General features: G+C 66.4%; 56 protein-coding genes (2 of these 56 cut by a window edge). 16 read left to right on the top strand and 40 right to left on the bottom strand.

What is annotated here, in order from left to right; all coding sequences use genetic code 11:
• The 6 genes from DTA22_RS14560 to DTA22_RS14535 form a co-directional block, all read right to left on the bottom strand.
• Positions 1–451, bottom strand: partial view of a CG0192-related protein gene (locus DTA22_RS14560; protein ID WP_112299873.1) — the 5' portion only. Its footprint begins 197 nt before the window's first position; the window shows 451 of its 648 coding nt (coding positions 1–451); its start codon is at positions 449–451; the stop codon falls past the left edge of the window.
• A gap of 18 nt (positions 452–469) precedes the next feature.
• Positions 470–994: a pyridoxamine 5'-phosphate oxidase family protein gene (locus tag DTA22_RS14555; RefSeq protein ID WP_112299872.1), complete on the bottom strand. Its 525-nt coding sequence runs from the start codon at positions 992–994 to the stop codon at positions 470–472.
• Between the two features lie 103 nt (positions 995–1,097).
• Positions 1,098–1,982, bottom strand: coding sequence for a carboxymuconolactone decarboxylase family protein (locus DTA22_RS14550; protein WP_112299871.1), 885 nt, complete (start codon positions 1,980–1,982; stop codon positions 1,098–1,100).
• The gene (locus DTA22_RS14545) at positions 1,979–3,220 is read right to left on the bottom strand and encodes an RNA polymerase sigma factor (RefSeq protein ID WP_112299870.1); all 1,242 of its coding nucleotides are present in this window, start codon (positions 3,218–3,220) and stop codon (positions 1,979–1,981) included. The genes DTA22_RS14550 and DTA22_RS14545 overlap by 4 nt, the downstream gene beginning before the upstream one ends.
• Positions 3,217–3,594, bottom strand: a complete 378-nt coding sequence (locus DTA22_RS14540) for a YciI family protein (RefSeq protein ID WP_235214757.1) — start codon at positions 3,592–3,594, stop codon at positions 3,217–3,219. Before DTA22_RS14540 ends, DTA22_RS14545 begins: the two co-directional genes overlap by 4 nt.
• Positions 3,595–3,783: 189 nt before the next feature.
• Positions 3,784–4,485, bottom strand: a complete 702-nt coding sequence (locus tag DTA22_RS14535; RefSeq protein WP_037242837.1) for a TetR/AcrR family transcriptional regulator C-terminal domain-containing protein — start codon at positions 4,483–4,485, stop codon at positions 3,784–3,786.
• Positions 4,486–4,711: 226 nt separating this feature from the next.
• On the opposite strand from DTA22_RS14535, the gene DTA22_RS14530 reads away from it, so the two are divergent.
• The 4 genes from DTA22_RS14530 (at position 4,712) to DTA22_RS14515 (ending at position 7,934) form a co-directional block, all read left to right on the top strand.
• Positions 4,712–4,906 carry a CsbD family protein gene (locus DTA22_RS14530; protein ID WP_037242839.1) on the top strand — a complete coding sequence of 65 codons (195 nt, stop codon included), beginning with the start codon at positions 4,712–4,714 and terminating at the stop codon, positions 4,904–4,906.
• 56 nt (positions 4,907–4,962) lie between these two features.
• Positions 4,963–5,118 carry a DUF6131 family protein gene (locus DTA22_RS36280; RefSeq protein WP_174233803.1) on the top strand — a complete coding sequence of 52 codons (156 nt, stop codon included), beginning with the start codon at positions 4,963–4,965 and terminating at the stop codon, positions 5,116–5,118.
• A 42-nt stretch (positions 5,119–5,160) separates the two neighbouring features.
• Positions 5,161–6,363 carry a fatty acid desaturase family protein gene (locus DTA22_RS14525; RefSeq protein WP_112299868.1) on the top strand — a complete coding sequence of 401 codons (1,203 nt, stop codon included), beginning with the start codon at positions 5,161–5,163 and terminating at the stop codon, positions 6,361–6,363.
• Positions 6,364–6,782: 419 nt separating this feature from the next.
• Entirely contained in the window at positions 6,783–7,934 is a 1,152-nt protein-coding gene (locus DTA22_RS14515) for an acyl-CoA dehydrogenase family protein (RefSeq protein WP_112299867.1), read from the top strand.
• A 9-nt stretch (positions 7,935–7,943) separates the two neighbouring features.
• On the opposite strand, the gene DTA22_RS14510 is transcribed toward DTA22_RS14515, so the two are convergent.
• From DTA22_RS14510 to DTA22_RS14460, 10 genes are all read right to left on the bottom strand, one after another.
• Complete coding sequence (locus DTA22_RS14510; protein ID WP_037242845.1) at positions 7,944–8,879, bottom strand: LysR substrate-binding domain-containing protein; 936 nt, start codon at positions 8,877–8,879, stop codon at positions 7,944–7,946.
• Positions 8,880–9,019: 140 nt separating this feature from the next.
• Positions 9,020–9,799 carry an alpha/beta fold hydrolase gene (locus DTA22_RS14505; RefSeq protein ID WP_174233802.1) on the bottom strand — a complete coding sequence of 260 codons (780 nt, stop codon included), beginning with the start codon at positions 9,797–9,799 and terminating at the stop codon, positions 9,020–9,022.
• A gap of 9 nt (positions 9,800–9,808) precedes the next feature.
• A complete protein-coding gene (locus DTA22_RS14500; RefSeq protein WP_112299866.1) occupies positions 9,809–10,999 on the bottom strand; it encodes a CaiB/BaiF CoA transferase family protein in 1,191 nt (396 codons plus the stop codon).
• Positions 11,000–11,116: 117 nt separating this feature from the next.
• The gene (locus tag DTA22_RS14495) at positions 11,117–12,043 is read right to left on the bottom strand and encodes a TAXI family TRAP transporter solute-binding subunit (protein ID WP_112299865.1); all 927 of its coding nucleotides are present in this window, start codon (positions 12,041–12,043) and stop codon (positions 11,117–11,119) included.
• Positions 12,036–13,481, bottom strand: coding sequence for a sensor histidine kinase (locus tag DTA22_RS14490; RefSeq protein ID WP_112299864.1), 1,446 nt, complete (start codon positions 13,479–13,481; stop codon positions 12,036–12,038). Before DTA22_RS14490 ends, DTA22_RS14495 begins: the two co-directional genes overlap by 8 nt.
• A gap of 18 nt (positions 13,482–13,499) precedes the next feature.
• Complete coding sequence (locus DTA22_RS14485; protein ID WP_005249969.1) at positions 13,500–14,159, bottom strand: response regulator transcription factor; 660 nt, start codon at positions 14,157–14,159, stop codon at positions 13,500–13,502.
• Positions 14,160–14,217: 58 nt separating this feature from the next.
• On the bottom strand, positions 14,218–15,618 hold the full coding sequence (locus tag DTA22_RS14480) for an MFS transporter (RefSeq protein WP_112299863.1): 1,401 nt from the start codon (positions 15,616–15,618) through the stop codon (positions 14,218–14,220).
• Between the two features lie 198 nt (positions 15,619–15,816).
• Entirely contained in the window at positions 15,817–16,695 is an 879-nt protein-coding gene (locus DTA22_RS14475; protein ID WP_218027708.1) for an alpha/beta fold hydrolase, read from the bottom strand.
• A gap of 183 nt (positions 16,696–16,878) precedes the next feature.
• Positions 16,879–17,445 (bottom strand): MaoC family dehydratase, encoded by a 567-nt coding sequence (locus DTA22_RS14465; RefSeq protein WP_112299861.1) that lies wholly within the window; start codon positions 17,443–17,445, stop codon positions 16,879–16,881.
• A 69-nt stretch (positions 17,446–17,514) separates the two neighbouring features.
• Positions 17,515–18,708, bottom strand: a complete 1,194-nt coding sequence (locus tag DTA22_RS14460; protein WP_112299860.1) for a CaiB/BaiF CoA transferase family protein — start codon at positions 18,706–18,708, stop codon at positions 17,515–17,517.
• Between the two features lie 117 nt (positions 18,709–18,825).
• On the opposite strand from DTA22_RS14460, the gene DTA22_RS14455 reads away from it, so the two are divergent.
• Positions 18,826–19,746, top strand: a complete 921-nt coding sequence (locus tag DTA22_RS14455; protein ID WP_112299859.1) for a LysR family transcriptional regulator — start codon at positions 18,826–18,828, stop codon at positions 19,744–19,746.
• Positions 19,747–19,795: 49 nt separating this feature from the next.
• Here the strand turns inward: DTA22_RS14455 and DTA22_RS14450 are convergent, their stop codons facing one another.
• Genes DTA22_RS14450 through DTA22_RS14440 form a run of 3 tightly spaced genes read right to left on the bottom strand, consistent with a single transcriptional unit; the run spans position 19,796 to position 22,448 of the window.
• Positions 19,796–21,271: an aldehyde dehydrogenase gene (locus tag DTA22_RS14450; protein WP_112300350.1), complete on the bottom strand. Its 1,476-nt coding sequence runs from the start codon at positions 21,269–21,271 to the stop codon at positions 19,796–19,798.
• A 32-nt stretch (positions 21,272–21,303) separates the two neighbouring features.
• Positions 21,304–21,918 carry a thiamine pyrophosphate-dependent enzyme gene (locus tag DTA22_RS14445; RefSeq protein ID WP_081792725.1) on the bottom strand — a complete coding sequence of 205 codons (615 nt, stop codon included), beginning with the start codon at positions 21,916–21,918 and terminating at the stop codon, positions 21,304–21,306.
• Positions 21,915–22,448, bottom strand: a complete 534-nt coding sequence (locus DTA22_RS14440; RefSeq protein WP_037242860.1) for a thiamine pyrophosphate-binding protein — start codon at positions 22,446–22,448, stop codon at positions 21,915–21,917. Before DTA22_RS14440 ends, DTA22_RS14445 begins: the two co-directional genes overlap by 4 nt.
• 293 nt (positions 22,449–22,741) lie before the next feature.
• On the opposite strand from DTA22_RS14440, the gene DTA22_RS14435 reads away from it, so the two are divergent.
• Both DTA22_RS14435 and DTA22_RS14430 read left to right on the top strand, forming a co-directional pair.
• Positions 22,742–22,993 carry a hypothetical protein gene (locus tag DTA22_RS14435; protein ID WP_037242862.1) on the top strand — a complete coding sequence of 84 codons (252 nt, stop codon included), beginning with the start codon at positions 22,742–22,744 and terminating at the stop codon, positions 22,991–22,993.
• A 115-nt stretch (positions 22,994–23,108) separates the two neighbouring features.
• Positions 23,109–23,666 carry a hypothetical protein gene (locus DTA22_RS14430; protein WP_112299858.1) on the top strand — a complete coding sequence of 186 codons (558 nt, stop codon included), beginning with the start codon at positions 23,109–23,111 and terminating at the stop codon, positions 23,664–23,666.
• Between the two features lie 10 nt (positions 23,667–23,676).
• Here the strand turns inward: DTA22_RS14430 and DTA22_RS14425 are convergent, their stop codons facing one another.
• Complete coding sequence (locus DTA22_RS14425) at positions 23,677–24,069, bottom strand: barstar family protein (protein WP_112299857.1); 393 nt, start codon at positions 24,067–24,069, stop codon at positions 23,677–23,679.
• A 165-nt stretch (positions 24,070–24,234) separates the two neighbouring features.
• Here DTA22_RS14425 and DTA22_RS14420 point away from each other — a divergent pair, with 165 nt between their 5' ends.
• Positions 24,235–25,638 carry a DUF4041 domain-containing protein gene (locus DTA22_RS14420; protein ID WP_112299856.1) on the top strand — a complete coding sequence of 468 codons (1,404 nt, stop codon included), beginning with the start codon at positions 24,235–24,237 and terminating at the stop codon, positions 25,636–25,638.
• Positions 25,639–25,706: 68 nt separating this feature from the next.
• Here the strand turns inward: DTA22_RS14420 and DTA22_RS14415 are convergent, their stop codons facing one another.
• Positions 25,707–26,009, bottom strand: a complete 303-nt coding sequence (locus DTA22_RS14415; RefSeq protein WP_112299855.1) for a WhiB family transcriptional regulator — start codon at positions 26,007–26,009, stop codon at positions 25,707–25,709.
• A gap of 221 nt (positions 26,010–26,230) precedes the next feature.
• Here DTA22_RS14415 and DTA22_RS14410 point away from each other — a divergent pair, with 221 nt between their 5' ends.
• On the top strand, positions 26,231–27,697 hold the full coding sequence (locus tag DTA22_RS14410) for a CYTH and CHAD domain-containing protein (protein WP_112299854.1): 1,467 nt from the start codon (positions 26,231–26,233) through the stop codon (positions 27,695–27,697).
• A gap of 9 nt (positions 27,698–27,706) precedes the next feature.
• Here the strand turns inward: DTA22_RS14410 and DTA22_RS14405 are convergent, their stop codons facing one another.
• Together DTA22_RS14405 and DTA22_RS14400 are read right to left on the bottom strand one after the other, a co-directional pair.
• Positions 27,707–28,174, bottom strand: coding sequence for a SixA phosphatase family protein (locus tag DTA22_RS14405; RefSeq protein ID WP_112299853.1), 468 nt, complete (start codon positions 28,172–28,174; stop codon positions 27,707–27,709).
• Between the two features lie 80 nt (positions 28,175–28,254).
• Positions 28,255–29,532, bottom strand: a complete 1,278-nt coding sequence (locus DTA22_RS14400) for an APC family permease (RefSeq protein ID WP_174233801.1) — start codon at positions 29,530–29,532, stop codon at positions 28,255–28,257.
• A gap of 325 nt (positions 29,533–29,857) precedes the next feature.
• On the opposite strand from DTA22_RS14400, the gene DTA22_RS14395 reads away from it, so the two are divergent.
• From DTA22_RS14395 to DTA22_RS14375, 5 genes are all read left to right on the top strand, one after another.
• Positions 29,858–30,190: a hypothetical protein gene (locus DTA22_RS14395; protein ID WP_112299852.1), complete on the top strand. Its 333-nt coding sequence runs from the start codon at positions 29,858–29,860 to the stop codon at positions 30,188–30,190.
• 69 nt (positions 30,191–30,259) lie between these two features.
• Positions 30,260–30,646 carry an ArsR/SmtB family transcription factor gene (locus DTA22_RS14390; protein ID WP_112299851.1) on the top strand — a complete coding sequence of 129 codons (387 nt, stop codon included), beginning with the start codon at positions 30,260–30,262 and terminating at the stop codon, positions 30,644–30,646.
• Positions 30,643–31,737 carry an ACR3 family arsenite efflux transporter gene (gene arsB / locus DTA22_RS14385; protein WP_112299850.1) on the top strand — a complete coding sequence of 365 codons (1,095 nt, stop codon included), beginning with the start codon at positions 30,643–30,645 and terminating at the stop codon, positions 31,735–31,737. Before DTA22_RS14390 ends, arsB begins: the two co-directional genes overlap by 4 nt.
• Positions 31,734–32,141 carry an arsenate reductase ArsC gene (locus tag DTA22_RS14380; RefSeq protein WP_112299849.1) on the top strand — a complete coding sequence of 136 codons (408 nt, stop codon included), beginning with the start codon at positions 31,734–31,736 and terminating at the stop codon, positions 32,139–32,141. The genes arsB and DTA22_RS14380 overlap by 4 nt, the downstream gene beginning before the upstream one ends.
• Before the next feature lie 49 nt (positions 32,142–32,190).
• Positions 32,191–32,598, top strand: coding sequence for a hypothetical protein (locus DTA22_RS14375; protein ID WP_112299848.1), 408 nt, complete (start codon positions 32,191–32,193; stop codon positions 32,596–32,598).
• 14 nt (positions 32,599–32,612) lie between these two features.
• Here DTA22_RS14375 and DTA22_RS14370 read toward each other — a convergent pair whose 3' ends face one another.
• The 3 genes from DTA22_RS14370 to DTA22_RS14360 all read right to left on the bottom strand — a co-directional run bounded on the left by DTA22_RS14370 (position 32,613) and on the right by DTA22_RS14360 (position 36,255).
• Positions 32,613–33,095 (bottom strand): nuclear transport factor 2 family protein, encoded by a 483-nt coding sequence (locus DTA22_RS14370; protein WP_112299847.1) that lies wholly within the window; start codon positions 33,093–33,095, stop codon positions 32,613–32,615.
• 92 nt (positions 33,096–33,187) lie between these two features.
• Positions 33,188–34,558: an FAD-binding oxidoreductase gene (locus tag DTA22_RS14365; protein ID WP_112299846.1), complete on the bottom strand. Its 1,371-nt coding sequence runs from the start codon at positions 34,556–34,558 to the stop codon at positions 33,188–33,190.
• On the bottom strand, positions 34,555–36,255 hold the full coding sequence (locus tag DTA22_RS14360) for an L-lactate permease (protein ID WP_112299845.1): 1,701 nt from the start codon (positions 36,253–36,255) through the stop codon (positions 34,555–34,557). The genes DTA22_RS14365 and DTA22_RS14360 overlap by 4 nt, the downstream gene beginning before the upstream one ends.
• 128 nt (positions 36,256–36,383) lie before the next feature.
• Between DTA22_RS14360 and DTA22_RS14355 the strand changes: the two genes are divergently transcribed.
• Positions 36,384–37,064, top strand: a complete 681-nt coding sequence (locus tag DTA22_RS14355; protein WP_112300347.1) for a GntR family transcriptional regulator — start codon at positions 36,384–36,386, stop codon at positions 37,062–37,064.
• 54 nt (positions 37,065–37,118) lie between these two features.
• On the opposite strand, the gene DTA22_RS14350 is transcribed toward DTA22_RS14355, so the two are convergent.
• From DTA22_RS14350 to DTA22_RS14290, 12 genes are all read right to left on the bottom strand, one after another.
• Positions 37,119–37,940 (bottom strand): YncE family protein, encoded by an 822-nt coding sequence (locus tag DTA22_RS14350; protein ID WP_245973424.1) that lies wholly within the window; start codon positions 37,938–37,940, stop codon positions 37,119–37,121.
• 176 nt (positions 37,941–38,116) lie between these two features.
• Positions 38,117–39,520 carry an MFS transporter gene (locus tag DTA22_RS14345; RefSeq protein ID WP_245973425.1) on the bottom strand — a complete coding sequence of 468 codons (1,404 nt, stop codon included), beginning with the start codon at positions 39,518–39,520 and terminating at the stop codon, positions 38,117–38,119.
• 91 nt (positions 39,521–39,611) lie between these two features.
• Positions 39,612–40,784: a thiolase C-terminal domain-containing protein gene (locus DTA22_RS14340; protein ID WP_112299843.1), complete on the bottom strand. Its 1,173-nt coding sequence runs from the start codon at positions 40,782–40,784 to the stop codon at positions 39,612–39,614.
• A 3-nt stretch (positions 40,785–40,787) separates the two neighbouring features.
• Positions 40,788–42,332, bottom strand: coding sequence for a class I adenylate-forming enzyme family protein (locus DTA22_RS14335; protein WP_112299842.1), 1,545 nt, complete (start codon positions 42,330–42,332; stop codon positions 40,788–40,790).
• Positions 42,329–42,754 (bottom strand): Zn-ribbon domain-containing OB-fold protein, encoded by a 426-nt coding sequence (locus DTA22_RS14330; protein WP_112299841.1) that lies wholly within the window; start codon positions 42,752–42,754, stop codon positions 42,329–42,331. Before DTA22_RS14330 ends, DTA22_RS14335 begins: the two co-directional genes overlap by 4 nt.
• Positions 42,747–44,243 carry a pyruvate carboxylase gene (locus tag DTA22_RS14325; protein ID WP_112299840.1) on the bottom strand — a complete coding sequence of 499 codons (1,497 nt, stop codon included), beginning with the start codon at positions 44,241–44,243 and terminating at the stop codon, positions 42,747–42,749. The genes DTA22_RS14330 and DTA22_RS14325 overlap by 8 nt, the downstream gene beginning before the upstream one ends.
• Positions 44,244–44,249: 6 nt before the next feature.
• Complete coding sequence (locus tag DTA22_RS14320; protein WP_160118508.1) at positions 44,250–45,680, bottom strand: hypothetical protein; 1,431 nt, start codon at positions 45,678–45,680, stop codon at positions 44,250–44,252.
• Positions 45,677–47,080: an acetyl-CoA carboxylase biotin carboxylase subunit gene (gene accC, locus DTA22_RS14315; protein ID WP_112299838.1), complete on the bottom strand. Its 1,404-nt coding sequence runs from the start codon at positions 47,078–47,080 to the stop codon at positions 45,677–45,679. The genes DTA22_RS14320 and accC overlap by 4 nt, the downstream gene beginning before the upstream one ends.
• On the bottom strand, positions 47,077–47,595 hold the full coding sequence (locus tag DTA22_RS14310) for an acetyl-CoA carboxylase biotin carboxyl carrier protein (protein ID WP_160118507.1): 519 nt from the start codon (positions 47,593–47,595) through the stop codon (positions 47,077–47,079). The genes accC and DTA22_RS14310 overlap by 4 nt, the downstream gene beginning before the upstream one ends.
• A gap of 41 nt (positions 47,596–47,636) precedes the next feature.
• A complete protein-coding gene (locus DTA22_RS14305; RefSeq protein WP_112299836.1) occupies positions 47,637–49,259 on the bottom strand; it encodes an acyl-CoA carboxylase subunit beta in 1,623 nt (540 codons plus the stop codon).
• Between the two features lie 30 nt (positions 49,260–49,289).
• Positions 49,290–50,156 (bottom strand): CoA-binding protein, encoded by an 867-nt coding sequence (locus tag DTA22_RS35925; protein WP_160118506.1) that lies wholly within the window; start codon positions 50,154–50,156, stop codon positions 49,290–49,292.
• A 35-nt stretch (positions 50,157–50,191) separates the two neighbouring features.
• Complete coding sequence (locus DTA22_RS14290; RefSeq protein ID WP_160118505.1) at positions 50,192–51,391, bottom strand: ATP-grasp domain-containing protein; 1,200 nt, start codon at positions 51,389–51,391, stop codon at positions 50,192–50,194.
• Between the two features lie 137 nt (positions 51,392–51,528).
• Between DTA22_RS14290 and DTA22_RS14285 the strand changes: the two genes are divergently transcribed.
• Positions 51,529–52,443, top strand: coding sequence for a LysR family transcriptional regulator (locus tag DTA22_RS14285; RefSeq protein ID WP_245973426.1), 915 nt, complete (start codon positions 51,529–51,531; stop codon positions 52,441–52,443).
• A gap of 26 nt (positions 52,444–52,469) precedes the next feature.
• Here the strand turns inward: DTA22_RS14285 and DTA22_RS14280 are convergent, their stop codons facing one another.
• Both DTA22_RS14280 and DTA22_RS14275 read right to left on the bottom strand, forming a co-directional pair.
• Complete coding sequence (locus DTA22_RS14280) at positions 52,470–55,709, bottom strand: protein kinase domain-containing protein (protein ID WP_112299834.1); 3,240 nt, start codon at positions 55,707–55,709, stop codon at positions 52,470–52,472.
• A gap of 344 nt (positions 55,710–56,053) precedes the next feature.
• Positions 56,054–56,252 carry the end of an epoxide hydrolase family protein gene (locus DTA22_RS14275; RefSeq protein WP_112299833.1) on the bottom strand. It continues 989 nt past the right edge of the window, so the window shows 199 of its 1,188 coding nt (coding positions 990–1,188); its start codon lies beyond the right edge, outside the window — the gene reads right to left on this strand; its stop codon occupies positions 56,054–56,056.

The raw sequence follows: 56,252 nt of genomic DNA, 5'->3' as shown, positions 1-56,252 counted from the left end.
CGACCGGCACGGTCGAGCCCGGTGAGCCGCTACCCGACACCCTGGTGGTCACCTCTCGGCGCTCGCCGGGTGTGGCGAACTCGAGTTCCGCCTCGGTCCCTCCCGTCAGGATGGCCGTCGCGAGTGCACTTGCGTACACGGGGTCGGCGCAGGCGTCGTAGACCCAGCGCTCACCCAGCACGGAATGTTGCATCGTGGTGATCAACGACGCCTCCGCGCCGGCCATCGGGGCACCGCGATAGGTCACCGGCACCTGCACGACCTGCCCGTCCGCCGTCCGGACCAGGTGGGTTTCGATGCCGACCTCCCCGGCGGGATCGTCGAACCGGTACGCCCCGACGACTTCCAGGGACGACGCGTCGGCGGACCCGATCCAGGACTGGCGAGGAACCCAGTCACCGAGCATCTCGGCCTTGGACGGACACAGTTGAGCGTGATGGATGAGAGCCACCCGGCCGACGGTACCGCGTCACCCGGCAACCGGCGCCGCATCGAGATCGGCGGCGTAGACGGTCATCCAGTGCGGATGCAGCCGGTAGTAGACCACGTCGTTGTCCCAGTCGAAGAAATCTTCGCCGTAGAAGCTCTTGAAGTAGGCGAGCAGGTCCGGCCAGTCCGCGGCCGGCTCGCCGTCCTGGGGGTTGAGGATCTCCACCGTGCCGTGCGTGAAGACGCCCAGGTCCTCACCGCGCATGTGCGCGGCGCTGACGGCAGGCCGGGCGGCGAGGTGGCGGGCCTTGGCGGCGCCGCGCGCCGTGCCGAAGTGCCACTTCCCGTGCAGGAAGTGCCCGTCCACACCACTGATCCGCGGTTCGCCCTTGGCCGTGACGGTGGACAGGGCGAGGGTGCACATGCCGGTGACGATCCGGGTGAGCTGCTCTGCGGTGACTGTGCTCTCGGTGGTGATGATCGAACGCAGATGTGCGGTGGAGCGGGACAGGGAGGCGTCGAGGAGGGTCTGGAGCTCTTCGAGCTCTTCTCGTGTTTCGCGCATGGAGGTCCTTGTCTGTATCTGTGTCGATCCAGGGGCGTCGACCGGTGGAATCATGCTCGCACCGAGACCCTGACATCCTGTGTCAGGAATGGGGTTTCTCGACTCAGCTCGTGGACTTGTTCCCCAGTGCGGACATTCCGGCATCGAAACTCTCCAGTGCCGCGCCGACCGCCGCCGCGACGGTGACCTCGAAGATCTGATCCTCGGTCGGTCCGGCGGCGAGGAGCCGGCGGATGTCGGTGTCGGTGATCGTGTACGAGGCGTCGCGGACCGTCGCGGCGTACGTCTGCCACGGTTCGGGAAGCGGGTCGCCCGCCGCGGCGGCGATGCGCAGAGCCGGGTCGGTGGTGGCGGGCCGATCCAGCACCGAATGGCGGAGGTTGACCACGACATCACCACTGTCGTCGGGTTTCTCGCCATCGGCGAGCAGGAACCCGGGAAAGCGGTAGCCGAATCGGTGCAGGGAGCGGGTGCCGCTGTGCAACTGGCCTTCTCGGAGAGTGAAGCCGAACGCGTTGGCCAGGCGGTTGACGATGTTCCACACCAGGTTGACACGCAATGCCTCCAGAAGCGCCTGTTCGGGCAGGTCGGCAACTCCGGCGATGTCGGCGCGGTCCGGCGTGCGGGTTGTCCTGTCGAGGAACTCGCGGACGGCGGCCAGTTGGGGCCGTGCCGACGCGGGATCATCCGGGTCGATCTCGCCGTGGCCGGCGATTCGGGTGAGCTCGGCGTGCGTGTCGATGCAGAACGGGCAGCGGTGCAACTGCGCGGTGCACATCGCGAGATACTCCCGTTCCGCGGCGGTCCAGTACGACTGCCCGCGCATCGCATCGGCGGTGAGCTCCAACAGCGGACGGGTGAAGAAGCCCGGCCGGTACAGCAGAAGCTTCACGATATCGGGGCTGTCCACACGCGACACGGTGGAAGTGAGCGTGAGGAACAACTTGGTGCGTCGGGTGTGGCCGTGGTCGAGAATCGACAGTCTCATCGGGGCTCCGTCAGGTCGAGTTCGAGCAGACGTCGGGCGAGGAATCGCCGGTCTGCGGGATTGCCGGCGAGTTCGTGTGCCCGCCGGTAGGCGATTGCCGCCTCGGTGGTCCGGCCGAGGCGGCGCAGCAGGTCGGCTCGTGCCGCGTGCAGCAGGTGGTAGCGGTCGATCCCGTCGATTCCGTCGATCAGTGCCAGTCCGTCCTCCGGACCGGACGCCATGGCTATGGCGACGGCGTGGTTCAACGCCACCACCGGCGACGGATCGACCTCGAGCAACTGGGCGTAGAGGGCGGCGATCCCCGGCCAGTCCGTGTGATCAGCCGAAGCGGCCTGAGAGTGCACAGCGGCGATCGCGGCCTGCAGTTGGTACGGACCCGGTCTTCCGAGGCGTAGTGCCCGATCCAATACGCCGATCGCTTCGATGATTTCGGCGCGATCCCAGCGTGAGCGGTCGTGATCCGACAGCAGCACCACATCACCGGCGGAGTCGTAGCGGGCGGCGCGGCGCGAGTGTTGCAGCAGCAACAACGCGACCAGTCCGAGCGCTTCCGGTTCGTCGGGCACGAGTGTGGCGAGGAGCTTGGCGAGCCTGATCGCTTCCTCGCACAGCCTGCTCTGTTCGAGCTGCTCGGGGGAGGCGGTGTAACCCTGGGTGAAAATCAGGTACACGACCGCCAGGACCCCGGCAATCCGATCGGACAGCTGGTGATCGGTGGGGACCTCCAGACTGATGCCGGCATCGCGGATCTTGCGTTTCGCCCGCACCAAGCGCTGCGCCAGAGCCGGCTCCCCGATCAGAAACATGCGGGCGATCTGCCCGGCGGTCAGCCCGGCCACGGCCTGCAAGGTCAGGGCGACCCGCGCGTCCTCCGCCAGAGCGGGGTGGCAGCACGCGAAGATCAGGCTCAGCCGCTCGTCACCCAGGCGCAGCAGGCTTTCCTCCCCGATGTCTGTCATCGCCGTCACCACCCTGGACTGTTCACCCACTTGGGCGAGCTTCTCTCGGCCCAGCCGGGCCCGCCGCAGCCGGTCGATCGCGCTGTTGCGGGCCGCCGTGAGCAGCCAGGCGACAGGGTCGTTCGGTACCGTGTCGCCCCACTTGCGCATTGCCAGTGCAGAGGCATCCTGCAGGGCGTCCTCGGCGAGTTCGAAGTCGCCGAGCACGTGGATCAGGGCTGCGAGCATCCGGGCCCGGTGCTCCTGGTAGACCTGCTGCAGCCCGGGCTCGGCGTTCATTCGCCGTCGGCCGTCACATTCGCCGGACGGTGGTCGAGGCCCGGCACGCTGACGATGGGCCGCACCTCGATCGTGCCCTGCTCGGCCAACGGGCACAGGGCCGCCAGCTCCAGTGCTTCGTCCAGATTGCGGCAGTCGAGGACGTATGCGCCGCCGAGGTGTTCGTGGGTTTCAGCGAACGGGCCGTCGGTGATCAGTGTCCGACCGTCCCGAACGCTGACCGTGGTGGCGGTGTGTTCAGGCTGCAGTGGGTGCCCGGAGACGAAGACGCCGCGGCGACGGCACTCGTCGGCGAAGGCGTTCACCCGGGCCAGCGCCTCGGCGAAACCCGGATCACCCGGTTCGGGCCGCTCACAGTTGTAGATCAGCAGCATGTACTGCACAGGTCCTCCTCTCACCCGTATCAATTTCGGCTGTAGAGAATGACGAACAGACCAACCCTATCTCGACGTTTTCGGCCACATCGATTTTGGCGTCGACACCTTCGGTGGCCCCTTGTCCGGTGAAGAATCACAGGAAGGATCGTCCCGGCCCGCGCTCGCAGCGCGCGTTCACGTCATCGGTCAGGAGGAGGGGTCGGGCTGCGTCAGCGTCGCGGTCAGGCCCGCGAGCAGGATGTCGACTCCACGTTCGAGTTCGGCGGCGCCGTCGTAGGACGCCAGCACCGGTGCCAGGCCCCGGAGAAGGGGGAACTCGCCGATCGGCAGGCGGTGAAGGCCGAGGCGCAGAAGGTCGTCGGACTCGTCGGGACGCTCGACGAGTTCCTGCAGCTCGTTGAGGACGTGGCCGTAGAGGAAGCCGAACAACGCCCGATAGACGTGCAAGGCATCGGCGTCGGTGAAACCCGCCTTGGTGAGCAGGGTCAGGATGTTCTCGAGGGGACGCAGGGTGCCGAGTGGCCTGAGCCCGAGCGGCGTCGACAGCGGCCGGGTGACCAGTAGCGGTACCACCTGAGGATGGGCGAGTGCCAACCGGCGGAAACCCCGCGCGACCTCCCGTAGCTGGGTGGCCCAGTCGCCATCGTCGGTATCGACCTCGAGTTCTTCGAGGACGAGCTCGGCGACCCCGTCGAGCAGTGCGGCCTTGTTCGGGGCGTGGCGGTACAGCGTCATCGGGTCGCGGCCGAGTGCTTTACCGAGGCGGCGCATGGACAGCCCGTCGATTCCGTCTCGGTCGATGATCTCGAGCGCGCAGCCGAGTATCCGCTCACGGGTGATCGGGCCACCGTCGGAGTGGATCGAACGACGCTCGGGCACCTTCGCCATCACGACACCTTCCCTCCCTCCTACTGTAGGCCTAAACCGTAGATCTACAGTGTTGACAGGTGGCGAAATGCGGCGTTGACTTAGTAAGTGCAACGTGGGCCGTAGGAGGCCTCATGATCGTCCGAGATCGTCGGAGTCGCAGGCGTGTTGAACTCCGGTATCGACGCACATCTGCCACCTCCCTGCGTCCGCGCCGGCCGGGACCCAAGAGATGAGAAGCATCGCCATGAGCATCGGGAAGAAGATCCGGCACAAGGCTGAAACCGCTGAAGGCGCCGCCAAGAAGACCGTCGGGAAGGCGCTCGGAAACGAGCGCATGGAGGCCGAGGGACGCTCACAGGAAGCCAAGGGCAAGATGAAGCAAGCCGGCGACCAGGCCAAGCAGGCAGGGCAGAAGATCAAGAGCATTTTCAAACACTGACCCGCACTGCACACCTGCCCGACAACTCAACCCCGTCCCGAAATCAGGCCGTCATCATGATCATTCTCGGAATCATCCTCGCCATAATCGGCTTGGTCGTCAGCATCCCAGTGCTCCTGTACATCGGGATAGCGCTCATCATCATCGGAGTGGTCCTCGAGGTCATGGGCATGGCCGGGCACGCGGTCGCGGGCCGACGCCACTACTACTGACGCACAGCCGATCCGGGGTGGTTCCGGAGTCTGGAGTCGACCATGGCGATATCCGACATCAAGGAATACGCGCACCTCACCGCAGAGGACGTCGAGGCGCTCAGTGCCGAACTCGACGCCATCAGGCGGGACATCACCGATTCACTCGGCGAGCGCGACGCCACCTACATCCACCGAACGATCGCCTTCCAGCGCGCGCTGGATGCCGCTGCGCGGCTGGTGATCCACGCAAGCCGGGCGCGAGCCGGGTGGGTCCTCGGGACCACGGCTCTCGCGGTGGCCAAGAGCGTGGAGAACATGGAGATCGGGCACAACGTGTCCCACGGCCAGTGGGACTGGATGAACGACCCGGAAATCCACTCCAGCAGCTGGGAATGGGACATGGCGGGCCTGTCGTCCCAGTGGCAGTACTCCCACAACTATCGCCACCACGTGTTCAGCAACGTGGTCGGGATGGACGATGACCTCGGATTCGGGGTCATCCGCATCACCCGCGACCAGCCGTGGAAGCCGGACAATCTGCTGCAACCGCTGCGGAACCTGTTGTTGGCGGCCACGTTCGAATGGGGAATCGCTCTGCATGGGCTGTATTCCGAGCAGGAGCGCGCCGGCACCGCCGCCGAGAAATCTGCCCACACAAGAGCCCTGCTCGGCAAGATCGTTCGGCAGACGGGCAAGGACTACGTGCTCTTTCCCGCCCTCAGCGGGCGTCGGTGGCGGCGGACGCTGAAGGCGAACCTCGCCGCCAACCTGCTGCGAAACCTGTGGGCCTATGTCGTGATCTTCTGCGGACACTTCCCGGACGGCGCCGAGAAGTTCACACCCGCGGAACTGGAGAACGAGACCCGGGCGGAATGGTATCTACGCCAGATGCTCGGCACTGCCAACTTCCGAGCCGGCGCCGTACTGGCATTCCTCAGCGGCAACCTCTGCTACCAGATCGAGCACCACCTGTTCCCCGACCTCCCCAGCAATCGATACCCGGAAATCGCGACGCGGGTCCGCGCACTGTGTGAGAAGTTCGATCTGCCTTACACCACCGGTTCGCTTGCCAAGCAATACTTTTTGACCCTGCGCACCATCCACAAGCTGGCACTCCCGGACAGGTTCCTGTCCGCGACCGCCGATGATGCTCCCGAGACCGCGTCCGAACTGAAATTCCGCACAGCCTCCACCACGCCCGCCGACGGTGGCACCGGGCGTCGCGCGGGTCTCCGCACCGCGCTGCGCGCGGACCAGCGTTGAGCTCTCGACGAATGCGTGCGCCCTGCCCTTCGCCCTCGTACGGGAAGAAGAGGTCGGCGTCCATGGACCGGCATCACGCGTGCATCCGCCAATCCCAGTCCGATGCGGAGGGTGCGACCTGCTGGAGTTCGAACCTGTGCTGAGACATCCTTCTCGCCTCTTTCGTGAGAAACGGTGTTCGCTCGACGGGAGGTCGTGGCGATCGATGGGCCATTCGTTCTGTGAAGGGACTGTAAATACGGCCATTAGGTCCAGCGATGCTTCCGATCTCATTCTGAGGCCTTGAACAGCAAAGATAGGAGCAATACGGGCCAAATGGCGGCACCGAATACGGGTGGATGTCAACGCGGAGACTTGACCAAAGCGTACATATCAGAGAATATGGCCGTACAAATGTTGTGCGAGTGCGAGGTGGAGTGATGGGCAAGCTGAACGAGGAAGAGGCGTACCTGGTCGAGACGGTGCGCGCCTTCATCGACCGCGACGTGAAGCCGACGGTGCAGGCGGTGGAACACGCCAACGAGTACCCCGAGAAGTGGATCGAGCAGATGAAGCAGATCGGGATCTACGGTCTGGCGGTCCCGGAGGAGTACGGCGGATCGCCGGTGTCGATGCCCTGTTACGCGCAGGTGACCCAGGAACTGGCCCGTGGGTGGATGAGCCTGGCCGGGGCGATGGGCGGGCACACCGTCGTCGCGAAGCTGCTGTCGCTGTACGGCACCGAGGAGCAGAAGCAGCGGTACCTGCCGAAGATGGCGACCGGCGAGATCCGGGCCACGATGGCGCTGACCGAGCCCGGCGGCGGGTCGGATCTGCAGGCGATGTCCACCAACGCCAAGACCGACGGCGACGACCTGGTGATCACCGGTTCGAAGACGTGGATCTCCAACGCGCGGCGGTCCGGCCTGATCGCGCTGCTGTGCAAGACCGACCCGCAGGCGAGCCCCAAGCACAAGGGCATCTCGATCGTCCTGGTCGAGCACGGTCCCGGTCTGACGGTGTCGCGGGATCTGCCCAAGCTCGGCTACAAGGGCGTCGAGACCTGTGAGCTGTCGTTCGACGGTTACCGCACCCCCGCCACAGCGATCCTCGGCGGCACCCCCGGCAAGGGGTTCGCGCAGATGATGAAGGGCCTCGAGACCGGACGCATCCAGGTGGCCTGCCGGGCCCTCGGTGTGGCCACGGCGGCGCTCGAGGATTCCCTCGCCTATGCGCAGCAGCGGGAGAGCTTCGGGAAGCCGATCTGGAAGCACCAGTCGATCGGCAACTATCTCGCGGACATGGCGACCAAGCTGACCGCCGCCCGGCAGCTGACCTGGCACGCGGCCGAGCAGTACGACAGCGGCGACCGGTGCGACATGGAGGCCGGGATGGCCAAGCTGTACGCGTCCGAGGTGGCGATGGACATCGCCCTCAACGCGGTCCGAATCCACGGTGGCTACGGTTATTCCACCGAGTACGACGTCGAGCGGTACTTCCGCGACGCCCCGCTGATGATCGTCGGCGAGGGCACCAACGAGATCCAGCGCAACGTCATCGTCTCGCAACTCGTATCGCGCGGCGGGCTCTGATTCGAGCGACTAGTTGTCCGGCTTCCAGTGAGCGGACGGCCACTCACCGCGCTCGACGGCGTCACGCATCTGGCGGACGAGCAGATCGGCGACCGCGTGGACGGCAGGCGGGATCCGGGGGGCGCTCGGCAACGCGAGCACGACGGTGCGCTCGACCGCCGGGGAATGGAGCGGCGCCGCACTGAGCAGGCCGCTGGCGACATCACCGGCAACGGCGATGCCCGGCAGGATCGTCCAGCCGTGACCAGCTCGCACGAGTCTCTTCTGGATGCTCACCTCGTTGGTCTCGACGACGATGTTCAGGCCGATGTCGAGTCTCGCGCACGCCTCCGCTACCAATGTCCGAATTCCGTGGGGCGCACTGGGCATCACGACCGGGTGGCTCGCGACTTCCTCGAGGGTGACCGGCCGTCCGGTGTCGAGCCCGCCGTCGGGCGGGGCCACCGCCCAGAGGTTTTCGGCCAGCAGTGCTCGCACGTTGAGCGACGATGTGGATTTCAGGTTGTAGAGCAGGCCGAGGTCGATGTCACCGGCATCGAGCCACTGCCGCACGTGTCCTGCGTAGCCGGACACTATTCGCAGCCGGACGGCGGGATGCTCCTGCAATACGGCCGCGACGAGTCGTTCGGCGAGCAGTTCGGAGGTGGAGGAAAGAAGTCCGACCGTCACGATCCCCTGCAGCACCCCCGGATTCGGGCGGATCTCGGCCCGCGCCCGCTCGAGTTCGGACAGCACCCTCCGGGCGCGCTCGAGCATGAGCCGGCCGGACTCCGTCAACTCCATTCCCGCACGGCTGCGTTCGAACAGTGGAACACCCAGTTCCTGTTCGAGCGTGTGAATTTGGCGTGTCACCGCTGGCTGGACCAAGTGGAGAAGTTCGGCTGCGCGGGTCACGCTCCCGGCGTCCGCCACCGCAACGAGCGCAGTCAACTGCTTGACGTCCACCGGACGACCCACCTTCCCGAGCTACCCGCCGTCCCACACCATCAGCAGGCGATATACAAGAGCGGCATCGATCACAACGAAGAATATCAATGGTCAGGCAGACGATGAAGTGCGCCTCAACCCAACTCGTGAGCGAATTCTCACGGTTCGGCGAGGAAGCCGATCGCCGCGGCGCCCGCGACAGTGTGCGCTTCCTCGAAGTACGCGTGCCGTGCGCCCGGCAGCAAGAGCATGCGGGAGTTCGGGATCCGCTCGGCGAGCAGGGGAGCGTTCTCGACCGGGGACAGAAGGTCGTCGGTCCCGTGCAGGACGAGGGTCGGCGCACTGATCGACGGCAGCGCATCCCACGCGTCATGACCGTTGCTGGCCCGCAGGTGGGCGAGCTTGGCGTGCGCGGGCATGTCCGGGTCCCCGAGGGTGTTGTAGGGACCGGGATTTCGACCGATCCACTCCCGCGTGTACATCAACTCCAGTAGGGCGCGGCGCGACCGGTCGGGATCGGGTTGCGCCAGGCTCGCTCGGACTTCGCGGCTGCGCTCCACCGCGTGCGTTCCGCCGGGCGAGGTGCAGCCGAGGATCAGGGCGCGGACACGCTCCGGGTGACGCGCGGCGACCCATTGCGCCACCCGGCCTCCCATGGACGTGCCGTAGACGTGCGCCCTCTCGAGGTCGAGGGAGTCCAGCACGCAGATCACATCGTCGGCGAACAGTACTGTGCTGTAATCGGTCTCGGGCTTGTCACTTGCTCCGGTTCCGCGGTAGTCCACCGTGATGGTGCGGAAGTGCGTGTCGAAGTCCGCGCGGACGCGGTCCCACCAGTGGTGATTGTTGGCCTGACCGGCGAGTAGCAGCAGCGGGGGTCCGCCGCCGCTGACCTGGTACGCGATACGCGTTCCGTCGGACGCCACTGCATGGGGCATTGCCGTCCCTCAGACCGCGTCTGCCGTGTGCAGCTCGGAGATCGCGCGGTCGGTGTAGCCGAGCTCGCCCAGGATGGCGTCGGTGTGCGCGCCCAGAGCCGGAACCGGATCGAATCGAGGTTCCACACCACTGAGGTTCGCGGGCGGCAGCAATGCCCGAACCGGGCCGCCCGGGGTAGCCACCTCACGCCAACGGTCACGTCCGGCCAGGGACGGGTGGGACAGAAAGTCCGATACGGTGCCCAGCCTGCCGTTGGCGATCGACACCTTGTCGAGCAGGGCGAGGGCGTCGTCCGTGCTGAGCAGACGCGTCCGCTCGGAGATCAGAGCGTTGCATTCCTCACGGTGCGCCACCCGCGCGGAGTTGCGGCAGAAGCGCGGGTCGGTGGAGATCGACTCGTCGCCGAGCACCTCGGCGCAGAACGCGGACCATTCGCGGTCGTTCTGGATCGACAGCAGGACCGTGCCGTCGGCGGTCGGGAACGGGCCGTACGGGGCGATCGTCGCGTGTTCCGCTCCGACCCGGCTCGGCTGCCGGCCACCGTATTCGGTGTAGTAGGCGGGAGATCCCATCCATTCGCCGAGCGCCTCGAACAGAGCGACCTCCACAGCGCGGGCGGTGCCGGTGGTTGCACGCGTGTACAGCGCGGACAGGATCCCGCTGTAGGCGTACATACCGGCCGCGATGTCGGCGATCGACACACCGACCTTGGACGGGCACTCGTCGGGGCCGGTCAGCGACATCAGACCGGATTCGCCCTGGACGAGCATGTCGTAGGCTTTGCGATCCGACCAGGGCCCGGTGTTGCCGTAACCGGACACGTCGCACGGAATCAGCGCGGGGTACCGCTGCTGGAGCGACTGGGCGTCGAGGTTCATCCGGGCTGCCGCGCCGGGCGCCAGGTTCTGCACGAAGACGTCCGCTGTGGACAAGAGCTTTTCGAGGATGTCGCGGCCCTCGTCGGACTTCAGGTCCAACGTCAGAGACTCCTTGGAACGGTTGAGCCAGACGAAGTAGCTCGATTCGCCGTGCACGGTCTCGTCGTAACGCCGCGCGAAGTCGCCGGCGTCGGGACGTTCCACTTTGATGACGCGGGCACCGAGGTCGGCCAGCTGCCGGGTCGCGAAGGGTGCAGCAACTGCTTGTTCGATACTCACAACGGTGATCCCCGCGAGCGGTAGGGCGGTCTGCGATGCCATGGAGCCAGCCTTCCTCGAAATGTACGGCCATTTTGCCTCTATGTAGCGACCACCGTCAATCGGGTGGATGACAGGTTTTACACGTACTTGAGGTTGTCGGCCGTACCCGGCCGCCTTCTAGCCGTGGTGGCGGCGGTACGCCTCGACCGCCCCCGGATGGCGAGGGACGCCGGCCGTCTGGATCAGTGATCGGGCGTCGAGAAACTGCGCGCCGACGGTATCGGGGGGAATCAAATCCTGGGCTCGATCGATGAGAAGGTCGACGAGGGCACCGGCCACGGCGTCGGGCAGCTGCGGCGAGGCGACGAGCAGACTGGGAACCCCCACCGTCGCGGTCTCGGCGGTGTCACCGTACGTCCGGGCAGGAACCGAAACCGGTTCGTACATGGGCCCATAGATCCTGCGCATCTCGGCGTACTCGACGGACAGGTCGAGTAGCCGGATCCCCCCGTCCGGACCGTGCCCCGGCCGCGGCATCGCCGCCGGGGTGGGCACGCCACCGGCCCACAGCGCGGCGGCGACCGTACCGTCGCGCAGGGAGTCGAGGACGGTGGTGAGTGACACCGGGCGCACCGTCACGTCGTCGACGGTCAGTCCGCTCGCCTCGAGGACCCGCCTTCCGGTCTGTGCGGTTCCGGAACCCGGGGAGCCGAGACTGATCGTCTGACCGCGAAGATCTCTCATCGAGCGAATGGGTGAGTGTGCGGGCACCGCGCACTGGAGATAGTTCTCGTACACCCGGCCGATGGCCAGCATCGGAGTGGCCGACTCGACGGCGGAGTCGGCCAGCGTCAGCCCGATGAGTACCTCACCCGACGCCAGCAGCGACAGGTTCTCCAGGGAACCGGTGGTGTAACGCACCGTCAACCGGAGATCCCCACCCGAGGCGGGCGGGACGTCTGCAAGCAACTCGGCGAACTCGGCCTGGAAACCGTCGCGCTCCCCGGACGCGATTTCGTATGTCCCCGTGGGCTGGGTACGTGCGCATCCCGACAGTGCGACCGCTGCGGCCACACCGCCGATGAACTGTCGCCGGCTAATCATCGTCCAGCTTCTCCACGTGCGGTTCGAGCCACAAGCGTACGCGCAGTCCGCCGGCGGGGGCCTCGTCGATGACGAGACGGCCGCCGTAGGCTGCGGTGACGACCTCGACGATGGACAGGCCGAGTCCTGTTCCGGCCTGGTCGCTGGCTCGGAAGAAGCGGCCGGTGAGCTTGTCGCGCAGCTCTTCCGGAACTCCCGGACCGTCGTCTGCCACCCACACGCACACCGGAGAGCGGTCCTGTGACGGCTCCACGACGACTCCGATCTCGATGGTCGGGTGTGGGCCTGCGTACCGGGAGGCGTTGTCGATCAGCACATCGAGCACCTGGGACAGATCGTTCTCGGCGATCGCGACCGGAACACGGTCGACGTCGGAGGCTGCGACCGTGACCAGACGCGCACCACGTTCGCGGGCCGTCACGGACCAGAAGTCGACCCGGTCGGCTACCACCGACAGTGCGTCGCAGGCCGCCTCGGACCGATCGGCCCCGAATCGCGGTGTCTCGGCCGAGGCGAGCGAGAGAAGGCTGTCGAGAATGGTCTGTAAGCGTTTGGCCTCCTCGGTCACGCTGTGATAATCCTCGCGCGCACTGTCCGGTACACCGTCGTCCAGAAGGTCGAGGCGAAATTGCAACGCCGCAAGCGGGTTCCGCAGTTGATGGGCGGTGTCGGCGATCAGGCGCTGTTGCGCGTCCGCTGCCCGCAGCACAGCCGAGGACATCACGTCGAACGAATGCGCGAGGCGACGCACCTCGGGAGGCCCGCCTGCCGCCGTGGCCGGCAGCACCGACTGCGGCGGCGCGGAAGTCTGCGGCATCCCCGTGTCGGGCATCCGGCGGATGAGTTGCACGATTCCCTTGGACAGGTTCGCCAGCGGTCCGAGCACCCACCGGCTCAGGGCGATCGCGAGGACACCGAACGCGACCAGTGCCAGCACGGCGCCGGCCGCGATCACCGCCCATTGCCGGAGGATGTCGGAGCGGGCCTCGGCGGTCGAGGCACGCAGCACGATGGTGCCGTTCACCTGAGCGCCCGACCCCACCGGCTTGACGAACAGGGCCTCGTCGTCGCTCCACGGGAACAGCCGGTCGACGGTGGACACGCGCTCGTTGCGCAGTCCGCTGCGAATCGCGGCGTCGATTCCGGGTTCGTCGCCGTCGAGGCCCACGCCGAGGGTGGGCACACCCCGCGTGGAGACCACCAGCACGCCCTCGCCGTACACGTCGTCGTACGCCTCGACCTCCCCGGCGATCCTGGCGGGGTCGCCGGTCCTGACGTACTCCTCGGCGAGGACGGCGAACCGTTGGATGTCTCCCTCGCGGCCGAGTGTGAACGCCTGCGTCCGCGAGTCCGCAGTCGCGAGCGCGAGGGGAATGGCGAAACTCGCGACCGCACAGGATCCGAGTATCGCGAGAATCAGCAGTAACCGTCGGCGCATGTCGATTCGACCCCGAGGTCAGCACACCCACCGGTAGCCGAAACCACGGATGGTGCTGATCAGCCCGGGCCGGTCCAGTTTGGCGCGCAGAGTGCCGATGTGGACGTCGAGCGAACGCGAAACCGCCACGAACGCGTCCCCCCAGACCCGATCCATCAGTTGCTGACGGCTGACAGCAGCCCCCGGGTTCTCGAGCAGGATCTCGAGAAGGGAGAACTCCTTCGACGTCAGGTCCACCTCGGTGCCCGCCACGGTGACGGTGCGGGAATCGAGGTCGACGCGGACGTCCCCGGTGACCACTTCTCGTGGTGCGCCGCCTTCGACAGCCATACTTCGCCGGCGCACCACTTCGATGCGAGCGAAGAGCTCCGACATCCGCGCCGGCTTGACCAGGTAGTCGTCGGCGCCGCCGCGCAGGCCGCGCACCACCGAACGTTCGTCGTCGCGGGCGGTCAGGATGATGACGGGGACGGCGCTGACCTGGCGCAGCTGACGCAGCACCTCGAGCCCGTCGCGGTCCGGTAACCCCAGATCGAGCAGGACGAAGTCCACCTCGCCGTGGTGCAGCAACAGTTCGGACCCGAACTTCATCCGCACAGGCTGGTGCGCCTGCCGGGTCAGTCCCGCAACGAGTGCGTTGCCGACGCCGTCGTCGTCTTCGACCACCGCGATGCGCATAACCGGCATTGTCCCCCGGCCGCGGTGCGCCGGGGGAACAATGCCGGGGGACGAGGGATCAGACACGCTCGAGTCGGCGGTCGTCGCGGTCTTCCTCGCGTCCGTCGCGGATGGGATTCTCCGTCTCGGGATCGAGGGTGGTGCCGCCCTTGCCCTTGGCCATGAACAGCGCGGCGACCAGGGTCAGTGCCGAGCAACCGACGACGTAGTAGAAGAACACGGATTCATGTCCGGCCTGCTTGAGAGCGAGCGCGAGAGGCTCGGCCGTGCCACTGAACAGGGCGGCGGTGATCGCGTGCGGCAGGCCGACACCGAGCGCGCGGACCTTCGTCGGGAACAGCTCCGCCTTGACGATCGCGCTCAGCGCGCTGTAGGCGGTCACGATGACCAGTCCGGTCATCATCAGGCCGAACGCGACGAACGCATTGGTGGTGTTGCCGAGAACGGTCAGGATCGGGACGGTCAGCACGGTCGAGCCGACACCGAAGAACAGCATGACCTTGCGGCGACCGATGCGGTCGGAGATCAGTCCGGCCACGGGCTGCAGGAGCATGTAGATGAACAGTGCGGCGAAGTTGATCCATGCCACCGTTTCCGGGGCGATCCCCGAGGTGTTGATCATGTACTTCTGCAGGTACGTGGTGTACGTGTAGAACGCGACGGTGCCGCCGATCGCGAGGCCGAACACCATCGCGAGTTGCTTCGGGTACTGCAGCAGCAGTCGCAGGGTGCCGCGCTTGGCCGACGGCTTCGTGCCGGATGCCTTCTCGGCAGCGATCCGGGCCGCTTCCTCCTTGTACTGATCCGACTCGTCCATCCCACGACGGAAGAGCATCACGGTCACGGCGGCGACAGCGCCGATCACGAACGGAATGCGCCAACCCCAGGCCTGCATCTCGTCGATGGTCAGAAGCTGCAGCAGGATGATCTGGACACCGAGCGCCGCGAGCTGACCCAGAATGATCGACACGTACTGGAAGCTCGAGTAGAAGCCGCGTCGACCCGGCGTCGCGACCTCGGAGAGATACGTGGCGCTGGAGGCGAATTCGCCTCCCACGGAGAGTCCCTGGATCAGTCGCGCCATCACCAGCAGCGCCGGCGCGAGCATGCCGATCGCCTCGAAACTCGGTGTCGCAGCGATGATCAGCGATCCCGCGGCCATCATCAGCACCGACAACGTCAGAGCGTTCTTGCGCCCGTACCGGTCCGCATATCGGCCCAGGATGTACCCACCGATCGGGCGCATCAGGAATCCGACCGCGAAAACCAGTGCGGTGGAGAGAAGCTGGGCAGTCGTGCTGCTCTGCGGGAAGAAGGACGCCGCGAAGAACACGCTGAACGCTGCATAGACGAACCAGTCGTACCACTCGACGAGGTTGCCGATGCAGCCGCGAACCACGTTCGCAACAACCCGCCTCTCGCCGGTCGACGACGCTGGGTTCGAAGTCGTGTGTCGCATGATGTTCCTTCCTCAACTGCTGTGATGATGCATAGTCACTGACACCAATGTGGTCGCCGCCACAGCGAGAGGGAAGGGATGAGCCGCTTTCCTTACATTCGCTTTAGACGGCACTGCTGCGGGTCGCTCGGACCGCGGCCGAGGGCAAATCTCATCGACATCGGCTATGCGACCGTGCCACGCACGTTGTCGCCGACGTCAGCGCAGAGGGCTACCGAGATCGGAAGCCGAACTCCTGGCCAGCGGGGGCGCGGGCGGCACGAATTCCGGTGTTCGGCGGATGAAGTCGGAGATACGGCTCCACATTTCCGGAGGGTTAGAGTACATCGGAAAATGTCCACTGTCCGCAATTTCGGCGACCTCCACACCATGGGTAGCCAGGTGTTCCAAATAGGACAACGATGCGTTCTGCTGTCCATACATGAACATCTTGGGCGCGGGTATCGCCAGGAAGCGGTTCATCAGATCGCCCTGGTCGGAGAGTTCCACCATCGACTCGAAGATTCCACGCACGGCAGCGGCCCGGACCTTGTGCCGCAGACTGGCGGAATACAGAGCGCTCGAGAAGTACCGCGAATTCCAGGCTCGGTCGATGAATCCGGCCAAGAAGCCTTCTGGGTCGTCGTTGGGATGGTTGATGATCTGGCGACTGAGAAAACAGTCCTCGGGTGCCACGTTCCCTTCGATGTCGATGAAGGAGGCGATCCGGTCGGGGTGTTCGTCACCCAGGATCAGTGCCGTCAGACCGCCCATCGAATGCCCGATGAGGTGAAAATGGTCGATCTCGAGTTCCTCCAGCACCCGTAGCGCCGTGGCAACGAGAAACGGAATGGAAATTCGTGAAAGGTCGGCGCAGTCGGTTTCACCGCAACCTGGAGCGTCGTAGGCGAGAATCGGATGCTCGGTGAGTTCCGCCCTCTGCATCACGTCTGCATAGTCTTCTTTTGTGGAGCCGAACCCGTGAAGGAAGACCAGAGGGACCCCGGTTCCCTCACGGAACATCGCCGAGATCTCGACTTGGACGCCGTCGATTACGAGCGGTAGTCGAAACTTGTTCATTCTCTTCAATTCTGTCACGCGGAATGTCTCCTGCTATCGGTATTCAGTGGGAGTACGCACTCTGACGGCCCGACATCGCCGGAACGTGGATGCCACGCTTCGGCACCATTTCGACGAGACCCCTGCGCCTGAAGCAAACGCTCGGCATTCGCCGCCCAGGTTGTGGCCGCGCCGGCCCTGCCTGCGCGGCCACTCGTTCAACTACTCGATCCCGGCTGCGCGCCGTGACCGGTCGTCCCACTTGGGGTCGACGCCTGCCGTGTGCGGTCCGTGTCCCTTGCGATACACCATGAGGGTCCGTTCGAAGGTGATGACGATGGTGCCGTCCTGGTTGTAGCCGATGGTGCGCACGGTGACGATGCCGATGTCCCTGTGGGACGAGGACTCTCGTTTGGTAAGGACCTCCGATTGGGAGTAGATGGTGTCGCCCTCGAACACCGGATTCGGCAGGCGCACCCGGTCCCAACCGAGGTTGGCGTGCACGTGCTGGGAGATGTCGGTGACGCTCTGCCCGGTGACGAGGGCAAGGGTGAAGGTGGAGTCGACGAGCGGCTTACCCCACGTCGTCTGACTCGAATAGTGCGCGTCGAAGTGGATCGGCGCCGTGTTCTGGGTGAGAAGCGTCATCCACGAGTTGTCGACCGGCAGCACCGTGCGGCCGAGCGGGTGCCGGTACACGTCTCCGATCTCGAAGTCTTCGAAGTAGCGGCCGGGCCAGCCGGTGACCGGGGGCGCCGACTGCTCGACCTGGGTTTCGCTGCTGCTCAAGGTAGTTCTCCTTCGGTAGTTCGTCGCCGACGGCGTGACCCGGCCGACGGCGGAGGGAAGAGTGTGTGTTCAGGACCTGACCGCTGCGTACTCGCCGAGCCACGTCAGGATGCTGTCGGTGTGTTCCCCCAGACCGGGTACGGGGCGCATCTCGTGTTCGGCGCCCATCACCGTCACCGGGGGGAGTAATCCTTCGAGCGGTCCGACGGGGGAATCGAATTGTGCCCACCGGGAGCGTGCCACGAGCTGCGGGTGTTCGGCGAACTCGTCCATCGTGCGCTGCCGGGCATACGCGATCTTCGCCGCTTCCAACCTGTCGACGAGGTCCGCGCCGGTGAGGCCTGCGGCAACGTCGCCGATGACGCCATCGAGGTCGGCGCGGTGCGCGACCCGGTCGGCGTTGGTGACGAACCGCGGATCGTCGATCAGCTCCGGCGCCTGCAGCACGACACGACAGAACACGTCCCATTCGCGTTCGTTCTGCAAACCCAGGTTGACGACCTCCCCGTCCGCCGCAGTGAACGGTCCGTACGGCGCGATGGTCGCGTGGCTCGCTCCCGTCCGCTTCGGCGCCGATCCGCCGTATCGGGCGTAGTAGTCGGCGTACCCCATCCACTCGCCGAGCGCCTCGAGCATCGAGATCTCGAGGTTGGCGCCCCGGCCGGTCCGCCCACGATCGAGCAAGGCGGTGAGGATCCCCGAGTAGGCGTACATGCCGGCGCAGATGTCCGCGATGGACAGTCCGACCTTCGAGGGCTCGTCCTCGGTTCCGGTGATCGACACCAGTCCGGCCTCGCATTGGATCAGCAGGTCGTAGGCCTTGCGTGCCTCGTAGGGGCCGCCGCGGCCGTATCCGGAGATATCGCACGTGATCAGGTTCGGGTGGGTATCCCGCAAGCGCTCGGCCCCGATGCCGAGGCGTCCGGCAGCGCCGGGTGCCAGGTTCTGGACGAGGACGTCGGCGCGGTCGACGAGTTGGTGCAGGATCCGGTTGCCCTCCTCCGAGCGAACGTCGAGCTCGATGCTCTCCTTCCCGCGGTTCGTCCACACGAAATGGCTCGCCATCCCCTGGACCGTTCGGTCGTATCCGCGTGCGAGATCTCCGACACCGGGGCGTTCGATCTTGATTACCCGAGCACCGAGGTCTGCGAGTTGCCGGGTCGCGAACGGTGCCGCGATCGCCTGTTCGAGCGAGACCACCACGACACCCTCCAATGGGCGATGCACAGGGTGGGGAGCAAAATCCGAACGCTCGGTACTCACGTCATTCTCCTTGCCGGGTCGGTCGCGTCAGTGCCCTTTCACTGTCGCGCCCCTGCGGGTGTTTGTGAAATGCCGATATCCGCCGATCCTCATACGTTCCGTGTATAAGCTCAGGCAGTGAACTTGCAGGAGTTGCGATGGTTCGTCGCCCTCACCGAATCGGAGAACATCACCGCTGTCGCCGCGGAGATGCACGTCACGCAACCGACGTTGTCGCGGGCCATAGCCCGGCTGGAGACGGGGTTCGGGGTGCGGTTGTTCGACCGGCGGCACAATCGGCTCCATCTCAACCGGTACGGCGAGATTCTTCGCGCACATGCGTTGCGCGCATTGAGCGAAGTGGATTCCGCGCACAACCGGATCAGCACCCTGGCAGATCCGAACGAGGGCACCGTCTCCCTCTGCTTCCTGCACAGCCTCGGCGAGTGGCTCGTGCCGGAACTGATCAGCAGGTATCGCGCCGAACATCCCAAGGTGAGATTCGAACTACGCGGTGCTGCAGCAGATTCGGTTGCCGACGACATCCGGGTCGGCCGGTCCGATCTCGGTTTCGTAGCCCCCGAGCCCTCCGTCGACGACCTCGTGTGGACACCAGTGGCCACCGAACCGGTTCGCTTGCTCGTTCCTGTCCGTCACCGGCTGGCTCGCCGCAAAACGGTGAGTTTCGCCGAGGTCGCCGAAGACGATTTCGTGGCTCTCACGCCGGAGTACGGGCTGCGCCAGCTCACCGACCGTCTCGCCCGAGCTGCCGGCTTCGCCCCGCGAATCGCGTTCTCGGTCACCGAGGTCGGCACGATGCGCGCCATGATCGCGGCCGGAGTGGGCGTGGGAGTTGTGCCTGCTCCATCTGCGGCCGCGGACCCTCCCGACGGAACTACACTGATCGAATTGCGTGATCGCGATGCGTGGCGAACGATCGGCATGATCCGGGCCGATCGGCCCCTCACCTCCTCGGTCGCCGAAGGCTTTCACAGGTTCGTCCTCGAGACGCTCGTCGAGAACACCACGGGACCCGCCGGGCCTCCTCGACGCGGGTGATCGTGCCGGCCGTCCAGCTCTCAGTCGAAGACACCCCCGGCGCCGGGGGTCAGCGCAGGACGAACGGGTTTCCGGTCGGTGCTCCGATGTTGATCCACACGCTCTTGGTTTCGAGGTACTCGTCGATTGCCTCGGCACCGTTTTCCCGGCCGATACCGGAGTCCTTCACCCCGCCGAACGGCAGCATGAAGCTGACCGCGCGGTAGGTGTTGACCCAGACCGTCCCGGACTCGATCGCCTCCGCCATGCGGAACGCGCGGGGCAGGTCGGTGGTCCAGACACCGGCACCGAGACCGTACTTCGAGTCGTTGGCAATGGCGATCGCCTCGTCTTCGGTGTCGAACGGGATCACCGCCAGCACCGGGCCGAAGACTTCCTCTTGCGCCAACCGGGATTGATTGCTCACCCCGGTGAACACTGTCGGCTGTACGAACCACCCATCGGTTCCGGTGCCGGTGGCCACGCCGCCCCCGAGCGCGAGTTGTGCACCCTCGGCGGTGGCGATGTCGATGTACTCGAGCACCTTCTTGTGCTGGTCACGAGTCGTGATCGGACCGACCTGGGTGTCGGGGGACATCGGGTCACCGATGCGCGCTGTGGAGGCAAGCGCGACCAGCTTGGCGACGACCTCGTCGTGCACGGATCGCTGCACCAGAAGCCGGCTTCCGGCAATGCAGGTCTGACCGGACGCGGCGAAAATTCCCGAGACCGCGCCGTTGACCGCGGCGTCGAGATCGGCGTCGGCAAAGACGATGTTCGGTGACTTGCCGCCGAGTTCGAGCGAAACCCGCTTGAGACCGCGCGCCGCCGCGGCCCCGATGTGCCGCCCGGTCGCGTCCGAGCCGGTGAAGCCGACCTTGCGCACCAGGGGGTGGTCGACCAGCGGCCCTCCCAGGTCGGGCCCGAATCCGGTGACCACGTTGACCACTCCCGCCGGCAGGCCTGCCTGTTCGAGGATACGAACGAATTCGAGGGTGGAGGCGGAGGTGTATTCGGAGGGCTTGACGACCACCGAACAGCCAGCGGCCAACGCGGGTGCCAGCTTCCAGGTGAGCAACAGCAGCGGCGAGTTCCACGGGGTGACGATTCCGACGACCCCGATCGGCTCGCGCCGGGTGTAGGTGAAGTATCCCGGCTTGTCGACCGGAACGACGCGGCCTTCGATCTTGTCGGCGAGACCACCGTAGTACCGGTACCACTGCGCGAGATACCGGCACTGGCCGAGCATTTCGCTGTAGAGCTTGCCGTTGTCCCGGACCTCGGTGCGGGCGAGGAGTTCGGCGTTCTCCTCGAGCGCGTCGGCGACGCGCTGCAGGATCAGACCGCGGGCGCTGGGACTCATCGTCGCCCACGACCCGGTGGTCATGGCACGGTGCGCGACCTGGACGGCGTCCTCGACGTCCTCGGCCTGCCCGCGCGCGATCTGCGCCCACGGCCGGCCGGTGAAGGGGTTGTCGGTCTCGAAGTACGTCTCGTCAGCGGACGGGCGCTGCTGCCCGCCGATGTGGAGCAGGTATTTCTGCATGGCAGGGTTCTCTCTCGGTTCGGCGTCGGCCATCAGAACGTGTCGAGGCCGAGCGCGGCGCGGAACTTGTTTTTCACCGCCGTGCCGTCGCGGGGCGGAAGGGCGCGCGGCGGCTCGGTCTGCTCGATGAACACCTGAACGAAGGTCGTACCCTCGCGGGCGGTGACGATCTGTGCGACACGGTCGACGTCGGCGATGTCGCGGACCCGTTCGGTGCGGGCAATGCCGAACGACGACGCGATGCCCGCCAAATCTGCTCCGAGACTGGAGTGGCTGCGCTGCATGCCCGTTTCGCCGAAGTGCCCGTTGTCGAGGACGACGATGGTGAGGTTCTTCGGGGCCTTGACCGCGACCGATCCGAGCGCGCCGATTCCCATGAGCTGTTCCCCGTCACCGGTGATGACGACCACGGACTCGGCCGGACGAGCGAGAGCGAGGCCCAAGCCGGTGGGTACGGCGGCACCCATGGCACCCCATAGATAGAAGTTGCGGTCGCGCTCCCCTGCGGCGAAGACGTCATAGGACGGGGAGCCGAGACCGGTGACGACCAGTGCCTCCGGCGCTCGGTCGAGCAGTGTCGCGACGAACTCGCGTCGGTCGAGGCGTTCGCCGGCGAGGGTTCCGATGGTCGAGTTGCTGACGTTCACTTGCGCTCCCACTTCTTGCGTCCGATGAGCCGCTGGCCCAGGAGCACTGCGACGCGCTCACCAGCGAGAAAAGCCTGATCGAAGGCGGCGGAGACGACCTCGCCGACCTGATCGGGGTCGTCGACCCGGAAAACTGTGATGCCCATGAGTTCGAGGGCCTGCTGCGTGGTCGAACCCATGGGGATCTGCCACGGGTTGAACTCGGCGTACTCACCACGCATGGTCACCAGCGTGAGGAACGGAAACTTGCACATCTCCAGCAGGGAGAACATGTTGACGCAGTTACCGACTCCGCTGCTCTGCATGAGCAGGACCGCGCGCTGCCCGCCGAGCCAGGCGCCGCTGACAACGCCGACGCCCTCTTCCTCGGTGGTCAGCACGACGTCTTCGATGCCAGGGTCGGCGATCGCGGCTTGGATCGCGTACGAGTGGCCGGCGTCCGGTACGTACGCGATCTGCTGGACATCTCCTTCACGCAGAACGTCGAAGACGGACTTCTGCCAGCCGGGTGCGCTGACTGTGGAATTCATGGGTGCTCCGATTCATGACGATGGACGCTCCCAAAGATCATGAAACAACATGGTGGCGGTGTGGTAATAGAATTTCGTGATACTGCTATCAAGGGTTTTGTTTGCGCGGGAAGGACCCACCGGGCAGGCCTTGATCATCTACGTTCGCGACGGCATCGCTCAGCCCGGACGTGTTCCCGGCGTTCGCACAGGGGTGGGCAACGCGCACCCTAGGGTGTCTGTCGAACCGCGTGTCCGGACGGCAGTGTTGTTGTGGCCAAGGAATACTCGACCACAACCACCAAGGACTCCGCATGTTTCGCCACACCGCCCTTCGCGCCGGCCTGATGTTCGCCGCGGTCGCATTCTCTGTCACCGGCGCAGCCGGAATCGCGCACGCCATGCCCGCCTCGTCGGGGGCGGCTGATGTCGCAGCGGTCTCACAGTCGGACCGCGATGCCCGCGACCGGGATCGGCGCGATCGTTTCGACGACGACGAGCAGGCCATGCTCTGCGAGGGTCAGGCCATCGTCGACCGGCCCAGCTGCTCGTCGTTGCCGTACTGATTCGCATCGATCGGGCGGCCCTCCGCCGGCGCCGCTGCCGCGTTCAGTGCGGCAGCGGCGGGTGAACCGATGCCGCAGCCGCGTATCGTCTGCTGCAAGGTAACCCCCGCACCCGATGGCTTCGCCCATCGGTCCGCCTACTGCGCGGGGTCTGACGATGCTCGAGCATGCCTCACCCCAGACGCTCACGGTCTTCGTCGACGACGAGCCTGTCTCCGCAGACTCCGTCTGGCACCCGGGTGACACCGTGACCACCGCCCTCTCCTGGCTCGACGAGCAGCAGCTTCCCGCCGAGCTCCGATCACTGGCCGAGGAGGACGAGATTCGACCGAACGGTGTCGGCCGAGGAGTCTTCTACGTCGACAGGTACCCGGGGTTCTCCCCTCAGCCCGTGCTGTCCGTGAGCGGAGTGGTCGCGACGATCGAGGTCGTCGCGAACCTCGAACTGCACACCGACCACGGCTGGAAACTGTTGCCCGACACCGTACAGATGTGGGAGGTACCCGACACGGGCACATGGCGCATGCCGAATCGGCAGTACTCGACGCCCGGCACGTCCGGTGACCTTCGATTCATCGAACAACACGAGTTCGTCGAGCGGTACGGCGTCACCACACCGACCTTCCGTCGCGATTCCCGATACTTCCGGGTGGCTCTCTACGTGGCCGAGTGAGAGCTACCGCCTACCGGAGTTCTAGCCGCACATCCCGGAACGCGAAGATGCCGACAACCCAGTCGAAAGCCGTGGGCCCGTCCTCCCTCAGAGCACGCTCGAGGTCGGCGCGCACCCTCTCCCGGTTCGTGGGGTGGCACTGCGCGAGACGCTGCTCGAGCTGACGCGCAGTCTCTGCGTACCCGAGAGCCTCGCGGGATCTGTCGCTGTACTCCCATACGAACAGGAAGCGGCCGTCATCAGGCGTGCCGTATCCACCGGTGAGGCAGTCGGCGAACGCGTCCAGGTTGCGGCCGAAGTACCCGCCTTCACCGCGTACCACTTCTCCGACCACCGTGAAGACGTCGTCGAGCGTGTGGATGCGCGAGCCGTCGATCACGTATGTCACGGGCTGTCCGGTCATGGTTCGATCATTCCTGACGGGAGATGTAAAGGGTCCGTGACGAATCAATCGGTGTCTCTTCACTTGTCCTCAGATGTCGATCGAATGACGTATTGACTAAATTGCACGACTCCGAGACCGCGATCCCATGTTTGTTCACTCGATCGATTTTGATATTCATTGGGCATGACAACGCCGATTCCTCCTGGCTGGCACCCCGATCCTCAGGGCCAGCCTCACCTTCGATGGTGGGACGGCAGTCGGTGGACCTCCGCTACACAACCCTTCGCGGGCACGGAGAATCCGGTACCCCGCACACCGGCCTCCGGCACCGCCGACATTGTGCAAGCGCAGCGACCCCTGTCCGTGTTCAACGCCAAGAAGCGCGCTCAGGAACTTCAGACCGAGGTCGACAGACTGCAACTTCTGGTCGACCGCATGGGCCTTGCCGGGGTCTCCGCGCTCGACGCCGAATCCACCCGACTGACGGCGGAGGTCGCCCGACTTCAACACGAGAAGGTTGATCTGGATCAACAGATCACAGCGGCGCGGGGTGCGCTTATCGAGGCGCAAGTGCAGCAAGAATTGCAATCGGTCGGGCTATATCGTTACCAACACCCCGCAGAGACGTCTGTGCAACTCAAGGATGAGCTTCTCCGCGTACAGTCCGCGATCAAACAGGCTGTCAAAGACAAGACGGCAATCACCGCGACCACAAACTTTACGTTCAATAACTCCGCAGCTCAGGGCCGCAGGTTTGTCTCCGATATGTCTCGAATGATGCTCCGCGCCTATAACGCCGAGGCCGAGAACTGCGTCAAGACTGTGAAGGCTGGCAACCTGCCCGTCGCCAGCCAGAGACTGTTCAAAGCGGCTGACCAGATCTCGAAGCAGGGCCAGATGATCAGCTTGCGGGTCACCGATCATTACCATCGACTGCGGCTCACAGAACTCGAACTGGCGGCCGACTTCCACATGAAAGTTCAGGAAGAGAAGGAAGCTGAACGCGAACGCCGGGAGGAGTTGCGCGAGCAACGCAAAGCTGAGCAAGAGCTTCAGGCGGAACGCGCCAAGCTGGAGAAGGAACTCGCGCACTACCGCAATGCCCTCACCGCACTCGAAGCGAGTGGTGACACCGCGGGAGCGCAGCGTTTACGCGACAAACTCGGCGACGTTCAGCACGCTCTCGATAACGTCGACTACCGAGCTGCGAACATCCGCGCAGGATTTGTCTATGTCATCTCCAACATGGGGGCGTTCGGAATCAACACGGTCAAGATCGGCATGACCCGCCGACTCGAACCAATGGACCGCGTCCGCGAGCTTGGTGACGCATCCGTGCCCTTCCGCTTCGACGTACACGCGCTGTTCTTCGCCGATGACGCGGTGACCGTCGAGGCCAAGCTTCACCAGGCCTTCGCCGACCGCCGCGTCAACAAGGTCAATACACGGCGCGAGTTCTTCTATGCGAGCCCTGCGGAGGTACTCACAGTCCTGCAACGCGAGATTGGCGAAGTCATCTCCTTCACCGAAGAACCCGAAGCTGACGAATACCTCATAAGTATCGGAAAGAAGGATGTTTCGTTGTAGCGACAGCGGTGTCAGCGAACGGGTCGACTGTGTCGCACGAGATCGTGTACGGGCGGCGAGTGAACCGATCAACGCTGGTGGCGCGCCGTGAAGCGCTCGGACCAGCGGACCCCGGGATGCGCCGCGAGCAGTGCCCGGCGCTGACGTTCCGTCATCCCACCCCAGATGCCGAATTCGACTCGATTGTCGAGTGCGTACGCACCGCATTCCGTCAGCACCGGGCAGTGCCTGCAGAGGGCGGCGGCCTTGCGTTGCGCGGCACCTCTGACGAAGAGCTGATCCGGGTCTCCTTCTCGACACTGAGCCCGCGTTATCCACTCGAGTTCCGCTGCGGGGCGTGCGAGGTCGTGACGCCTGTTCGGTTTGCACATGAGTCATCCCCCTCTCGAAGATCGAGCACAGGTCGGGGCAGTGGGAATGTGGGTACGTTCCGGTGAAATGAGTGAAAGATCCAGTTGCGAAGAGTTTTTCGCAACGCATCGGCTCCGGTGGCGAGGTGCGATCGACGATTGCACCGATTACAGATTAACTGCACTCCGTGCCGATCGCGCGCCGAAGATCGGCACGGCCGTTGTGGGTGCAGACTGGATCCATGGTGTCGACGCAGCGCGAGCGGGAAGACAAGTACGAGGTGGGGCTCGAGTTCGTCCTGCCGGATCTCGAGGACGTGTTGCCTGCCGAGGGACGGATCGAGCAGGGCACGGTGAATCTGAACAGCGTCTACTACGACACGGATGACCGCGATCTGCTCCGTCAGAAGATCACGTTCCGCCGCCGGACCGGGGACGCCGATGTGGGATGGCAGTTGAAGGTCCCCGCAGACAAAGCACGCACCGAGATCCGCATGCCTCGAGGCGAGAGCGACGCGGTGCCCGACGAGTTGGCGACCCTGATTGCGGGTGTCGCACTGGGCGAACCCGTGCACCCGGTGGCGACGCTGAAAACCGTGAGACGCACGCAGCGACTCCTCGACCGGGACGACCGTCTGCTGGCGGAAGTGGCCGACGACCGCGTGCGCGGCGCCGTCGCCGGTGACCGCGCTGTCCTCAGCGAGTGGCGGGAGGTGGAGGTCGAGCTCGGCGACGCCGGGGACGAGAAACTGCTCGGGAAGATCGGCAAACGCCTCACCCGCCGTGGTGCGCAGCCGTCCCCGTATCCGTCGAAGCTCAGCCGTGTGCTCACCGCCGCGCACCTCGCGGTCGACGGCTGGGACACGACGCGAACGACAGTGGAAGCGGTGCTCGTCGACTATCTGGATTCCCAAGTCCAGGCGATCGTGGCAGGCGACGTGTGGTTGCGGCGTGGGCTGGACCCCGTCCACCCCACCCGCGTGGGGATCCGACGTTTCCGCAGCACGCTGCGGGTATTCCGGCGCCTGTTCGAGCCGGCCGCGCGGGCAGAACTCGACGCGGAACTCTCGTGGTACGCGGGACTGCTGGGGGAGGTGCGGGATCGGCAGGTGCAACGCGCACGCTTCGCGGACGCGCTCGCCGCCCTGCCTTCGGAACTCGTGTTGGGCCCGGTTTCCGCGCGCATCGAGAACGATCTGCTCGCCGAGCAACTCCGTCGTACGAAGGAAGTGATGGAAGCCCTCGACGGTGACCGCTACCGCGCGCTGCTGGCTACCCTGGCGCGGTGGCGCACCACGCCGCCGCTGACCGCCGCGGCGGGCGACGATCCCCGGGTTATCGAAAAGTCGGTGCGGAAAGCCGAACGCAAGGCGCTCACACGCGTCGCCGCCGCGGCTGCCGGCGACGACGATGCGGCCCTGCACCGCGCGCGGAAGGCCGCCAAGCGAGCCCGGTACGCGGCCGAACTGGCCGCACCGAGTCTCGGGAAGAAAACTGCACAGAAGAAGGCCGCACGGTTCAAGAAGATGCAGCGAGTTCTCGGCGAGCACCAGGACAGCGTCGTCGCCGCGGAGACGCTCCGGACGCTCGGTGCCCGCGCCGGCACGACACCGGGCGAGAACGGATTCACGTTCGGCCTGTTGTACGGCCTGGAATTGCAGAATGCGCGGCAGGCCCGGGAGGACGCCGCCGGGCTCGCGGCGGGCTAGTAGTCGGGGTCAGCCGGCCGGAATCGGCGCGAGATACCGCAGCGTCGGGGGCGGACCCGCACCGCAATCGACGAACCACACGCCCCCTTTCGCGGTCGCCCCCGAGGGCGGGGCGTCCGGTGCGCCTCGCGACCGCGCGAACTCGGCCAGCGCGTTGAGGATCTCCCCGTGGGTGCAGAAGGCTGCCCCGTCGGCTTCGGGTCCGTGTAATAGGGCGAACAGTTCGTCGGGCGTTGCGTCCGGTGCCAGCAGTGGGTGATCGGCGACACGCAGACCGACCGCCTCGGCGAGCGGCAGAAGGGTCTGGCGACAGCGGGTGGTGGGACTCGAGAACAGTGTCGCGATCTCGATGCCGCGCAGCGCCGCGACAAGGCCGTGGGCCTGGTCGTGCCCGAGCGGGCTCAGCGGACGGTCGGCGTCGGGGCCGTCCCATTTCTTCTTCTCGCCTGCATGGGCGTGCCGGACCAGGACGAACATTCTCACCTTCTCCCGGCGTAGGGATAGTCGTTGAAGACTCCCACGCGAGACGACAATTGGCCACCACGGCTTCTCGACAGTCAGGTGCGGCGGGACGAGCGGATCCCGTAGATCACGGCCCCGACACCGAGGACGATCACACCCGAGATCACCGAGGCACGAGGAAGGAACGCGGCGAGAACGAGACATCCGGCGGCGCCGACGACGGCCACCAGCCGCGGCCACGGTTTCGCGGACAAGGTCCAGGCCGACGCGTTGGCGATCAGGTAGTAGACCAGCACCGCGAACGAGGAGAACCCGATGACGCCGCGCAGATCCGCTGTCGCGGCGAGAATCGCCACCACCGCACCGACCGCCAACTCCGCCCGATAGGGCACCGCGAACCGGGGGTGGACGGCGCCGAGCAGACGTGGCAGGTGGCCGTCCCGTGCCATCGCGAACGTGGTCCGCGAAACCCCGAGGATCAGGGCCAGCAGCGAGCCGAGCGCCGCGATCACCGCGGCGACCCGGACCGCCGGCTCGAGGCCCCCGAACCCCACGGCGGCGACGGCCTGCGCGAGTGGATCCGTCGCTGCAGCGAGTGCGTCGGCGCCGAGAGCGTTCAATACGGCGATCGCGACGCACAGGTACACGACGAGTGTGATCGCCAGGGCGATGGGGATCGCCCGGGAGATGGTCCGGGCCGGGTCCTTCACCTCCTCGCCGAGCGTGGCGATCCGGGCGTACCCGGCGAACGCGAAGAACAGGAGGCCGGCGGCCTGGAGGACTCCGGCCACGCCGTGCCCGGAGGTGATCGCGAGGCCATCGAAGCCGGTGTCGGAACCGGTCAGGCACACGACGACGACCACTGCGAGGACGGCGAGTACCGCGAACACGATGCCCCGGGTGACCAGGGCCGACTTCTGCACGCCCAGGTAGTTCACCGCCGTGATGGCGGCGACCGTGACGACCGCGACGACGTGCTCGCGGCCGGGCCAGGCGTAGGCGCCGACGGTCAGGGCCATCGCGGCACACGAGGCGGTCTTGCCGACCACGAATCCCCAGCCCGCGAGATACCCGAAAAACGGTCCCAGGCGTTCACGGCCGTAGACATAGGTGCCACCCGATTGCGGGTACAGCGCGGCGAGCCGAGCCGAGGAATCGGCATTGCAGTACGCGATCACCGCGGCCACTGCCAACCCGACGAGTAGGGCGCCACCGGCGGCGGACGCGGCAGGCCCCAGCGCGGCGAAGATCCCCGCCCCGATCATCGACCCGAGGCCGATCATCACCGAGTCGAACACCCCCAACCGGCGGCGCAACTGTGGTCTCGCGGGCGGGTGCACGTCGTTGCCTTCCGAAACCTCGTCACCGGCCATGCGTGGCAGTTTCCCTTCGGACGTGCGGATGTCGGGCAGTCCAACGCTAGCGTTCGTCGGGGACCCACACGTGAACCCTTCGGGACCAAGCAGTTTCGGCACGGCGACAGGATCGCTGGCCACGGCCAGGGTTGCGACGGTCGGGGCGCGGCAGGTGCGGGCATCGCACTCGAAACACCGATAACCGCCCGAAGGGGGTGATTTCCGCCAACGGGTCGGACCATAATTGTTTCATCGGGAAAACGGATACACCGAAATCATTTCCAACCCGAGAATCATCGACCGGTGAGAAGCCGGGCGACAATCGAATCAAAGGTGACATCAGATGAACACGTTCGCATTGCGCACGGCGGTTACGTCGGCTGCGATCGCCGCCTTTTTTGCGCTCGGTTCAGGCGTCGCAGCGGCGGCACCGGCATTTCATGGAGACCCGAACACACCTGGCACACAACTCCACGTCCACAACGACCCCAATACCCCCATGGACAACAACAGTTACCAGTGCGGGGCGATCGGCGTCGGGGGCGCGGGAGTCGGATCGAACCCTCCCGGAGGAAGCGGGCAACTGAACGGCGTCTTCTTCGGCAGCGGCCCGGTTCAGGGTGGTTGCATCGGAAATGACGGGTCGGTGCACTTCCCGTCCGGACGGGCCGAGTAGTACGGCCTGATCCGCGCCCCGGCCGTCCGCTGCGTTGCACCCTGATTCGACATCTGTCAATATCGACGCATGTCGAATCAGGAGTTGTCGGACGGTGGTGCGTGTTGCTCGCCGCTCGCGCGTGAACCACTCACCGAGGACTGGGCCGGGGATCTGGCCCGGATGTTCAAGGCCCTCGGCGATCCGGTGCGCCTGCGCCTGCTGAGCCTGATCGCCAGCCACGCCGGCGGTGAAGCCTGCGTCTGCGACATCTCCGAGTCGTTCGACCTGTCGCAGCCGACGATCTCGCACCACCTGAAAGTGCTCCGCGCCGCCGGCCTGCTCGACTGCGAGCGTCGCGGCACCTGGGTGTATTACTGGGTGATCCCGTCGGCGCTGCAGCAGCTGTCCTCTGTACTGCTGACCGAGAGCGGCCCCGCCGTGCCGTCCCCCGCGTGCGCCGAGGCGCAGGCATGAGCGGGGCAACCACAACCACTACCGGGCACCCCGCCGTCGTCGGCAAACTCTCCACCCTCGACCGGTTCCTGCCGGTGTGGATCGGCGTCGCCATGGTCGGCGGACTGCTCCTCGGCCGGATGATTCCCGGGCTCGGGGACGCCCTGAGCGCCGTCGAGATCGACGGCATCTCGTTGCCGATCGCCCTCGGCCTGCTGATCATGATGTACCCGGTGCTCGCCAAGGTTCGCTACGACCGACTCGACGCCGTCACCGGCGACCGCAGGTTGCTCATCGGCTCGTTGGTACTGAACTGGGTGCTCGGTCCGGCGCTGATGTTCGCCCTGGCCTGGCTGCTGCTGCCGGATCTGCCGGAGTACCGCACCGGTCTGATCATCGTCGGCCTGGCCCGCTGCATCGCCATGGTCATCATCTGGAACGACCTCGCCTGCGGCGACCGGGAGGCCGCCGCCGTGCTGGTCGCGATCAATTCGGTGTTCCAGGTGATCATGTTCGCGGTGCTCGGCTGGTTCTACCTGTTCGTGCTGCCCGGGTGGCTCGGCCTCGAGCAGACCACCATCGACACATCGCCGTGGCAGATCGCGAAGTCGGTGCTCATCTTCCTGGGCATCCCGTTGCTCGCCGGCTACCTGACCCGCCGGTTCGGTGAGAAGGCCAAGGGCCGCACCTGGTACGAGAGCAACTTCCTCCCGAGGATCGGGCCCTGGGCGCTGTACGGGTTGCTGTTCACGATCGTGATTCTCTTCGCCCTGCAGGGTGACCAGATCACCTCCCAGCCGTGGGACGTCGTCCGGATCGCGATCCCCCTGCTGGCGTATTTCGCGATCATGTGGGGCGGTGGCTACGCCCTCGGCGCGGCCATGGGTCTGGGTTACGAGCGCACCACCACCCTGGCGTTCACCGCCGCGGGCAACAACTTCGAACTCGCCATCGCCGTGGCCATCGCCACCTACGGCGCCGCCTCCGGGCAGGCCCTGGCCGGTGTCGTCGGACCGCTGATCGAGGTCCCCGTCCTCGTCGGACTGGTCTACGTGTCGCTCGCGCTGCGTTCCCGGTTCCACGCGTCCGTCACGAAAGGTTCGCTCCCATGACCACGCCCAGCGTGTTGTTCGTCTGCGTCCACAACGCCGGCCGCTCCCAGATGGCTGCCGGATTCCTCTCCCACCTCGCCGGTGACGCAATCGAGGTCCGCTCCGCCGGGTCCGCGCCGGCCGAGACCGTCAACGCTGCCGCCGTGGAGGCCATGGCCGAGGTCGGGATCGACATCTCCGACCAAACCCCGAAGATCCTCACCCCCGACGCCGTCGACACCTCCGACGTGGTCATCACCATGGGCTGCGGCGACGCCTGCCCCGTCTTCCCCGGGGTCAGCTACCGGGACTGGGCGCTCGACGATCCGGCAGGCAAGGGCGTCGACGCGGTTCGTCCGATCCGCGACGAGATCAAGGCGCGAGTCGAAGCCCTGATCGCCGAGCTGGTCCCCGCCAGCGCCTGAGACGCGAACCGGCACCGAGCCGCCGGTCGAGTGACTAGGGTCGATCCGTATGACCACACTCAACGCCGCCGGACGGGTCGGCGCCACGGTCCTTGCGACCGTCGCGATCTCCGGCTTCCTCGCGTCGGGAACGGCGGCGGCCGCGCCGAGCACGGTGCCGTTCCAGGTCGACCCCGTCATCCCGCTCGTCGAACTGCCCACGCCCCACCTTGCCGCGACCGTCGGCGACCAACCGGGCGTCGCCGTGTTGCACGTGCGCCGCACGCCGGGGGACGGAAACCCGCACTCCGCGGTCGTCCACTGGGTGAGTCTCGGCACGGGTGCGTCCGGTTCCGTATCGTTCCCGACGCTGGATGCTCAACCCGTCACCATTCGTCCGGGCTCGGGTCAGGTCGTCGCATTCGTCGACCCGCAGGCGATCGGGACACCGGGCTTCGGCACGTTCTTCGTTCCCTGACACCCGGGTGACGGTCAGATCGCGGTCTCCTGCGCCGACAGTGCCATCCACGTGCCGTTCTGCTTGACGAACACGTCGGTGAAGCGTTCTCGGGCCAGCACATTGCCCGACTCGGTGAGGGTGTTGACGCCATGGATCACGGCGGTGTCGCCGACGATGTCGACGGACTGCTCGGTGGCATTCATCGTGAACGTCACCGGAACGATGCTCGCGATCTCCTCGTCACGACCGAGCAGTGTTCCCTCACTCGTGATGTGCTTGAAATCGGGGCTCAGGATCGATTCGATCGTGTCACGGTCGCCGGCGGTGATGGCCGTCAGCCACCTCGCTTCCTGAGCGAGAACCGCGTCCTGTTCCTCGGTGGCGCTGACCGATGCGGTCGCCGATATCGACACCGACGCCGTCTCACTCGTGTCGCCGCCGCATCCGGCCAGTCCACCGAACACCAGCACCGCAACGACGACGCCGATCGCATTTCGTGTCGCACCGACGTTCATACCGACTCCAGGTGGCCGCGGGTTTCGGTCTCTCACAACAGTGACACACCCCGCCCCGCCCGCGGCCGAAAACTACGGAGCCCCGCCCCGTACTACAGGCCCCTCCCCGGATTCAGGATTCCCGTCGGGTCGAATGCCTCCTTGACCCGGGCCATCAACTCACGTTCGGTGGCACCCACCATCGCCTCCATGTACGGCTCCTTGAGCACTCCGATTCCGTGCTCGCCGCTGATCGATCCGCCCAGAGCCAGGCACTCGACCACCATCTCGTCGAACGACTGCAGCGCCCGTGCGGACTGCTCGCTGTCGGACGCGTCGAACACGATGGTCGGGTGCAGGTTGCCGTCCGCGGCATGGCCGAACGTGCCGATCGTCAGGTCGTAGCGCGTCGCAATGCCCTCGATGGCCTGCAGCATCTCGGGTAGCCGGTGCACCGGGACGGACAGGTCGTCGAGCAGCGTGGAGCCCCGCCGCTCCAACGCGGTCAGTGCCACACGGCGCGCCTGCATGAATGCTTCGCCCTCCACCGGGTCGTCGGTGTCGTACACCTCGGTGGCGCCGGCGTCGGCACAGGCCTGCGCGCAGATCCGGGCTTCGGCGGTGGAATCCCTTCCATCGCATTGGATCAGCAGGAGCGCCCCGGCGGACTCGTCGAGGCCCATGTGCGTCATGTCGTTGACGGCGGCGATGGTCGTGCGGTCCATCAGTTCCGCCAGACACGGCTCGGCGACCTGCCGGATCGCGAGCACCGCCTCGATGGCCTGCGCGGTCTCGGGGAAGCTGGCGACCACCGTCGCGGCGGCGGTGGGCGCCGCCCGCAACCGCATGGTCGCTTCCACGATCACCGCGAGGGTTCCCTCGGATCCGACGAGCAGTTGCGTAAGATTCAGCCCTGCAACGTTTTTGCGCGTCGTCGCGCCCGTGTGGATGATCCGTCCGTCCGCGAGCACAGCTTTGATGCGGGCCACGTGATCGCCGGTGACGCCGTACTTGGCGCAGCAGGTGCCCCCCGCGTTGGTTGCGAGGTTGCCGCCGATGCTCGAGATGGCCCGGCTGCCCGGGTCCGGCACATACCAGAGCCCGTGCTCGGCGGCCGCCGCCGCCAGGTCGCCGTTGATCACGCCGGGCTGCACAGTTGCGGTCCGTGCGGCCGGATCGATGTCGAGGACGGCGTTCATCTTCTCCATGCTCAACACGATGCACCCGTCGAGCGCGTTCGCGGCTCCGGCGAGACCGGTGCCGGCGCCGCGGGTGACGACCGGAACACCGTGCCGGTGAGCAATTTTCAGTGCTGCCACGACATCGTCCGTGTCGCGTGCACGGACCAGCGCGAGCGGCATTCCCGCCGCGGTCAGCAGCGATTGGTCGCGCCGGTAGGCGAGCATCAGGTCGGGTTCGGTGACGACGGCGTCGCCGAGGGCGGCTGTCAGTTCGGAGACGGGGGTCAGTACGTCGAGACTCATGGAACCATCCATCCGAGTACGGGGGTCGATTGCAGGTAGATGATGATCGTGAGGAACGCGAGCAGTCCCAGGCTCCACCCGACGAGTTTGCGCAGAATGGCCCCCTCACTGCCGGGAAGTCCCACCGCTGCGACGGCCACCGAAAGGTTCTGCGGCGACAGCATCTTGCCGAGCACGCCTGCCGAGGAGTTGGCGGACGCCATCAGCACCGGATCGAGCCCGGCCTGTTGTGCCGCGGTCATCTGCATGACGCCGAACAACGAGTTGGACGACGTGTCGGAACCGGTGATGGCGACGCCGATCCACCCGATCACGGGGGACAGGATCGCGAACAACCCGCCGGTGGAGGCCAGCGCCATTCCGAGACTGCCCGTCTGACCGGACAGGTTCATCACGAACGCCAGCGCCAGGACCGCAGTCACGGTGACGATGGTCCACCGCAGCTGCACGAGAGTGTCCCAGTACGCGCGGAGCGCCTCCCGGATCCCGATGCCGTAGATCACAGTGGTCACGACCGCCGACAAGAGCAGAAGTGTGCCCGTCGCCCGCAGATGGTCGAGCTTGAACGTCTGTGCGCCGACGGCGTTTCCGTCCGGATCGACAATGTCGAGTCCGGGCCAGGCGAAGGCGACGGTGCCGACATCGGCGAGCCAGGACTTCACGACCGGCACCTGAGCGAGGGAGAAGATCGCGATGATCGTCACGTAGGGGGCGAGCGCATAGACGGCGCGGCGCCCGCGCCCGTAGTGGTCGAAACGGCCGGGTGACGTGGGTGCCGTCGTGTCGGCTCCCGATCCCGTCGTGATGCCGACCCCGATACCGGCGCCCACGGGGGCCCGGCCGCCGTCGCGTGCCGGCACGTCGGGGGTGGCCGCCAAGGTCTCGGCGGGACTCCAGAATTTCAGCATGCCGAGCACGGCGATCACGGTGACGATCGCTGCGACCACGTCCGTCAACTCGACCGTGAAGTAGTTGGCCGTGAGGAACTGTGCGAACCCGAAGACGAGTCCGGCGACCAGCGCGACCGGCCACGTCTGGCGGACGCCACGGCGGCCGTCGACCAGGAAGACCATCACCAGCGGGATGATGGCGGCGATGAACGGGGTCTGACGTCCCGCCATGGCGGACAGGTCGTCGAGCGGCAACCCGGTCACCCCGGCGAGCGCCAGGATCGGCGCACCGAGCGCGCCGAACGCGACCGGCGCCGTGTTCGCGAGGAGCGAGGTGCACGCGGCTTTGAGCGGTTTCATGCCCGCAGCCAGCAACATCGCCGCCGAGATCGCGACAGGAGCGCCGAAGCCGGCGAGTGACTCGAGGAGAGCGCCGAAGCAGAAGGCGATCAGGATGGCCAGAATGCGCTGGTCATCGGAGATCGACCGAATCACCCGGCCCAGTTCCTCGAACCAGCCACTGACGACGGTCAGCTTGTAGACGAAGAGGGCGTTGACGAGGATCCAGAGAATCGGAAACAGCCCGTAGAAAGCGCCTTCCGCGGTAGCACTCGCCGCCTGTCCGATGGGCATCTGCCAGCCGACGATCGCCGCGCAGACCGCGAGGGCGAGTGCGATCAGGGCTGCCCGGTGCGCTTTCCACCGGAACACTCCCAGCATCACGAACATCGCCAGGAGCGGCACCGCCGCGATGACTGCCGACCATCCCAGCGACCCTCCGATCGGGTCCAGTGTCTGTTGATACATCGAGATCTCCTCTGTGATTGCCGCCACTCCGCTCACCGATTGTCAGACAAGTACTCACGACTGTCAAGAACGCATGTGCGTCGTCGTGGGAAGATCGGGTAGTTCATCCACGAGTGGAGGAGATCGACATGGCGGGACGGGTCTCGGCGCTCTCGATAGTCGACGCGCTGGCTGTGGAGCTGCGTCAACGACTGTTTTCCGGCGAACTCACCCACGACGACGCGCTGACCGAGGCCGAAGTTGCCCGCAGCTACGAAGTGGCCCGACCGACCGCGAAAGCGGCCATCGAGAAGCTGGTGGGCGAGGGATTGCTGCAGCGCAGCACCCACAAGACCGCACGCGTGCCGAACCTCGGGCCCGATGACGTCCGCGACATCTACCGAACCCGCGAACATCTCGAAGCCGCCGTGCTGCGCGAACTGTCGAAGACCCGCATCGTTCCCGACGAGGCCGTGGACGCCAATGCGGAGATCTCGGCGATGACCGACGCCACCCCGCTCGCGATCGTCGAACCGGACATGCGGTTCCACACGGCACTGGTCACCGCGATGGGCAGCCCACGGACCAGCCGCGCCTTCCGGGCGCTGGTGTCCGAAGTGCGGCTGTGCATGGTCCAGGTTCAGGGCAAGCATCTACTGACAAACCAGAGCATCGCCGCCGAGCATCAGCAGATACTCGATGCCATCGCAGCCGGCGACGGGGACGCGGCCGCGGAGATACTCACCAGCCACCTCAGCCGGGCGCGGGAACGCCTGGCCGCGGCCCTCGGTGGCATTCCCGGCCCCGAGGCCGAGCTGACCGAACCGTGAGCGCACCCCAGGCGGCGGTGCTCCGAACCTGACCGCGTGGGGGAGCTGACTCCCCTACCGCTCGATCACCGACACCGAGTCGTCGAGGTTGACGACGTAGGCGGTGTGGCTGGTCGGGTCCACGGCCACACCCTGCGGACCGCTCCCGACCGGGACGGTGTCGGTGACGGTGCGGGTCTCGGTGTCGATCACGGACACCGAACGGTCATCCAAATTGGTGACGTACACGGTGCGCGCCGACGGGTCGACTGTCGCCCCGTAGGGCTGCTTCCCGACCTGGAGGGTGTCTGTGACGGTGAGGGTTTCGGGATCGATCACCGACACTGCCCCGCCCGGTCCCGTCGTCGCGACGTACAGCGCATGGGTCGACGGATCGACGCCCATTCCCCCGGGCCGGTCCCCGACCTCGACGGTGGCGGAGACGGTGCGGGTCCCGGTGTCGATCACGGACACCGAACCGTCTTCGACGTTGGCGACATAGAGGGTGTGGGTCGACGGATCCACCTCGATGCCCTGGGGCACGGCACCGACCGGGATGGTGGCCGTGACGGTCCGCGATCCGATGTCGATCACCGACACCGCGCCCTCGGCCAGACTCGTCACATACGCCGTGTGGGTGGACGGATCGACCGCCACCCCGGCCGGGGCCCGGCCCACCTCGATGGCGCTGATGCCGCCGTCGGCGTCGATCATCGACAGCAAGTCGTCGCGACTGCTGGTGACGTATGCGGTGCCGGTGGACGGGTCGACCGTCACATCGAGCAGTGGTCCCTCACCGACATTCACCGTGGCGGTGACTGTGGGTGTCCCCAACGGGGCATCGTCGACGGTGGAGTCGCTCCGCGACTGCCCGCACGCCGCAACGGTGAAGAGCATCGCGGCCACGGTAACCCAAGGCGTCCACGCGCTGCGTGGCCTGTGAACGCCGACCATTCCGTCCACGACTTCCCCCGTCGACTACGGATCTCCCGTAGTCGCCATTCTCCCACCGCCAGCCGTGCGGAATGTCCGAGTTGTGCCGAACGGCAGCCTCGTCGAAGCGAGGAGGGAACTCAGGCCGCTCCTGCTTGGTCGATGCTCATGCCACGGGTTTCACGAGCACCGAACATGACGGGGCCGAGGCACACGAGGAAGATCGCACAGATCAGCCAGAACGGTGCACTCGCCCCCAGCGTCGTCTGTATGAAGGGGATCGATGCGACGACGAGGACTCCACCGAAGCACCTGCTCGCGGATTCCACGAATCCGGCGGCGGTTCCCCGCGCATGGGTGGGGAATTGCTCGGAAGTGAACAGTTTGGTGAAGGGAACCAAACCCGTGCAGAAGAACGCGCTGACAATCCCGCATGTGACAGCGAGTGCAATGTTCTGAGACAGTGCGAGCGCGCTGAATCCGAAGATCGCGCCGACGCTGTAGAGGAGGAAGGTCTTCTTGCGGCCGAGCCTGTCGGCGAACTGTCCCACCGCGATCGCCCCCACCGCGCCGGCAATGATGATTCCAATGGTGGTGACCAACGCTCCCCGGGGTGTCATCCCCATATCCGCGTACATGACCGAGGCGTAGACCAAAAGCACATAGGCGCCCGCGCTTGCACCGGCGCAGATCAGCAGGCACAGCATGAATCTCCCGAGAAGTGGCCGGCGAAACAGATCGGCTGTCCCGCTTCCTCGTTCGGCGCCCGCCTCGTATTCGACCCGTACGACGGCGGCGATCTCCGGGTGCACGAGCTCGTTCTCGTGCCTGTACCCGGCCTCGCGTTCCAGCTGCTCGACCAGTGCCCGCGCCTCGTCTGCGCGACCCTTCAACAACAGCCACCGAGGACTTTCGGGCAGATTCCGATAGATCAGCGGCACCGCGAGGATCGGCAGGCCACCGAGGAGGAACAGGATGCGCCAGGCCAGATCGACCGGCAGATCACCGACCATGACGAGGGCCGCCGCCTGCGGGACCAGATAGCTCAGCGCGAGCACCGCAGACGCCGCCGCGATCATTCTGGCGCGGGATCGGGTACCGAGCAGTTCGGAGAGCATGAGGTACGGAATGGGGAAGACCGCACCCAATGCGAGCCCGCCGAGAACACGCATCGCCATGATCCACCCGACATCCGCTGATACTGCGCACAGCGCCGAGAACAGCGAGAACAGCGAAACACCCCACAGTAGAACACTTTTACGGCCGTACCGGTCGATGACGCGGCCGGCGAGGGCTGCGCCCACGATGATGCCGCCGGTGGACGCGATCCCGAGCTGGGCGGTTCCCTGAGCCGTCAGGCCCCAGGGCTCCTTGACGAGCAACAAAATCGGCCCGATGACCCCCGTTTCGAACCCTTCGGCGACCCAGATGACGGTCACGAGAATAGTTGTCAGCAGAGCTGTCCGCGTCATCGGCAGCCGGTCGAGACGCGACAGCAGGTTGGCAGTCACCATGACTTCTGGCGCCGCAGTGGTCTTGTCCATGACGAACCTCCTTGGGTGTATTCGGGGTCGACGAAGTTCGCGACCGGCCCCGGTCGAAAGACGCGGATTTGGGCGCAGATTCAGCGATGGGTCAGTCGGTGCCGAGGATCATCACCATGTATGCGGACATGACCATTCCTCCGGCTTGCACGAGACAGGTACGCGCATCCGGGACCTGGCGTGCGTCGCATTCGCCGCGCAGCTGGCGGACGGCTTCGATCATCAGCTGCATTCCGAACTGACCGGAATGATTGAAGGAGAGCCCTCCCCCGGAGGTGTTGAGCGGAAACGTCCCGCCGGGGGCAATTCGCCCGCCACCGACGAATGTGCCGGCACCACCTGGTTCACAGAACCCGAGGCCTTCGAGCGCGACGAGCACGTTGATGGTGAATGCGTCGTAGATCTGGACGACGTCGACGTCCTGGCGGTCGAGCCGCGCCATCGCCAGCGCGTCGTCGGCGATCTCGCGTAGCGCTCCGTTGTCGAGCCAGTCCTCGCTGCCGAGCGGCGTCATGTGATGTCGGTAGGTGTCACCGAAACCTCGAATCGATACCGGTTTCTGCGCCAGATCGGCGGCCCGTCCCGCGCTCGTCAGGATCATGGCGCCGGCACCGTCGTTGATCTGGCAGATGTCGAGCTTGCGGAGTGGGTCGGCGATGACCGGTGACGCGAGATAGTCCTCCATGGTCAACGGTTCCCTACGTGCCGCGTTCGGATTGAGCTGCGCCCACCGGCGAGCGGCGAGGGCTACCTCTCCGAGCTGCTCTGGTACGCAGCCGAATCGGCTCCAGTACAGCTGGGCCAGCATGGCGTAGTACCCGACCGGATTGAGCATTCCGTACGGCGTCGCGAACTGGCCCATCGGTGACCGCGGGTCCTGGACGATCCCGCCCCGCGCGCGACTCTTGTCCAGATGCTGGGTGCTGCCATAAGTGACGAGGGCGACCTCGCACAGGCCTGCCTCGATTGCCGCCATCGCGTGGACCAGGTGGGTGATGTTGGACTGGCCGCCGACCACCGTGTTGTCGACGTACCGTGGGTGGATGTCCAGGTACTCGGACACGAGCAGTGCGTTCGCGCGGTCGTCCCAATGAGCGAAGACCCCGTCGATGTCGGCCGGGGCGAGCCCGGCCTCGAGCATCGCCAGGCGGGCGGCCCGGCATTGCAGCGACAGTGCCGTGGCACCGGCAGGCGCCTTGCCCAGACCGGTCTCGCCGACCCCGACGATGGCGTACCGTCCCGCTAGTGCTGCGTTGTCCGCCATCTCTCAGTCCGCCCGCAGGTGGGCGGCGATGATCTTGGCGCGGACGTCCTTCTTCAGGACCTTGCCGACGGCGCTGCGCGGCAACGACTCCCAGAACTCGACCTGCTTGGGTGTCTTCATGCTTCCGAACCGGTTGCGGCACATCTCGATTATGTTCTCGGCTGTCGCCTCGGACTCCGACTTCAGTTCGATCACCGCGGTGAGCCGCTCACCCCAGTCCTCGTCGGGCACGCCGACGACCGCGCAATCCTGCACGGCGGGATGCGACCAGATCAGCTGCTCGATCTCGCTGGGGTAAATGTTGAAACCGCCGGAGATCACCACGTCTTTCGTCCGGTCGACGACATAGAGGTATCCGCTCTCGTCGAAGACCCCGATGTCTCCAGTGTGGTGCCAGCCGAAGCGGTGGGCTTCGGCATTTGCCTCGGGGTTGTCGAGGTACCCGGGACAGACCAGCTCGCCTCGGGCGACGATCTCCCCGCGCTCACCGGCCGGGACGAAGTTGCCGGCCTCATCCATCAGCGCCACCTCACAAGCCCCGGTCGGCCGGCCCGCCGACGCGAGGTGCTTCACACCCGCGGAATCGTCCCGGAGGTAGTGATCCTGCCGGGACAGGCACGTGATCACACCCGGTGCCTCGGACTGACCGTAGAACTGGACGAAGACCTGACCCCACAGCTTCAGTCCTTCTTCGAGTTTGTCGACGGACATGGGTGCGGCGCCGTAGATGACGTACTCGAGGGAGGAACAATCGCGTGTTCGGGCGTCGGGATGCGCCAGGATCCGGTAGATCATTGTCGGCGGCAGGAACAGGTGCGTGACGTGCTCCCGCTCGATCAGTTCGAGGACCGTCGCGGGATCGGTCGACGGCGCGATCACGTTTCGGGTGCCGAAGGCCGAGAGCCCCATTGCCGTCGCTCCCGCAGCGTGGGTCAGCGGTGCAACCACCAGGTGCACCGGCTCCTTCGCTGGTGCGGTGAACTGGTTGGCGATCCGGTAGGCGGCGAGCAGACAGCGGTGGCTCTGCATGATGGCCTTCGGGCGGCCGGTGGTGCCGCCGGAAGACTTGATCAGCGCAATGTCGTCGAGGTCTCGTCGGGTGTTGCAGGTCTGTCCGCTGTGCTCCCGCTTCCAGGCCTCGGTGCTGAGCCCGGGCGCGGTGTGCTCACCGAACGCGATGCAGGCGGTGAGCGTGGGTACTTCGGACCGGATCCGGTCGATGTGGGGAAGGTACTGCTCGTGGTACACCAACGCCGACACCGCCGTGAATCGCATGAACCAGATCAGGTCCTCGATCTGGTCGCGGGCGTTGAGCGGCACATAGGTGGCGCCCGCACGCAGGATGCCGAGCATCGCCACGAAGCCGTCGGGATGGTTGGGGGACAGAATTCCGATCCTGCTGCTCGCCAGCCCTTCCCGGGTCAGTCCGTGCGCGATCGCGTGTGACGCGACCACGACGTCCCGGTAGCTGAGCCGCACTGTGTCGGACTGCAGAAACGTTCGCTCCGGGTACCGGGCGGCACCGGCGTCGAAGTAGTCGGTGATCATCGGTCGTCCACCTCTGTCAGAGTGAATTGGGGAAGGGTCGTCTCAGCGCTGATCCGTTCGAAACGCACTTCGACGCGGGCACCGACGCGGATGCGATCGATCGGACAGTCCACGATGTTGGTCAGCAGGCGCACTCCCTCGTCGAGGTCGATGACGGCCACGGCATAGGGAACCTTGTCCGCCATCGACGGATTGGCGGGAATCCGGCAGACCGTGAAGGTGTAGATGCTCCCCTCGCCCGCCGATTCCACCCATTCGAGGTTCTCGGAGAGGCAGGCGGTACAGAAAGCGCGGGGGTAGAACTGGTGACGCCCGCAATTCTCGCAGCGCTGGACCACCAAGTGTTCCTCCCGGGCCGCCTCCCAGTACCCCGCGGTCTCGGCGGTGGGCCGGGGTTCCGGCCGTAGTGTGGTGTCAGCCATTGGCCCGCAGTTCGATTCCGGGGGCCACCAGGCGCACGTTGTGCGTGCTCTGCATCCGCCCGAGGCCGGCCACCAGCTCCACGATCGACTGCTCGACGCGGAAGCTGTCCTCGACCGGGACGAGTGCGTCGATCTTCTGGTCGCCGTACATGTACCGCAGGATCATCTCGTCCGGCGACAGGTGCCCGTACCGCCTGCGCAGTTCCGGCAGGATCGGGTCGAGTTGCGGCGGTGTCTCGGATATGTCGCGCGACCCGTTGTTCATCACGAGGTCCTTGACGTTGTCGTCGACGGGCAGCGGCAGCGCACCGAAGTATCCGCACACATACTTCTTCACCTCGTCCGGAACCACGGCGTAACGCTCGGCGTTCAGGACGTTCATGACGGCCTGGGCGGCGACGATGGCGGGGAACGGCGTAGCCATGACCGGCGAACCCAATTCCTCACGGACACGTCCGATCTCCTCGATCACCGCAGGAAGTTTGTCGGCAATTCCGGCGGCCTTCAGCTGAGCCTCGAGATTCGTCATGGCGCCACCGGCGTACTGCGTCTGGTAATTGGCGGGATCGTACTCCGCGGGAACTCCGACGGGGTAGTCCAGTTGCGCGGCGAGCTTGCCCAGGTAGTCCCCGACCTCGTCGAGTGATCGGTCGTCGACGTCGACATCGAACCCCAGGGCGCGCAGATCCCGGGCCATCATCTGAGCCGACGGCAACGAGTTGCCGTTGGCCAGCGGATCGACGGCGGTCAGGATTTGATCCGCTCCGTACACGGCCGCTTCGAGCGCGACCTGCGGACCCATCCCGGTCAAACAGTGCGTGTTCAGCTCCAACCGGGTCTCGCCGATCGCCGCCCGCAGCGCCGGTACCAGCGTCCGGGTCCGTTCGACGGTCAGGCTGCCGCCCGCGTCGGCAAGGGAAATCGTGTCCACGCCGAACCTGTCGATGACCTCCCGAGCCTGCCGGACGTAGAAATCGTCGTCGTAACCCGGTGCGAGGTTGAACACGAGAGCGATCGTGACCTTCGCGCCGAGCCGCTTCGCGATGCGGATCCCGGGTGCCACGTTGTCCCACGAGTGCAGGGAGTCGAGGACCGCGAAGTCACGGATGCCATTGACGAACATCCGCTCGACGAACAGCTCGTTGATGTCGTCCGGTTGCGGGTAGAAGCCGTGAAGCAGGTTGCTGCGGACGGCCGCGCGTAGCGGGGCCGTCGTGATCCGGTCAGCGAGCAGCCGCACCCGTTCGAACGGGTCCTGATTGAGGAACAGAACTCCCGCGTCGAAGCCGACCATCGCGATGGCCTCGACGGCACCGAATCCCGCGTCGGCGATCCGCCTCGTGATGGGCAGCATGTGTTCGGTGCGCATCCGGGTCGCCCACAGGCACTGATGCGCATCCCGGAGTGTGCCGTCGGTGAGGGCGATCGTCCGGCGGCTACCCGTCCGGGCGAAGTCGGCCTCGACGAGGTGACGAAGGTTGGTGAGCACGGTGATTCACCCTTCCTGTTGCAGATGGATGCGGAGACCGGGCGCGGACACGGTCAGCGTGGCGTAGCGACCGGCGCGCTCGAGCAATCCCCGGGTGAGGCTTTCGTAGGGTGTCGACGCTTCGTAGGGCTGCACGTCCACTCTCCGCGGGACGGTCGCGACCGTGACTCCGGCTATCCACGCGAGCAGAACGTCCTCATCGGCAGCAAGATCCGCTTCGATTGTCGGGGAGTCGGATTCGGACGTCAACACCGAGCCGACACGCGCCTGGAGTTCGACGCGTTGGTCACCGTCCACCGTGCCGTACACGCCCTGCAGCAACCTGCGAAGAACCGGACGGAGGGTCTCGTATCTCTGTTCCCCACCGAAGTGGCACATCGCCTGTTCGGCTATCGCCCGGGCGAAGGGGGCCACCATCGGCGGCGCGCCCATGTCACGGCGCACGGCCGCGCATTCGGCGGCAAACTCGTGCAGGTCGGCCCACTGTCCGCGCTCACGCAGGGTGCTCCGGAAGTAGGCCGCCACCTCACCCGGCAGCTGATGGACATACGTCGCCAGATCGAATGGCCACGGGGTTGCCGCGGGCAAGCCTTCCTGATCGGCGATCACGGCGAGGATCGCATCGGCGGACTGCAGAGCGTCGAGGTCGGGCAGATCCTGAACGTCGTCACGTCGCAGGACGCGGACCAAGGACGGCAGCGACGGAAGGGAGGCGCCGTTGGCGACCGAGGGCAGTGCGGTGTCGATGCCGCGGACGCCGAGCCGGCCGGCCTCGAGGGCGACGACGGTCCCGAGTGCGGTGTGGCATCGGGTGTGGAGGTCGAGGGGAGTGTCACCGAGCGCCGACACCAGTGCAGGGACGAGGGTGTGCGCCCGGTCCGGTGTCAGGACTCCGCTCTCGTCTCGCAGCATGACTCGGTCGGCGCCGGCAGCGGCGAGCGATGCGGCGCGCTCCGCATAGGTTTCGTCGGACACTCCGTCGTCGGCTGTATAGGGAAGCGCGGCAATGGCGGTCAGTCCCACGGTGGTGGCAGATTCCAGCGCGGCCTTGAGACGGACCGGATCCAGCAGCGGATCCAGCAGGACTACTTGCCGCAGGCCCGCTGCGGCCAGTGCCGTCAGCCAGCGGTCGATCGCCGTGGGTCCGAGGACGTCGGCACCCGGCCGCCCATGCCCGGTCAGCAGGTTGACGGTGGCCCGCAGCGGAACCGGGCCGTAGTGTCGATGGGCGAGTTCCACCCGCTGCAGCGGGTGTTCGCCGCGGGCCATGCATTCGTCCAGGACTGCCGGGCTCAGCACCTCGACCGCCGCGAGGCCACTGGACGACAGCGCGGCGGCGGGGGCGAGGACCATCCGATTATCCAATGCACCCGCCCATACCGCGGCCTGGCCGTCGGTCAGGCTGGTGTCGGTGAAGGTGAGCCGGTGGCTGCTCATGCCGATGCTCCTGCCTCTGTGAGGGACTGACGAAGGAAGGTGTCCTCGACCCATCGGGTGGTGACCGCTCCCGCGGCGAAGTCGGGGTGCGCGAGCACCGAGTGGTGGAACGGCGCGGTGGTCGTCGGACCGTTGACCGTCAACTCGGACAGGGCCGTGCTCATCTTCTCGATCGCCTCGGCTCGGGTGGGGGCGTGCACGATGATCTTCGCGAGAAGTGAGTCGTAGTACGGCGACACCGTGTATCCCGAGTAGCAGTGGGTGTCGACCCGAACGCCCGGCCCGCTCGGTGGTACCCACTCCTCGACCAACCCGGGACTGGGGAAGAAGCCGCGATCGGGGTCTTCGGCGTTGATGCGGCACTCGATCGCATGACCGTCCAGGACCACCTCGTCCTGCGTGAAAGACAGCGGCAGCCCGGATGCGATACGGATCTGCTCGGCCACCAGGTCGCGCCCACTGATCATTTCGGTGACGGGATGCTCGACCTGGATGCGGGTGTTCATCTCCAGGAAGTAGTAGCTGTTGTCTCGGTCGTCGACCACGAACTCGACGGTGCCCGCACCGACGTAGTCCACGTTCCGGGCGAGACGAACCGCGCTCTCGCCCATGGCTGCCCGCTCGTTCGTCCCGAGCACGGGCGAGGGTGCCTCCTCGATCAGCTTCTGATGCCGCCGCTGCGTCGAACACTCTCGCTCACCGAGGTGGACGACGTTGCCGAACTGATCACCGATGACCTGGATCTCGATGTGCCGTGCGCGTTCGATGAACTTCTCGACGTACAGGGTGGGATCGCCGAACGCCGATTGCGCCTCCGACGACGCGGACCTGAACAGTTCCGGAAGTTCCGCCGCCGAGCCCACGACCCGCATGCCGCGGCCCCCGCCGCCCGCGGTCGCCTTGATCAGCACTGGAAACCCGATCTCCGTGGCGATCGCCAGAGCCTCGTCCGGATCGGACACCGCCCCCGAGCCGGGCACGCAGGGAACCCCGGCCTCCGATGCCAGGCCCACCGCCGTGATCTTGTCGCCCATGCTGTCGATCGACTCGGGTGTCGGGCCGATGAAGATCAGGCCGGCGTCACCGCAGGCACGGGCGAACGACGCTCGTTCGGACAGGAATCCGTAGCCGGGATGGACCGCGTCACAACGGGTCTGCTTCGCCGCCCGGATCAGCAGGTCCGCGCGGAGGTAGCTGTGGGTCGGCTGCGGCGGGCCGAGGACGACGACCTCGTCGGCCATCCGCGCGGCCAGGCTGTCGACGTCCGCGTCGGAGACCCCGACCACGGTCTCGATGCCGAGGTGACGGCACGCCCGGATGATGCGGACCGCGATCTCGCCGCGATTGGCGGCGAACACTCTCCGGATGTCGTGCCGAACGACTGGGATGTCACCGGTCATGCTGCGGCCTCCGGCTCGGTGGGATCGACGATCATCAGGATCTGCTCGTGCTCGACGGCCTGACCGTGCTCGACGAGGATCGAATGAACCCGGCCCGCTGCCGGCGCCGGGACCGTGTTGAACATTTTCATCACCTCGATCAGGCAGAGTGTCGCGGAGGCGTCGATCTGCTGGCCCTCTTCCACGAACGGCGGCTGGGTCGGTGCCGGTGTGCGGTAGAACGTGCCCGGCATGGGTGCCCGGATGGCGATCATCCGATCCGGGACTTCGGAGGGTGCCGGGCTGCTGCTCGCGGTGACCGTGGCGGCCGGCGCGGTCGCCGGCGTCGGCACGGCCGGGGCCGCGGTGGCGGTCGTCGGCGCGAGAGCTTCGACCGGCAGCACACTCACCGGCGCGGCCCCAGGCTTGCGCGCCTGCAGGACGACGTCGCCGATCCGGAGGTCCAGCGAATCGAGATGCTCTGCGGTGTCCAGTAGTTCAAGAATGCGTCGGACGTCTGCGTGTTGGAGATTCATGGTCTGCTCCTCGTAAGTGGCTTTCGCGATGAGGTGTTCGGTCAGGCGCGCATGGTGCGTGCGGTCGTGCCGAGCTGTGCGGGCAGGATTCGGTATGCCTGACGTACCCATTCGCACAGCATCGGACGGGTGTCGCGGGGGTCGATGACGTCCTGGATTCCGAACCTTTCCGCGGTTCGGAACGGGTTCTCCACGGGTTGGAACCGCGCGTAGAGTTCGGCCCGGAGCGCGTCCGGGTCATCACTTTCGGCCAGGGTGCGTCGGTAGGCGGCCTCGACGCCGCCCTCGATGGGGATCGATCCCCAGTGCGCCGTCGGCCAGGCGAGACGCCGATTGATACTGCCACCGCCTATCGGGCCGTAGGCGGCGCCGGCCAGTCCGTAGGCCCGACGCACGAACAGCGAGAGCCAGGGCACGCGAGCCTGCTCCAGGGCCATGGCCGTCCTGATGCCCTTGCGGAGGGTGCCCTTCTGCTCGGCGTCGCGGCCGACAAACGTGCCAGGCTGGTCGATCAGGTTCACCACCGGCAGGTGGAACGTGTCGGCCATGTCGACGAACCTGGTGATCTTCTCGGCGGAATCGACGGTCAACGATCCGCCGAGCCACATCGGATCGTTCGCGAGGACCGCCACGGTGCGACCGTCGAGACGGGCGAGCATCGTGATCTGAGACTGTCCGAAATACCGTCCGATCTCGAACAGGCTCCCGTCGTCGAAGACCGAGGCCAGCAGCTTGCGCATGTCGTACGAGTACTGCTTGATCTCCGGGATCGTCGTGGACAGGGCCTCGTCACGACGATCCACCGGATCGGCGCAGGCCCTCACCGGGGGGAGCTCGTGAACGCTCGACGGAAGGTACGACAGGAATCGGACGACGTCGTCGAGTGCCTCGAATTCGTCGGCCGCCTCGTTGTCGACCACACCCGATGCACGCGCGTGCACACCCGAGCCGCCGAGCTCGGCGTTGGTGACGTCCTCGCCCACCGCCTTCTTCACGACTGCGGGTCCACCCGCAAACAGGTAGGAACCCTCGGCCGTCATGATCGACAGGTGACTTGCGCATACCCGGACCGCGCCGAGGCCTGCGGCTGCGCCGAGCGCGACTCCGACGACGGGAACTGTGGCCAGCAACTCCACCATCGGCCAGTGCGGGTATCCGGGAATCTTGGTGGCAGACATCTGCTCGAGAAGGTTGACGCTGCCGCCGGCGGTCTCGACGAGCCGGATCACCGGCCAACGGTACGTCAACGCCAGTCGCTCTACGTACTGCCATTTTTCGGGGTTGGTCGCTTCCGACGATCCCCCTCGGACGGTGAAGTCCTCGGCGACGACGATGACGTCCCGACCGTCGATCTTCGCCTGCCCGCACACGACATTCGACGGCTCGACCGAGATCAGCTGCCCTCGTTCGTCGTAGCGGGCTGATCCGGTCATCATGCCGATCTCGCGCCACGTTCCTTCGTCGACGAGCCGTTCGATGCGTTCACGCGCCGTCAGTCGGCCGCGCGCGTGTTGGCGCTCGATCTTGTCCGGGCCGCCCATCGCCAGAGCGAACTCACGGCGCTTGGCGATCTCCGCTTCGAACCACGGCCGGCCGGTGCTGTCCGCTGCGCTGGTGCCGACGGTCAGGACCGGGGCCACCGCTCCGGATTCGATCTGGGTCATGACGAGATTTCCTTCTGTCAGGGATGGCGGTCAGCGAAGCGCCGCGGCCGGCAGTACGTCCGCGAGGTGGGCGCGCACGTGGTGGGTGGAGCGGGCCACGAGGACCCCTGCGTCGGCGAGCGCTGCGCACTTTTCCTGCACGGTGGCGCCGTCGGCGCTGCGCGGCGCGTGACCGAACGGCAGAGTCGTCGGGAGGGAATCGCCGGCGCGCCCTGCCACCATCGCGATGACCGGCACGTCGATTCGGCCGTCCGCCACCGCGACTGCCAGGTCGACTTCCTGGCCGCCGGACGGTTCGCCGAACACCACCACAGCACGGGTGTTCGGGTCGCTTGCGGCGAGTTCGACGCCTTCGGTGAGGGTGGTTCCGACCGCGGGCGTGCCGCCGATGGACATCTGCACGCTGGTTCCCCATCCCCAGTTGCGCATCAGCATCGCCAGTTCGGAGGCCATGCCGCCGCTGCGAGAGACGATGCCGACCGAGCCGGGCGCGAACCGTTGCCACGGTTCGTCGCCGCCGGGGCAGCCGATTCGGCCCACGCCGGGGACGACGACGCCTTGGGAGTTCGGTCCGATGACGTGGCAGTGGTGCTCTCGCGCGACCTCGAGCGCCCGGAGCCAGCGATGCTGCGGGATGTTCTCCGAGCTGACCACGATCAGTTCGATGCCCGCCTGTGCGGCTTCTACTACCGCATCCGCGGCGGCGTGCGGCGGCGCGTAGCTCATCGCGACCCGGGAGTCTGTCGCCGCAACTGCTTCCGCGACGGTGTCGAAGACCGGCACGCCGTGGACCGCGGAACCACCCTTGCCGGGGGTGACACCGGCGGCCACGTCGACACCCGAATCGAGCATCCACCGGGTTTCCAGCTGCCCTTGCCTGCCGGTGATGCCTTGCACGAGAAGACCTGAACGGGCTTCGAGAAGTTCACGAATCATCGGACGAGCCCTTCCAGTTCCTGCGATGACTGCTCCATCGCGGTCAGCAGTAGGTCGCATGCGTCTTCGAGCGAGGCTGCGCGATCCAGGACGAGAGCTCCGGGCAGACGCCGGCGGAGGACGGCGTGCGCCTCCGCTTCGTGCGGGCCGGCCAGCCGGACGACGGTCGGCACCCGTGTCGAGTCGAATCCGGCCCGATCCGCGGCAGCAGCGAACTCCACCGCCACGTCACGGGCATCGGCGAGACTCAGCACGGCGCCGCCGAACAGCACCCCGCGAAGCCCGGGGACGGAGAGCGCCGAACTGAACAGAGTCTGCAGCTTCGCGCTACCGGCACCCGGTGAGGCGTCGAGGTAGCACGCGGGACGGATACCGAGGTCGGTCAGGTAGTCCAGGGCGAGAAGCCCCGCACCGCCGCCGGTGATCATGCAGGCGACGTCGCCGTCCAACTCGAAGAACTTGATGCCCGCCCTGTTCGGTTCGGCGGTGTCGGCCTCGCGGACCGCCAGCTCGCGCGGGGTGGGCGCGCGGTCCACGACGGGGTCGGGTTCGACCAGTCCCGACGGGCGGAGTGTCTGCGCGTCGGGATGACCGTGAGGGTCGAACTCGACCGCCACACCGACGGCGACCAGTCGCTGACCGTCCCAGCGGAACGGGTTGACCTCGACGAGGACGGCCTCCGCGTCGCAGAAGGCGGTCCACAGGACCTGCAGGGCACTGTTCAGCGCGGTCCGCAGCCCGGGATCGTTCACGGCGGCCCGGTCCAGCAGGTCGGTGACCATCGGGTCGTTGATGCCTCGGGAAAGTCCGACCGTCACGGCTGCCGCCTCGTGCGCGTCGAATCCGATACCTCCGGTGGCGCTCACCCGCACGACGGCCCCGCGTGCGCTCTCGTCCAATGCGATGGAGAGGTAGCACTCGTCACCTTCTACGTACTCGTCCACCACCGCGGGCGCACCGCTCCGAAGGGTTGCGGCGACGGCGGAGGACAGCTCGTCCCGGGACCTGCAGATGTGCACGAGGCCGGCGAGGCCCTTGCCGCTGCCGGCGACGTCGGGCTTCACAACCCACGGCGGGCCGAACGCCGGCCCGTCCGGTGCAAGCTCGTGCTCATCCGTCACGACGACCAACTCGGGCGTCGTCAGGCCGACCCTGCGCAGCCATGGCATTGCGGCGCTCTCAGTGGCGCGGGGCATCGCGTCTCCTTCGTTTGGGGCCCTCCCCGGGCCTCTCGATTCGTTTCCCAGTGTGATCCGGGTAACTGATTCAAGGAAGTGAGCGCGAGCGACCGGGGTGATTGCCATCGTCGATCACTCAGGTCTAGGGTCGCGGCATGAGGTCGGAGCAGATGCGCTATCTGGAGGCGGCGATCCGCCTCGGTTCGCTGCGCAAGGCTGCTCAGGAGGTGGGCATCGGGCAGCCGACTCTCAGCCAGCAGATCCGGCGACTCGAGGAGGACCTCAACGTCGTCCTCTTGATCCGTCGCGCCAACGGGGTTCTTCCCAGCGCGGAGGCCCGGATTCTGCTACCGCACATTCGACAGGTGTTGCAGGCCGATCGCGCTCTCCGCGAGGAGGCGGGGCTGATCAACGGGCTGCGCAGCGGCAGCGTGCGCCTGGGCGCAGTCACCACGGCCAGCCAGATACTTTTACCGAGAGTGGTTCCGCTCTATCGGAACTCGTTTCCCAACGTGCGATTCTCGGTGTGGGAGTCCGGCTCCCAGGGTGTGCGCGACAGCGTCACGAACGGCGAACTCGACCTCGGGCTCGTCGTGAGGGCCAACGACCCGGCCTCCGACGCAAGCCTCACCGCAACCGATCTGATCTCCGACGAGGTCGTGCTGTGCGTATCCCGGCGACATCCTCTGGCCGGCAAGTCGACAGTGGGAATTCAGGACCTCGCCGGCCAGTCCTGGGTGGTGTCCGCGCACGGTTTCGCCCTGCGGGAGTTGGTGGACACCGCGTTCGCACCGCCGGCACAGGACATCGTCTACGAAACGACGAACCCGCACACCAGCCTGCTCATGGTCGCGGCCCGCGTGGGTATCGCCATGTTGCCCCGGCATACGCTCCGCGACCACTGCGCCGACGAAGTTGTCACTCCTGCAACGGATTGGGAGCCGCCTCAGCTGACCGTCTGCATGATCAGGCGGTCGGACACTCAGCCGGCACCGGCGGTGCGCAAGCTCATCCAGGCATTGCGCGAGGTCAGCGCGGACTGGTCCCGCGACCACCCGATCGTCAGGTAAGTGATCGCGCCGCTGCTCTCGCCTGATCACCCCTCACTCTGCGATTCCACGACCCACGCCGCGATCTGTGCACGTGAATTGAACCCCAGCTTCGTCAGGAGATGTTCCACGTGCCCCTGTGCGGTGCGGGGCGAGATCACCAGCCGAGCGGCGATCTCCTTGTTGGTCAGTCCCTCGGCGACGAGTGCGGCAACCTCACGCTCCCGCTTCGTCGGCGTGGGCGACGGACCGCCGGACGTCGGCGAGGGCGAAACCTGCTCGCCCAGTGCGTAGGCGACGGCTGCGTCGAAACCGAGCGCCGCACCCTTTCGGTGGGCCGCGGCGAAAGCCTGCTCACTCATCGCCTCTCGCGTTCGGCGTTCGCACTCGTCCTGGTACACGCTCAGGCCGGGCACCAGGACCGTCGAACTGCCCACCGACCGCGTGAACTCGTCTGCGGCGCCCAACAATACGACCGATCGCTCCATGTTCCGCTCCTCGGCGGCGATCCACGCGAGTGACCGCAGGCACACGCTGGCACTGAGTCGGTCGTTCACCCGGCGGTCGATCTGGAGCGCCTGCCCGAGGAGCCGGACCGCCCGTGCTCTGTCCCCGAGCCGCCACACCGCAACGGCCAGCGCCCACAACGAATACGACCGATACACCGATTCGCCGTGCGCCTCGGTGATCGCGAGGACGCGCTCATGGCATTCGATGGCTCGTTCGGTGTCGTTCAAGAGGTCGTGCGTCATGCCGAGCCCCACGACGGCGGCGACCTCGTGGAGGTCGTTGCGTGCCGCGAACCCCTGGACGGCCTCCTCGAGGTGTACGCGCGCGTCGGGAAGGCGCCCCGCGAACAGCGCCGCGTATCCGACCGCGTGTTCGGCGTGCGCGCGGACCACCGGATCGGTCGTCTGTGCGGCGACCGCCTGCGCCTCTTCGGCCAGTGTGTCCGATACCGGTATGTCGCCCTGCACGCCTGCCAGCACGCTGCCGGCGTAGAGCGCCTTGGCGCGATCGACCGAGGGCTCGGCCGGCTGCCCGGGCAGGAGGCGGCCGAGCCAGCGTCGTCCCTCTCTGAACAAACCCCGGGACAGCCAGAACGGGTACATGGCGGCTGCGATCCGAAGTCCGGATTCGGGACTGTCGGACACGCAGAAATCCAGCGCCTCGCGGATATTCGGTTGTTCCCGGCCCAGACGGGCGATCAACTCGAGCTGCCGGGAACTGATCCATTCGGATTCCGCCTCGACGGCCAGCCGCTCGCACCAGTCACGGTGCCGACGGCGAAGCTCGGTGTAGTCGCCACTCTCCTGCGCCTTTTCCCGCCCGTAGGCGCGGACGGTCTCGAGCATCCGGAACCGCACCGCGGTACCCGACTCTTCCCGCGTCAGGATCGACTTGTCGACGAGGAACGTCACCGTGTCGAGAAGGTCCTCGGCATCGTCACTGCCGCAGACCTGTTCCGCAGCCTCGAGTTCGAAACTGCCCGCGAACACCGACAGCTGCGCCCACATCCGTTGTTCCGCAGGGGTACACAGGTCGTAACTCCAGTCGATGCACATCCGCAACGTCTGTTGCCGCGACGGCGCGTCCCTGCTGCCACGAGTGAGCAGCAGGTAGCGGTCGGTGAGGCGTTGCAGGATCTGGTCGGGCGTCATCGCGCGAAGTCGTGCGGCTGCCAGCTCGATCGGTAGGGGCAACCCGTCCAGCCGCTGACATATTCGGGCGATGGTGACCTTGTTGTCCTCGGTGAGCTCGAATCCCGGGACGGCGGCGGCGCCGCGTTCCGCGAACAGGGTGACCGCATCGTTGCGGGGCAGCCCTTTCGGCAGGTGATCGGGATCCGGGGCGGGCAGTGGGGGGATCAGGAGCGTGGATTCCCCGCCGATCCCGAGCGGTTCGCGACTCGTCGCGAGAATCCGCAACCGAGGGCATGCGCGTAGCAGGGTTTCTGCGAGCTTCGCCGCAGCGGCCACCACCTGCTCACAGTTGTCCAGCACGAGCAACAGCTCACGCGGGGCAAGGAACTCGACGAGCACCTCGTGCGAGGGGCGCGCCGATTGGTCGCGCAATCCCAGTGCGGCCGCCACTACCCCCGCCAGTAGCGAATCATCGAACAGCTCAGCCAGTTCCACCAATGTCACACCGTCGGAGAAGTTCCGTTGCGCTTTGGTGGCGGCACGCAGAGCAAGCCGGGTCTTGCCCACCCCGCCGATTCCGGTCAACGTCACCAGCCGGGCCGTCGACAACAAGTTCGTCGCCTCGGCCAGCTCCGTGCGGCGATCGACGAAGCTGGTCAGCTCCAGCGGAAGTCCACCCGTTCGGCCCGAATCCGCCGGTGACCAGGAGTGCCGGACCGAGGCTCCGCCCTGCACCGCGGCCGGTTCCGCATGCATCGCCATCTCGTCGACCGGGAACCCGTGATGACGTTGGGACTCACGGAGTTGCCGACCCAGTTCCACGGCGGAGGGCCGGACCCCGGGTTCGGCAGACATGGCACGTTCGACGATCGCGCTGACGTCCTCGGAAATGCCGTGCACGCGCGGGTCCGGAACCGGCTCGGCCGTGATTCGCAGGAACTGTGCCATCAGTTGCTCACCGCTGCGTCGTTCGAAGGCCGCATGACCGGTGAACGCAGCGAATAGGGTGGCGCCGAGCCCGTAGACGTCGGCGGCAGGAGTCGGGGGCTCGCCGGCCACCACCTCGGGGGCGGTGAACGCCGGCGAACCCGTCACGATGCCGGACGCGGTTTCGAACCCGCCGGCGATGTGGGCGATGCCGAAATCCGTCAGCGCCGGCTCGCCGTAGTCGGTGATCAGGATGTTCCCTGGCTTGACGTCGCGATGAAGGATCCCGAGGCGGTGCGCCGTCTCGAGGGCGCCGCCCATCTTCACCCCGAGTCGCAGCGCCTCGTCGGGCGGGAGCGGTCCGTGGCGCCGGATCCGCTCGTCGAGAGAACCCTGAGCGTGGTACGGCATCACGATGAAGGGCCGACCGTTCGCGGTGACACCGGCGTGGAGAACAGTGACGATGTTGGGGTGACCCGTCAACCGGCCCGCCGCATGCTGTTCTCGCAGGAACCGTGCCCGGTTCTCCTCGTCGAGGTCGGCAGTGAGGACCTTGACCGCCACGGTGCGATCGAGCGCAGCCTGGGTGCACCGGTACACGACCCCGAATCCGCCGCGGCCGATCTCCTCGGCGTCCTCGAATCCGGCCGCCGCCAACTCCGCCTTGACCGAACCGGACACGTCGCGTTGCGTCGCGAACGGATCGACCTCCGTCATCGACTACATCGATTCATCCCGCTCGAGGCACTGCCGACGAATGCCACACTGCTCACCTCTCGACGATGTACCCCAGGATATCGCCGCACGACCCGGCCCGGCGCCGAAGATCGCAGCAGGCTTCGGACCAACCACCCGCTTTCCAACCTCCCGATCCGTGCGCCCAGCGGCTCCACTCCTCTATCCAGCCACGACAGTGGACCGCCGAGCCGCACCGCGGCGAAGTCGACGAGAAGGGTGAACACGGAGTTGGCTGCACAGCCGAAGGCGAACCGGGTGGCTCGGAAAGAAGCCGCCCGGTCGCCCTCAGGTCGTGCGCCGGCGCACACGTCCCACTGCGGTCGTTATCGCAGCGACCGCAAGCCCACGCGAACCTCGTCCACCAAATGCTGGGGCTGCTCCCAGGCGGCGAAGTGCCCGCCCTTGTCGAGCTTGTTGAAGTGGATGAGGTTGGGGTAGGCCTTCTCTGCCCAGCTGCGCGGTGCTTGATAGAGCTCGTCGGGAAAGACGCTCACGGCAACCGGGATGGAGACGCTACCGGCG

This window comes from Rhodococcus wratislaviensis (assembly GCF_900455735.1).
GTDB lineage: Bacteria > Actinomycetota > Actinomycetes > Mycobacteriales > Mycobacteriaceae > Rhodococcus_F > Rhodococcus_F wratislaviensis.
This window is presented reverse-complemented; position numbering and strand designations above follow the sequence as displayed.

Bases quoted from the DNA above. Each gene is read 5' to 3' on its own strand.
- DTA22_RS14555 (WP_112299872.1), bottom strand. From the start codon at position 994: ATGCGCGAAACACGAGAAGAGCTCGAAGAGCTCCAGACCCTCCTCGAC.
- DTA22_RS14550 (WP_112299871.1), bottom strand. From the start codon at position 1,982: ATGAGACTGTCGATTCTCGACCACGGCCACACCCGACGCACCAAGTTG.
- DTA22_RS14545 (WP_112299870.1), bottom strand. From the start codon at position 3,220: ATGAACGCCGAGCCCGGGCTGCAGCAGGTCTACCAGGAGCACCGGGCC.
- DTA22_RS14540 (WP_235214757.1), bottom strand. From the start codon at position 3,594: ATGCTGCTGATCTACAACTGTGAGCGGCCCGAACCGGGTGATCCGGGT.
- DTA22_RS14535 (WP_037242837.1), bottom strand. From the start codon at position 4,485: ATGGCGAAGGTGCCCGAGCGTCGTTCGATCCACTCCGACGGTGGCCCG.
- DTA22_RS14530 (WP_037242839.1), top strand. From the start codon at position 4,712: ATGAGCATCGGGAAGAAGATCCGGCACAAGGCTGAAACCGCTGAAGGC.
- DTA22_RS36280 (WP_174233803.1), top strand. From the start codon at position 4,963: ATGATCATTCTCGGAATCATCCTCGCCATAATCGGCTTGGTCGTCAGC.
- DTA22_RS14525 (WP_112299868.1), top strand. From the start codon at position 5,161: ATGGCGATATCCGACATCAAGGAATACGCGCACCTCACCGCAGAGGAC.
- DTA22_RS14515 (WP_112299867.1), top strand. From the start codon at position 6,783: ATGGGCAAGCTGAACGAGGAAGAGGCGTACCTGGTCGAGACGGTGCGC.
- DTA22_RS14505 (WP_174233802.1), bottom strand. From the start codon at position 9,799: ATGCCCCATGCAGTGGCGTCCGACGGAACGCGTATCGCGTACCAGGTC.
- DTA22_RS14500 (WP_112299866.1), bottom strand. From the start codon at position 10,999: ATGGCATCGCAGACCGCCCTACCGCTCGCGGGGATCACCGTTGTGAGT.
- DTA22_RS14495 (WP_112299865.1), bottom strand. From the start codon at position 12,043: ATGATTAGCCGGCGACAGTTCATCGGCGGTGTGGCCGCAGCGGTCGCA.
- DTA22_RS14490 (WP_112299864.1), bottom strand. From the start codon at position 13,481: ATGCGCCGACGGTTACTGCTGATTCTCGCGATACTCGGATCCTGTGCG.
- DTA22_RS14485 (WP_005249969.1), bottom strand. From the start codon at position 14,159: ATGCGCATCGCGGTGGTCGAAGACGACGACGGCGTCGGCAACGCACTC.
- DTA22_RS14480 (WP_112299863.1), bottom strand. From the start codon at position 15,618: ATGCGACACACGACTTCGAACCCAGCGTCGTCGACCGGCGAGAGGCGG.
- DTA22_RS14450 (WP_112300350.1), bottom strand. From the start codon at position 21,271: ATGCAGAAATACCTGCTCCACATCGGCGGGCAGCAGCGCCCGTCCGCT.
- DTA22_RS14440 (WP_037242860.1), bottom strand. From the start codon at position 22,448: ATGAATTCCACAGTCAGCGCACCCGGCTGGCAGAAGTCCGTCTTCGAC.
- DTA22_RS14435 (WP_037242862.1), top strand. From the start codon at position 22,742: ATGTTTCGCCACACCGCCCTTCGCGCCGGCCTGATGTTCGCCGCGGTC.
- DTA22_RS14430 (WP_112299858.1), top strand. From the start codon at position 23,109: ATGGCTTCGCCCATCGGTCCGCCTACTGCGCGGGGTCTGACGATGCTC.
- DTA22_RS14425 (WP_112299857.1), bottom strand. From the start codon at position 24,069: ATGACCGGACAGCCCGTGACATACGTGATCGACGGCTCGCGCATCCAC.
- DTA22_RS14420 (WP_112299856.1), top strand. From the start codon at position 24,235: ATGACAACGCCGATTCCTCCTGGCTGGCACCCCGATCCTCAGGGCCAG.
- DTA22_RS14415 (WP_112299855.1), bottom strand. From the start codon at position 26,009: ATGTGCAAACCGAACAGGCGTCACGACCTCGCACGCCCCGCAGCGGAA.
- DTA22_RS14410 (WP_112299854.1), top strand. From the start codon at position 26,231: ATGGTGTCGACGCAGCGCGAGCGGGAAGACAAGTACGAGGTGGGGCTC.
- DTA22_RS14405 (WP_112299853.1), bottom strand. From the start codon at position 28,174: ATGTTCGTCCTGGTCCGGCACGCCCATGCAGGCGAGAAGAAGAAATGG.
- DTA22_RS14400 (WP_174233801.1), bottom strand. From the start codon at position 29,532: ATGGCCGGTGACGAGGTTTCGGAAGGCAACGACGTGCACCCGCCCGCG.
- DTA22_RS14395 (WP_112299852.1), top strand. From the start codon at position 29,858: ATGAACACGTTCGCATTGCGCACGGCGGTTACGTCGGCTGCGATCGCC.
- DTA22_RS14390 (WP_112299851.1), top strand. From the start codon at position 30,260: ATGTCGAATCAGGAGTTGTCGGACGGTGGTGCGTGTTGCTCGCCGCTC.
- arsB (WP_112299850.1), top strand. From the start codon at position 30,643: ATGAGCGGGGCAACCACAACCACTACCGGGCACCCCGCCGTCGTCGGC.
- DTA22_RS14380 (WP_112299849.1), top strand. From the start codon at position 31,734: ATGACCACGCCCAGCGTGTTGTTCGTCTGCGTCCACAACGCCGGCCGC.
- DTA22_RS14375 (WP_112299848.1), top strand. From the start codon at position 32,191: ATGACCACACTCAACGCCGCCGGACGGGTCGGCGCCACGGTCCTTGCG.
- DTA22_RS14370 (WP_112299847.1), bottom strand. From the start codon at position 33,095: ATGAACGTCGGTGCGACACGAAATGCGATCGGCGTCGTCGTTGCGGTG.
- DTA22_RS14365 (WP_112299846.1), bottom strand. From the start codon at position 34,558: ATGAGTCTCGACGTACTGACCCCCGTCTCCGAACTGACAGCCGCCCTC.
- DTA22_RS14360 (WP_112299845.1), bottom strand. From the start codon at position 36,255: ATGTATCAACAGACACTGGACCCGATCGGAGGGTCGCTGGGATGGTCG.
- DTA22_RS14355 (WP_112300347.1), top strand. From the start codon at position 36,384: ATGGCGGGACGGGTCTCGGCGCTCTCGATAGTCGACGCGCTGGCTGTG.
- DTA22_RS14350 (WP_245973424.1), bottom strand. From the start codon at position 37,940: ATGCTCTTCACCGTTGCGGCGTGCGGGCAGTCGCGGAGCGACTCCACC.
- DTA22_RS14345 (WP_245973425.1), bottom strand. From the start codon at position 39,520: ATGGACAAGACCACTGCGGCGCCAGAAGTCATGGTGACTGCCAACCTG.
- DTA22_RS14340 (WP_112299843.1), bottom strand. From the start codon at position 40,784: ATGGCGGACAACGCAGCACTAGCGGGACGGTACGCCATCGTCGGGGTC.
- DTA22_RS14335 (WP_112299842.1), bottom strand. From the start codon at position 42,332: ATGATCACCGACTACTTCGACGCCGGTGCCGCCCGGTACCCGGAGCGA.
- DTA22_RS14330 (WP_112299841.1), bottom strand. From the start codon at position 42,754: ATGGCTGACACCACACTACGGCCGGAACCCCGGCCCACCGCCGAGACC.
- DTA22_RS14320 (WP_160118508.1), bottom strand. From the start codon at position 45,680: ATGAGCAGCCACCGGCTCACCTTCACCGACACCAGCCTGACCGACGGC.
- accC (WP_112299838.1), bottom strand. From the start codon at position 47,080: ATGACCGGTGACATCCCAGTCGTTCGGCACGACATCCGGAGAGTGTTC.
- DTA22_RS14310 (WP_160118507.1), bottom strand. From the start codon at position 47,595: ATGAATCTCCAACACGCAGACGTCCGACGCATTCTTGAACTACTGGAC.
- DTA22_RS14305 (WP_112299836.1), bottom strand. From the start codon at position 49,259: ATGACCCAGATCGAATCCGGAGCGGTGGCCCCGGTCCTGACCGTCGGC.
- DTA22_RS14290 (WP_160118505.1), bottom strand. From the start codon at position 51,391: ATGCCCCGCGCCACTGAGAGCGCCGCAATGCCATGGCTGCGCAGGGTC.
- DTA22_RS14285 (WP_245973426.1), top strand. From the start codon at position 51,529: ATGAGGTCGGAGCAGATGCGCTATCTGGAGGCGGCGATCCGCCTCGGT.
- DTA22_RS14280 (WP_112299834.1), bottom strand. From the start codon at position 55,709: ATGACGGAGGTCGATCCGTTCGCGACGCAACGCGACGTGTCCGGTTCG.